A 57,671-nucleotide genomic window follows, 5' to 3' on the forward strand; every position below is an offset into this window, starting at 1 on the left:
TTTACATCTTCAAACGCTGATAGATCATTCAGCCAGTTATAAGCATTACGCAAATCTTCGGCCTTATAAGGTAACACAACAGGATCTTTAATCTTGTCAGGACTTTCAGGCTCTAAAACAATTATCTGGGATTCACTTCGTTTACCCAGTCGATTAACGCGCCCAAAACGCTGCGCCAAAGATGAAGCGGGAGCAAGTTCCGTGACAAGCGAGGAGAAATCTAAGTCAATACCGACTTCAAGAGTCTGTGTAGCCACCACGACATCAATAGTAGAGTCACCTTTGCACGTAAACAGATTAGGATGGTCATCCCGCAGTTTTTTCATATCAAACGGTCGCATGCGCCCCACAATAAGTTTGACGCTAAGATTCTCTTTCTTCAGCGTATCCGCAACCTTAACGGCAGTCCCAACATGGTTAACAATGCACCCTACAGTCTTGCTTTGTCCCGCGTTATTAGGCTCCAGCTTCTTACAAAGACCTAGTACCTCGTCAACAGCACTATTAATGACAGCGGTGTTTTCAGCTTTACCATTCCATTTATCAAGAGGTATACGAGTCAGCCGTTTGATTGAGTTTATACGTCGTAAAAGTTCAGCATCATGAGGAGAATCCAGCTGTGAAACGTCAACGCCGATTTGGTTTTGGTTTTCTTCAAGTTCAGACGGTGTTGCGGTTGTTTCAACAACTTGAAGCGTGGGTACTCCTACATCAGCCCCATATTTTTGTAGCTGCGCAATTCGACGTGCCGTTACTAGAAGCTGCTGGTTCAGATGAGCCTCATCAAGAACCATGACTGAATCCATAGATACAACAGCGGTTTCCCGTGGACGTGCGCCCTTACTGCTGCCGTACCCACGGAATAACAAACGAGAACCCCACATATCCGGAGTAGCCGCGATAATAGCGCACGCCGATATCTCATTAACGGGAAGCGAACGGTTACTCAGCTCACCACGAATATGCCCGATTTCAAAGGGACGTACATCGTCATGAACTTGGAACGATAACAAGGCTTGAGCAACACGATAAATAATTTCCTCACGAGACGTTAGAGGCTCCTCTTTGTCAAGGATCACCGTCATCTGACGCAGTATCTCCCGTGCCCGGTCAGCTTGGCTATCTACCAACGCGCGACGACCCACCACCACGTTTAAGCGTCGAGGCACACGAGGACCTGTACCACAAGCAAATAAAGCATTCACGAAAAGATGAACGTCTACAACAGATGATTTACCTGCACCTGTGGGGGCCACAATCCTATCGGGCCATGAACCGGTTTCAACAATATGGGCTACAAGCTCTTGTTGCCAGGTGAAGGGCGCATAGCCTCCATTAAGGGCCGCAAAGAATTCAGAAAAATCTCTGCGCTGAATCCCTAAATTACTGGTCATTTTTGCGTTCCTTATATGCTTGTTGTAAATAGATAAATTCTTCTTCCGGCACGTCATAGGGAACTAAAAGCCCTGCACCAAGATGCCTTGATTGCCCAAGCGCAATAATGGTGCGATCATTAGTCAAATTCCCTAGAGACAACACGCCGCGCCAAGGCTGAGGCATAACGTTCTGCGGTACTTTATGCACATATGCTGTAGGGCGTGTATGTATAGTTCGAGCATGATAAACCTGTGCGTCGCTTTGCTCCTCCACCTGGTTACGAAGTTCAAGGTAGCGCTGTTCACCCCTGGCAGCTGTGTTAAATTTATCCCGCCAAACATATGCGATTGATAGCAAACCAGAATCTGCCAAAGTCCAACGAGCGCCGCCATCTTTCTTTTTAACGGGACGGGTTTCTGGCACAATTGCGGTGAGAGGCTTCCAAAGACGCCTATAACCAGGCTGAACAGCAGGCCAGAATTCATGCGCATTAACTACTTGCCCACCAAAATATAATTTACGCTTACCAAAAGTACGGCCCCACAAATACGGAACAGCATTTAAACTACGACCAAGCTGTATGAGGTCTTCCGGTGAGGTATTTTCCGGAACCATAATAGCTATCACAGAATTTTTAATACCTAAATGCTGAATATAGTGCGCAGGGATATAGTGGAAAGCAAGCCTATTAGCAGGTACCTCCGCTCCCCTAGGATATTTTCCGGTGAAGAAGCTAGAGGCCCCATACCCTATACCGGCAATAATCGCGCGATGAAGAGCAACACAAAGAGCAACATGTTCTTCTGGGGAAAGTTCTTCACCTTCTATTTCAAGGAGGACAACTCGGCTCCAAGGAACCTCAGGGTATTCAGGCTCGGGAGTTGAATACATAACTTGAGTCAAGCACTCGTACGTTACAAGTTTATTCTCGCGATAGGTCTCTATCAAGGCATCAGTTCGCCCTGGTGCAGGAATACGCAGCATCGTCCCAACTGCTTCTAAAGGATTACCTTGGAGATCAAGAATCAGGTTTGGGCTAACGTCACCTGATCCAAGAACTGTAACACTTGTGGATTCACCTAAGTAGGGTACGTCATCGCATAATTGCTCTAACGTATTGGCAATATCATCAGGTACTTGTTTCCAATACCAACCTATATTTCCTCCTAGTGCAGTACCATCAGAAATTTGCCCTTCCTTAGGACGAGAACTTACAGTTATATTAGTTGTATTTCTATACGTAAAACGAATAGAACCTTTATGAACTGGATGGCTCTCTGGTATCTCAATTCCATCTGGCGGGTTCTCCTCTAACCATTTGAGGGCTTTAAGAGAAGCGTTACTAGGTTCTAGTTCTCCTTTTTCATTAGTAACAGCAAGGCTGCCCTGTGCTGCTGAACTTACTAAAGCAGCATGTAGACGGACCGGTTCAGGAAAAGTATCTGCGTTACCATCTTGTTTATGTCCTGTATATACTCCAAGAGGAAATCGAGCAATAATTCCAAGTTCCTGCATTCTATTTCTTCTTTACTTCTTCGTATGCAGCAGCTTTAAGGTCATCATTGCCAGATACCTTAAGAATTTGACCGTTCCAATCAACTACTCCCAGCTTTTTTGCCTCGGTTATTGCTTCCGTAAGTATGTCGTCAGCGACACCAGTCGTAATAGGGTTGAGATCACGCTTATGCCCATACCGTGCATCTAATGTAACAAGTGGATAATTTGCTTCCACGAGATCACAGTTAGCACGAAGGTATAGTTCATTCTCAGCTCGCGATATGGATACGAGGCCAAGTGCAGCAAGAAGCGCCCGTCCAACGATATTTTTCTCGTTATCGCTGCCAAAACGAAGCTGACGTAGAGTAGCAAAGCTTAATACCCATGAGCGAATTATTTTGCTACAAGAAACCCCGCCCAAGTTATCATTATCAAGCGTAGGCGGGAGCCCTCCAAGACCATCTGTGGATGGTTTCCTTTCAACTTTGCCCACTTTAATTCCCATAGCTATGGGATCTATACGGGCACCACCACGATGAGATATTTGTTCTTTACCATCATGCTCTTGATCTGCGAGAACGCCAATAATCTCACCCACGAGCGCACTCCGAAGACGTAGCTGACGAACCTTACGGTGAGCATCCCAAGCACCGAAAAGAGCTGACGCGGGTGTGGTACTAAGTATCGCGCTTAGGTCAGCAGGAGTAGCATTACGAAGAGCACGGTAGGATTCGTGTTCTGTCGCTAAAACACCTTCAATAGTTCCAAAGCGTATGTGCCCGTCAGCAAAACGGTGAGGAAGTTCTAAGTCTGTAAAAGAAAGTGTGCCTTCTTCATCTCCCCCATACACGTTCCCTGCATCATAACTAACCTCAATGCGCGGAATGTTTGCTAATGGTTGGGCGTTTGCACGGATATCTTGCATAATAGCAGCTTCAGCACGGTTCAGCTGTGATTGCTTACTATCAATGAGTACCACCCGGGCAGCTTTACCATCAATAAATCGGGTCTCGAAGGCGAATACTGGCTTTGAGTCCTCAATAAATTTAGCTGGAGCGATCGATGCATGTTCTCCTGCAGCAGGTTTAAGCTCTGTTACCGAAACCAAGGTTGAGGCACCACCAGCGGCACATGCTTCCTTCAAATCTTCGAAGCTGATATTAGCTTTATCCGAAATTGACACGGAATTCTCCTAACCTAATGTAGAACGCTATTGTTCTACTTATATTGCTTGTGTTTACGATAAAGTCTGAAAGGCTTTATACGCAGCGCACGAAATGCTTTTGAGAGAAGTGGGTTTTGAGGTGAGTTTCAAATGTAAACCAACAACTCTGTACTTTTTATAGTATCAGTATTTATGAAGCTATGCTTTATGTTTCGTCATATCTCTCTTCCTACATATTTCTCGTGTTAAGCCTGGGTTCTGAGCACCTCGGAACCATCTTAGGTATCAACAATGAAAGTCACCTGTTCTCACAGGTGAGACACGGGCCCGCCATGACGTGAAGACCCGCATGCTCAACGTCCCTCAATGAAAGTCACCTACTTTCATGGGTGAGACGTAAACCCTGCGGCAGTTACGCCGTTAAAGGAACTGTGCCCTCAATGAAAGTCACCCATTCTCATGGGTGAGACAATCGTAATCGTGGTATCACGACGTTGTCGAATACGCACCCTCAATGAAAGTCACCCATTCTCATGGGTGAGACCCTTACGACATTAGTAGCATCTGCCCGTCTGAATTCGCCCCTCAATGAAAGTCACCCATTCTCATGGGTGAGACGCCGCGAACTTAGTGTTCAGCCCGTAAGGTTCCTGCTCTCCCTCAATGAAAGTCACCCATTCTCATGGGTGAGACGCAAGACCTCCTTGATACATCTCTATTGGCTACTGCCCCTCAATGAAAGTCACCCATTCTCATGGGTGAGACTAACAAGAAACTGGATTCCATCGCCCAAGGTATCCACCCTCAATGAAAGTCACCCATTCTCATGGGTGAGACTGACGTATCAGGCGCTATACAGTCTATTGCGGATTCTCCCTCAATGAAAGTCACCCATTCTCATGGGTGAGACTGACGTATCAGGCGCTATACAGTCTATTGCGGATTCTCCCTCAATGAAAGTCACCCATTCTCATGGGTGAGACGAAGGAAAAGATAATGCAGCAGACTGCTCAACCGAGTCCCTCAATGAAAGTCACCCATTCTCATGGGTGAGACCTGCTGCGCTAATTTAATGAGCTGTTTTTCGGATGGCTCCCCTCAATGAAAGTCACCCATTCTCATGGGTGAGACATACGTGTCAGCTAACTCTGCTGCCTCCGTCACCGCTCCCTCAATGAAAGTCACCCATTCTCATGGGTGAGACCGCGAATTGCGTCCCGTAAGCCTTTCTGACCCTCAATCCCTCAATGAAAGTCACCCATTCTCATGGGTGAGACGCGCGGGCATCATTCGCGCGGGCAAAAAAGTTGTTCCCCCTCAATGAAAGTCACCCATTCTCATGGGTGAGACCTGCCCATTTAGCCGCTAAGACCTGTGTTTTGTGCTGCCCTCAATGAAAGTCACCCATTCTCATGGGTGAGACCTTTTTCCCACAGCACGGTCATTGCTTCTAGGCTCCCTCAATGAAAGTCACCCATTCTCATGGGTGAGACAGCACCTAAAAAATATCCAGTAAATTCCTGGTCTCTCAGGCGCTTTCGCGAGCGTAGGGACAAGCGCTCATATTATTCAGTCTATCGGAGGCAATCGTTCAGACACAAAACGACTCTGACAAGGTGTTTCATTCACGCGAGCGAAACCCAGGATTTTCGGTAAGTACTAGGTGCTCGCGTTCCTCGAAACAATCCAAAGTAAAATACCCCGCACATCCGGCAGAAATAGCGGACAAGCGGGGCATTTATCTTTCTTAACCTAGCGAGTAAGCTTGCGGTGCACCACGCGGTGCGGCTTCGCAGCTTCCGGTCCCAGACGTTCGATCTTGTTCTTCTCGTAAGACTCGAAGTTACCCTCGAACCAGTACCACTGATCCGGATTTTCTTCGGTGCCTTCCCATGCGAGGATGTGGGTTGCCACGCGGTCGAGGAACCAACGGTCGTGGGAGACGACGACGGCGCATCCGGGGAATTCCAGCAGAGCGTTCTCAAGCGACGCCAGGGTTTCCACATCAAGGTCGTTGGTGGGCTCGTCCAGCAGCAGCAGGTTTCCGCCCTGTTTGAGGGTCAACGCCAGATTCAGGCGGTTACGCTCACCACCAGAGAGTACACCCGCTTTCTTCTGCTGGTCAGGTCCCTTGAACCCGAACGCCGAAACATAGGCGCGCGAAGGCATCTCAACATTGCCAACCTGAATATAGTCCAGACCGTCCGAGACAACCTCCCAGAGGCTCTTTTCGGGATCAATGTTGGAGCGGTTCTGGTCAACATAGGAAATCTTCACGGTTTCGCCGACCTTGAGCGATCCGCCGTCAAGCTCTTCCAAACCGACGATGGTCTTGAACAGGGTCGATTTACCCACACCGTTCGGGCCAATCACACCCACAATGCCGTTCCGCGGCAGCGAGAACGACAGACCGTTAATGAGCGAGCGCCCGTCAAAACCCTTCTGCAGGTTCTCGGCCTCAATCACCAGGTTGCCCAGGCGCGGTCCCGGCGGAATCTGAATCTCTTCAAAATCGAGTTTGCGGGTCTTCTCAGCCTCGGCCGCCATCTCTTCATAACGTGCCAAACGTGCTTTCGACTTCGCCTGACGGCCCTTCGAGTTTGAGCGCACCCACTCTAGTTCTTCGTTCAGGCGTTTAGCGAGTTTCGCGTCCTTCTTGCCCTGAACTTCAAGGCGGGCACGCTTCTTCTCAAGGTAGGTGGAGTAGTTGCCTTCATAAGGGTAGAGGTTGCCACGGTCAACCTCGGCGATCCATTCGGCAACGTGGTCTAGGAAGTAGCGGTCGTGAGTAATCGCGATGACCGCGCCTTCGTAGGACTGCAGATGCTGCTCAAGCCACAGCACCGACTCAGCATCTAGGTGGTTGGTGGGCTCGTCGAGCAGAAGCAGGTCTGGTTTCTGCAGCAAGAGCTTGCACAGTGCCACGCGGCGGCGCTCACCGCCGGAGAGGTGGGTGACGGGGGCGTCGGCGGGTGGGCAGCGCAGCGCCTCCATAGCTTGTTCCAGCTGGGAGTCTAGATCCCAGGCGTTTGCGGCATCGATAGCTTCCTGCAGCTTACCCATTTCTTCCATGAGGGCATCAAAATCGGCGTCAGGTTCAGCCATGAGCGCGGAAATTTCGTTGAAACGGTCCAGCTTCGCCTTGATCTCGCCCACGCCTTCTTCGACGTTGCCGAGCACGGTTTTCTCTTCGTTCAGCGGCGGTTCCTGAAGCAGAATACCTACGCTGTATTCGGGCGAGAGGCGTGCCTCGCCGTTCGAGGGCTGATCCAAGCCAGCCATGATTTTCAGGATGGTCGACTTACCGGCGCCGTTGGGACCAACCATACCAATCTTGGCGCCCGGGAAGAACGACATGGAAACGTCGTTAAGAATGACCTTATCGCCCACGGTTTTGCGGGCTTTGGTCATCGTGTAAATAAATTCAGCCATAGTGTTCTATTCTACCGTGATTCTTTGGATGCGCACGCGGTTTTCGCCGCAGATTTTACGGGTATATTCCTTCTGGGTTTTCGACGTTCTACAGATGTAAACCGCCCCGGCGGTTTGGTTTTGGTTTTCCCAAACTTTGAATCCTTTCACTACGGTGTAACAGCCGTTAGACTCGAAGGTATGGGTACACCGAATTCTCATGAGATAACCGCCGAAGACCTCTATAAAGTTGTCGATCAGATTGCGCTTACTATGCCGTTGGCCACCTCCGATCAGCCTTTCGGACCACGTAATACGGTGTACCGCATTAGCGGCAAAATTTTTGCGATGTACACGGACGGTATCGGCTACCCGATCGTGAATCTGAAGACCGACCCCGAAGAATCCGAGGTTCTGCAGCGCATGTACCCAAGCATTATTCCAGGGTGGCATATGAATAAACGGCATTGGATTTCGGTCGGCGCAGGCAAGGGTGTTACACGCCAGCTTCTTGAAGAGCTCATCGAAGATGCCTACCTGCGTATTATGTACGCCCTGCCCAAGGCAAAACGCCCCATCGAATTCCGCGAGCGCCCGGTTCCCGAAAAACATTAGATACTGCAGGCTCACATGTATATTCCTGCCAGCGATCCCGTTCTTTTTCTGAAGCTTTCTGCTGATTACAACTATGCATACATGGCGCATGGACGTACCGGCGGGGTGGTCTTGCGCGCCTATGATAGGTTTCAGAAGGCGCATGCTCTCGGTATTCCTGCGGTTCCGTGGGGCTTTTCATGCCCTGAGAAAACGGTTCGGCACATTCGCCAGGAAATTCTGCGTGCCCGTAAGCTAGGCGGTGAGCTGGAAATTTTGATGATCTATCGTGAGCCTGATCTGCCGGTTATTCCGGCGCCCGAATCGCACGGTTTTGAGAAGCGTGATGATGTTCCTCAGCTGATGCCTTCCAAGTTGCGTGATAGTTGGTTGGATGCCGGTTTTTCGGCGGAACGTCACGGTAGTTTAGAAGATCGGATGCTTGCTCTCGCTCAGGTAGAGGAATTTACTGACCCTGAACCTCTAGATCTTGCCCGCTACGAGCATACGAGTACTCACCGCCCGTTATCATTGTCGATGCGCGGCTCGCTCTCCCGTGCTCTGGGCAGTAGGTATAAGCCTGCGGAAGATCCGGGTGCTCCGAGTAAGATTTATTGGATCCAGGGGCACGCCGTTGTTTACGATATTCTCGACTTTGAACGTTTTAACCCCTAACTGTAAGGGGTTTCAACGAATGCAACGGTGCTGCGTGTTAGAGCTCTTCCGGTTTAGTCTGCTTGGCGAGATTTGGGGAAATGCACACCGCGCTCGGCAAGAAAACGCCGGTCTTTCTTATCCCAATTTTCTTCAGGATACGCCTCAAAAAGATCGGGGCGGCGACTCATGGTACGTTCAATCTGCTGCTCGCGCCGCCACCTGGCAATAGCACCGTGATTGCCCGACAGCAGGATAGGCGGAACCTCGTAGTCGCGCCACTGCGCCGGTTTTGTATACACCGGGTACTCCAAAAGCCCGCCGGTGTGCGACTCTTCTGCAAGAGATTCTGGGTTTCCCAATGCCCCAGGAATTAGTCGAGTAATAGCCTCGATCATCGCCATGACCGCTACCTCTCCGCCATAGAGCACATAGTCCCCCATCGAGACGAGAAGCACGCGGAAGCGGGTTTGTGCCCAGTCGAGCACACGCTCGTCAATACCTTCATAGCGCGCGGGAGCAAACGCAATATGCTGTTCTTCAGCGAGTTCATAAGCCATTTGCTGGTTAAAAACCGCGCCTGCTGGGGAAGGAACAATCAGGAGAGGACGATTATCCTGCGCAGGCACGAGTTTCTGAGGACTCGAATTTTCCTCTGCTCTTTCTCGCTGTTCTTCCGGCTCATCGCGATTATTTTCGTGGTGCTCTTCCCCTGCCTGCAGCGGTGAATTCGTGAGCACTTCATCAAGCGCAAGCCCCCAAGGTTCCGGTTTCATGACCATGCCGGCACCACCGCCATAGGGGGTATCATCAACCGTGTGGTGGCGGTCGAAGGTATAGTCACGCAGATTATGCACGCGCAGATCGACCAAACCGTTTTCGCGGGCTTTCCCTACCAGCGAGAGGTCTAACGGAGTCAAGTACTCGGGAAAAATAGTGATAACGTCGTAGCGCACAGGCTACTCCCCCGTATTTTCTGAGTTCGATGCGGCAGATTCTGCTTCAGCCACGTTGATAAGACCGGGTGGCGGGGTCAGAAGCACGAAGCCGGGTTCGTCCTCAGCGGTGGTCACAACTTCTGGAACGATTTCTTCGACGAAGGGAATCATAATCTCGTCACCGCCGTGCTCGGCAGCAAGTTTAACGAGCAGTATATCCTGCGCGGGCATGGTCTGCAGACCGGTAACCTTCCCCAGAGGCTTCCCCGCTTTAGGATTATTGACGGGGTTCTCCCCCTCAGGAACCTTCATCAGAAGATATACGGGCAGGTTCACGAGTTCCTGTTCGTAGAAGCCTTCATCATCTTCGTCCTCGGGAACTTCAAACATCAGGCGGCTGCCCCGCAGCTCTTCCGCTTGGTTGCGGGTAGTGACTTCCTCAAAACGCACCACCAGAATCTTTTTATTCCAACGATGCCCCGCTACTTTAAGCCTGCCCGTTGGTGCAACAGTAGCCACAGGGCTTTTCGGGGTGAAGTTTTCCAAGTCGAGAACTTCTCCGGGGGCAAAGCGCTCCTCGGGGATATCTGTGAAGAGTTGAACCGTAACTTCACCGCGAATACCGTGCGGTTTGCCGATGCGCGCAACCAAAACCTGCATGTTGTAAACCTCTGGGAAAACTGGGGCTTGTAGACACCTAATATTCTACCGGCAGGTCCGAAAAAGCGCAGACTCTCACAAGCTTTGGAGGTACCTGTCTGCTGTGCAATTACCTGATGAAAATTCTCACGGTTAAAGCAGAACGTTCCAACACCTTTTCGGTGGTGGAACGCTCTTGATGCTATATCAGCTAACGTTTTCTGTCGGTGTCGATAATATCGATCCGAACCTGATCGCCCTCAGAAATCGCATCCATCACGGTGCGAATGCTCTTAGCGGTTCGGCCCGAACGACCAATCACTCGACCCAAATCATCGGGATGTACCCGAACCTCCAGCGTCTCGCGATGGCGCTGCTGGCGCAAACGCACTTTCACATCGTCCGGATGCTCGACAATCCCTCGAACCAAGTGTTCGAGTGCATCAGCCAACATAATTACTCAGCTGCTTCCTCGGCAGCCTCTGCTTCAGCTTCAGCAGGAGCCTCCTCGGTTGCTTCCTCAGCCTTATCGGCCTTGGGGGTGATAGCCTCAGGAAGAATAACGGAACCCTTCTGGGGGACAACGAACTCAGCCTTAGGCTCAACGGGCTTGATGCTGTTCTCAGCCTTCTCGCCCTTGAAAGTTGCCCAGTCACCTGAGAGCTTCAGCAGAGCCAAGACCTGTTCGGTCGGCTGTGCGCCAACAGACAGCCAGTACTGAGCACGCTCAGAGTTAATCTCGATACGCGAGGGCTGCTCGGTCGGGTGGTAGATACCGATCTCTTCGATAGTCTTACCATCACGCTTCACGCGAGAATCCGCAATCACAATACGGTAGCGAGGATCGCGGATCTTACCCATACGCTTGAGACGAATTTTAACAGCCACTGTAGTGGTTACTCCTGTTTCAATACTTGGTGCGAAACCGCGCTTCAGCGCCCGTGGGGCGGGCCGTTCACGAAGTCTCTATGGACACAACAAAGCGCGAAGAGAGGGGTCACGCAATGTCGGGTACTCAGATAGGGTAACAAATAGGGCGATTTAAATCTAGCGGATCCTCGCGTTTTCGGGCATATGTCGCTGTTATAGCGTTAATCGTCGGAGCTTATCTCAAGAACTTCGCCGGTTTCGAGGGCTTTCAAGGCTTCTTGCAGCCGCCTCACCATCGCCGGGCGCGCATAATCGCCCAAGTTTTCACCGACCACCCACTCATAGGTCACCAGTTCATCATTCTGCAAAGTAATGGGGGTGTCACGCGGAATAACGCCCGCATCGTACATGTAATATGTGGAATCACCCCAGACACCTAATGCGAGTCCATGGAAAATAGCCACCAAACGACCCGGAGTCAGGGTAAGCCCCAGCTCCTCCTGAACCTCACGGAAACATCCTGTTTTCGGTGCCTCGCCGGATTCGACGGTTCCGCCCGGAAGAATCCAGCCGTCCTTGTAGTTCGGCTTCACCACAAGTAGTTCGCCTTCTTCATTGCGAATAAGCGCTCCGGCGGCAAGTCGACGTGTTGGAAGTGTTGCAATAAAAGCTACCAGTTCCTCATGGCTTAAATATGTATCTTTCATAGATTCCGCTTTCGTCTGTACTTAAGCATGGTTCTTGCAAGCGTTGAAGGTTTTAAGAGAAGAACTTACGGACGGTACGACGTACCCTCTCCCCCAGCTCTGTGGCGGACGAAGTATCTGACGTGGAACTCGCGGCCTGCGAGCAGGCTTTGCGGGACTTACGCGGAGCTTCCACGTAGATGCCGTCACGCAGGTCATCAACCAAGGTTCGCCGGTGCAGCCCCTCCGACGATGCGCCCTGCGGGTTATCGCCCCGGCGCACGAGCTCCGCGTTTACGGGAGCGTCTGAAGCTTCTTTACTGCGATGCTCATCAAGTTTCTCGCCAGCAAGCCGAGCGAGACGAGGCGCTAAGAGAATCTCACTCGTGCCGCCAGCTGCGAGAACAGTGCTCAGAGCTGTCAAAATTGGGGCGCTCTTACCCTGCGCTTTTTTGCGGCGCGCAACAGTCCAAAACACGGTTGCCAGCCCCAACTGCGCGGTACCGTCCACCCGAAAAACACGGGTAAGCAAACGATTTTTGGGATCTTTTCCAGCAGAAGTCTCACCAGGCGATTCCGAGTGTGCGGGCTGAACTGTATGCGTTGAAGAGTTCGTCTCAACGACCGCTTTGCCTGATGCACCGCTAGGACTATACGCATCCACACGCGGACTTGAGGAAGGCTTTTTCACCAAAGACTCTTTCTGCTGATTATCACGTTGTTTGGTGGTACCCACATGAGTATATTCGTAAGGAATCTCGCCGCTTTGAGACGCAGCAAGCCACTCCGCAAGAGTCACACGGCGGTTTGTAGCTACCAGACGATAGCTACGTTTTAAAGCCTCTATATCGGGAAGTTTATCGGACTGGTAATGCGCAGACAGTGAGTTATCGTCACTCTGTGCCGGATCCATGTCTGCTTGAGACGAACTTTCGTCATGAGGTGCCGCCAGCAATTCAGCAGGGTCTTCGCCAAATACACGAGCGGTTCCAATAGCACCGATCTCAAGCCCTTCCGTCGGTACCGCTGCCAGCTCAACGGGAACGTGCAATAGCTGAAGCACCGATTCGAGAGCAAGAGTGTTCTTCGTATCTCGCAGATAGCTTTCAAGGCGCCTTCCCGCAGAAGTTCCAGAAGGAACGCCGAAAAGCAGGGAAAGCTCAACAATAGAGCGAGTAAGCTCGTCTTGGTCCAGACCAAAAGGCTCGGGCGGCAAACCTGGCAGACTCGTCAGAATATCTTCTAAAGATCCCTCATAAGAATCGCAATGTTCACGAGTCATAGTTCGTGTGAGGGTCTTCGGAACAGACTGCCAGAAGAACTCCAGAATGGTCGAGTCCTTCTCCTCCGGCTCGCCCAACATCCAGGCAGGTGCGTTCTCGTTCTGCTCTAGCTCTTGAGGGGCCTCCATAAAGATGAGATGCTGTTGATGCGCATTCCCCTCCGCAATCAAGGCATGACACTTTGCTTCGGCGATAACAGCCAAAATGTCATGCGGATCGCCGCTAATAATCGTCCATGTTCCTGCCGGGGCTGCGACAATCTGGCGTTCCGGCTGGGTGAGGAGCATGCTGGTGAGTGCATCCAGGTTAATATCTAGAAGCGCCGCAGCATCGCCATCAACTAAAAATTCGATCTGGTAAACATCATGCGGTACCGGTACCCACATCCCTGGTTCTTCTTCAAGAGCAATACCGGTTACTGGCATTCGTTCAAGAAGCCACTCAACGTATTCTTCCAAGGGTTCACCCTTGCGAATCTGTCCGTGTGCCACATGCAAAACGTTCAGGTAACCTGCGGGATTAAGCGAACACAAAACATATATCTGAACTTCACGCTCGCCCATCTCATAGGCGATAAGTTCGGGTCGTTCCCGAGTCAGCTCTATAAGAGCCTGAATCACATCATGATCGCTGGCGGCGCGCGCCAACATGCGGCGACGGTGCAGGTTCTCATCCTCAACGTCAGAAAAAGTCACATCAAAGATTTCTTCGGGAGAACCCGCATGGTCATGCTGAGGAGCCGAATAATGTTCGCCGTTTTCCTCGGAGCTATCCGGATCTTGGGGAGCCGGAGTATCCTGCCACATCTGGTTAAGTTCTTCGACCGTCAGATCATCATGGGCTAGTGAGGCGGCAACATCATCTACTTCACGCGGATCAATACGGTGTTCTTTATCCTCATGAAGTTGTTTCGCCCGCCGGATCAGGTCAATAATAGCGCTCGCAACATCCGCAGTTTCAGGATCAGCATCATCACTAGAGTCACTGGAATAGACCACTTTAGAACCGGCGATGTCGGGGGTGTTTTCACCATACTCTAAAGACAGGCGAACCCATAAATAGTCCGGGATGGGGCCATTTTGACTGGCAGATGCCTCCGGCTTGGTGTAAGTCCAAGGGTTGGCAGTTTCATGGCGCTCACGACCGTTCTGTTCAGCGCCGCCCTGCGCTGATTCTCGGTGATGTTGCTCGTTGTTCTGCATTCTTCCCCTTAATAGCGTTCTGCCGTTTGCCTCATCTGCCCCGCTACTAACACCGTAAAGCCTTCTGCTAATTTGTAGGCGCAGTTCGCTTTTAGGGCATCGCCGGTGAGAAACGGCGTTACGAATCATCGGATGCACACTGTAGAGATCTGCATTCCACGCCTATCAATCGGATCCGTTTTCTCATGCAGGTTTTCAGCCTGCAGCACGTGACCTGATGGTGTGTGTCATAGGCGCGGTATTATCGAATCCTCTATACCAGAGTAACGCGTATGTCTTCATGATGTGTGAATACGGAGTGAGTCGTCTTCATACACCGGTAAATTCTTGTCAAACAACGTTCACGATGTTTGACGGCTCTTTCATAAAGCCGCCAGAACACCGCGAACACCATTTCACAGTCTCTCTACTGTAGGAACTTCTCAAAGCCCTTCGGCAGATTCATCTTCGAAAGATCAAGATCTTCTTGCTGCTGCGCCTGCTGCCCGAAAGCCGCGCCCTGGCGTGCCTTCTGAGCGGCAAGTGCCTCTGCCTCTTGTTGCTTACGCTTCATGGGGTTGCCTGAGCGACCCGCCTTCTTCTTGTTATTATTTTTCTTATTCTTTTTACGGTTACTTCCGCCAGCCGCGGCCATACCGGGCATCTGCATGCCGCCGGGCATACCAGACATCTTGCCGGTGGCAAGCTTCTTCATCATCTTCTGTGCCTGAGCAAAACGCTCCATGAGCTGATTCACCTCAGAAACAGTCACGCCCGAACCTTTCGCGATACGCGCACGGCGTGAGCCGTTAATGATCTTCGGTGCCACACGTTCATGCGGGGTCATCGAACGTACAATAGCTTCAACGCGGTCAATTTCGCGTTCATCAAAAGACTCTAGCTGCTGGCGCATCTGGGCGGCACCGGGCATCATCATGAGAAGTTTCTTCATGGAACCCAGCTTGCGAATCTGCTGCATCTGCGCCAAGAAATCATCAAAGGTGAAGTCTTCCTGATCGATGAATTTCTTGGCCATGCGGTCGGCTTCTGCCTTATCCCACGTGGCCTCTGCCTGCTCGATCAGGGTGAGCACATCGCCCATATCCAGAATGCGGCTGGCCATACGGTCGGGGTGGAATTGCTCGAAATCATCCACGTTCTCACCCGTGGATGCGAACATAATCGGTTTGCCGGTAACCGAAGCAACGGAAAGAGCCGCACCACCACGGGCGTCACCATCAAGTTTAGAGAGCACTACGCCGGTAAAGTCCACACCCTCGTTGAAGGCATTTGCGGTATTCACGGCGTCCTGACCAATCATCGCGTCGATTACGAACAGGACTTCTTGAGGCTCAATAGCATCGCGGATATTACGCGCCTGCTGCATGAGTTCAGCATCCACACCCAAACGGCCTGCAGTATCAACGATCACCACGTCATGGAGCTTCGCACGCGCTTCAGCAACGCCATCTCGTGCAACCTGCACAGGATCGCCAGTAGGGGTATCAAATTCACTGGTCACGCCCGGGTGGGGCGCGAAAACGGGTACGCCCGCGCGCTCGCCCACAACCTTCAGCTGGGTTACCGCGTTTGGGCGCTGCAAGTCAGATGCCACCAGGATGGGGGTATGCCCCTGCCCCTTGAGCCACTTCGCGAGTTTACCCGCCAGCGTAGTTTTACCAGCCCCCTGCAGACCAGCCAGCATAATAATGGTGGGACCGGTCTTCGCCATGTTAATGCGGCGAGTCTGCCCACCCAAAATGGTAATAAGCTCTTCGTTTACAATCTTGACGATCTGCTGTGAAGGGTTGAGTGCCTCTGAGACCTCAGCACCGAGGGCGCGCTCCTTAATATGTGCAGCGAATTCACGGACAACAGGCACGGCGACATCCGCATCCAGCAGGGCGCGGCGAATTTCGCGGACGGTTGCGTCAATGTCTGCCTCAGAGAGGCGGCCCTTGCCACGCAGGTTTTTAAAGGTTGCCGTCAAACGGTCAGAGAGAGAATTGAACACGAGCCGTGATCACTTTCTTATCGTCGAGGAAACGGACTGCACCCAGCTTGAACCCAAGATGGTCGCCCATTTTTAAGATGCTTACTCAATCTTCAAGGATACAGGATGTGCCAAGATCTACTGTCGATGACACCCTCCAATGAGCGTTTGGCGAAACTGTATACAATACGCAGTTAGATAATAAAGGTATGGATTTTCGAACGACAGCTGCAGAATATCAGTACGGTGTGCGAGCTTCGGCACTGATCATACACGCCGGTAAGCTCTTGACCTACAGTCACGACGGCAAATATTTTGTGCCCGGCGGCGCTGTACAAGTTGGTGAGCACAGCGCGGATGCGGTGCGTCGCGAAGTACGCGAAGAACTAGGCATCGGCTGCACGGTTCGGAAGCTTGCGTTCGTAGGAGAGCACCTTTTCACAGTGCACGATATACCAAACCACCGCATTGAATTTCACTACCTCGTGGAGATTGATTCTGAAGCGGTTCCGATAACCACCTGCGAAGAGGAGCATCGCTACCCCTGTGCCTGGCTGCCGCTCGATTCCCTGGCGGATTATCCGCTCAAACCAGAGTTTCTTACACATGAGCTGCCGCAGTGGAACGGAAAACTCAAGCACCTGGCAACCCATGAATAGGGTGTTCTGGCAAGCGAATACACAAATCGGGAGCGTTTTCTTCATCTGGTAACAATTTAAGATGAAGAAAACGCTCCCGGAAATATCGCCTCATTGATATGCTCCGCTAAAATGCACGACGCACAAGAGCAGGGTTCAGCCGCTAATCGAGAAGCGCATCCACGAAGCCTTCGGGGTCGAAGGGGGCCAGATCGTCCGGGCCTTCGCCGAGTCCCACGAGCTTGACGGGAACACCCAATTCTTCCTGAATAGCCACCACGATGCCGCCCTTTGCGGTGCCGTCGAGCTTGGTGAGCACAATACCGGTCACGTCCACGATTTCGCCGAAAACCTTCGCCTGCACCATACCGTTTTGCCCGGTGGTTGCGTCAATCACCAGAAGCACCTCGGTCACGGGGGCTTCCTTCTCAATCACGCGCTTGATCTTGCCGAGCTGATCCATCAACCCAGCCTTATTCTGTAGGCGACCCGCGGTATCGACCAGCACCGTGCCGATACCCTCAGCCTTAGCGGTCTTCACCGCGTCGAAAGCAACAGAGGCAGGATCAGCACCTTCCTTTTCGCTGCGCACGGTCTTCACGCCCACGCGGTCACCCCAAGTCGTCAGCTGTTCGGAAGCCGCAGCACGGAAGGTATCAGCCGCGCCCAGCAGAAGCGAATTTCCGTCCGCAACCATCACACGGGCGATCTTACCGACCGTCGTGGTCTTCCCTACGCCGTTCACGCCGACCACAAGCACCACGCCGGGATTACCGTCGGTGCCCTCGGTCTTTAACTCACGATCCATTGTGGGACCGATAATCTCAAGAAGCTCTTCATGAAGCATCTTCTTCACGGCGGCAGGGTTATCGGTTCCCTCCACACGCACCCGCTTCTGAAGCGCCTCCACCAAACGGGTTGTCGGCTCAGCACCCAAATCAGCCATGAGCAGAGTCTCTTCGACCTCATCCCAGACATCCTGATCGATGCGATCTCGTGAGAGCAGAGCCAAAAGCCCCTTGCCCAGCATGTTGTTCGACCGCGCCAAACGGGCACGCAGCCGCACCAGACGCCCCGCCGAAGGATCAGGAATATCGTAACGGGAGGCTGGTTGCTCGGTCTCTTCCGATGTGTCTTCCGCCTGCGTATCATCAGCATCACGTGTGCTCGGATACCCGCCGCGCGGCGCTTTAGCACCGCGTGTAAAGGCGAAAATGACGCCAGCAATCACTAATACACCCAGCACAACTGCCAGGATTATCCACATTGATTCATTCACACTACTAGCTTACCGGCTGGTATGAAGATGAAAAGGGGACTGCGCAGGAAAAACAATTCCATAGCGTGCGCTTCCGCATAAAATAATTCTTCACTCAGGCGTTTCGCGGTAGGCGAGGAACATACAAAATTCTCCTGCCTGACGATTCTTATGAAGAGTAGACTAGTGAGAGCGAGCGGTATCAGGCAAGATTCTGATGCGCTCCCCCTAACCAACACGCACGGCAGCTTCGCTGCCAGGGTGGTTCTACCGCCAAATACTCAGAAAGAGTTATGACCCCGCACGAACACAACGCACAGTCCCAAGGCTCCTCCCCCGCAGAAACTCAGCAGGATACCGGGAAGAAAGAACCTTCCAATACCGGCAGCACGCAGCAATGCACACCGGACTACATGAGTGCAGCAACCGGTGCGATCCCTATCGTCAGCCCCGGAGCGGATGCCATCGCATCCGCAACTATTGAGGATGAGAGCGGCAGGCGCATCCAGCTCACGAAGGCTGACGAAGCTGAAGGTGCACCGCCTGAAACCCCCGCAAAAACTCGTATTCCTACCGGGTTGAAGGTACTCATTGCCGCATCTTTTATGATCGCGCTCGGGTACGGACTCGTAGCACCTGTACTCCCTAGTTTTGCGCGTAGCTTTAACGTGGGAGTAGCGGCAACAACGATTGTGGTCTCGGCATTGGCAGCCATGCGGTTAGTCTTCGCACCGGGTGCGGGCAAGCTCATCTCACGGTTTGGTGAGCGCCCTATCTACACCTGCGGCATGGTTATTGTGGCGGTTTCGTCCTTCGTAAATGCCGCTGCCTGGGATTACTGGGTGCTGCTGGCTTCGCGCGCATTCGCAGGTATTGGTTCGGTCATGTTCACGGTTTCTGCGATGGGTCTTCTGGTGCGTTTAGCACCTTCGCATATGCGCGGGCGGGTTTCGGGATACTACGCTACCGCATTCCTGCTCGGGAACATTATGGGGCCGGTCGTCGGCGGTGCGCTCAGCGGCTTGGGGATGCGCCTGCCATTTGCCCTCTACGGCTGCTCTCTGCTGGTAGCTGGGGCTATCGTCTGGTTCATGATGCCTCCTGCTGATCAGATCGATGCCGAACGTGAGGCATATAGTCTTCCCACCCAGCATGATACTGGCTCCAAAGCTTCCCCCGATACTAACGATGCTCCTGCAACCGATGTACCGGCTTCGGGCAAGGAATCACCCCGGCAGAAACCCCCTATGCCAGCCACGATGACCGTTCGGCAAGCACTCAAATTTACGAACTATCGATCGGCGCTTTTCACGAACTTTACGATCGGCTGGGCTGTTTTAGGCATACAGTCTTCTCTGATTCCTCTGCTCGCGGCGTATTTGGCGACGGGCGGCGATGCGTCTAGGGCACCGGAGGGAACCGTCCTTGCCTCTACGGTGATGGCGGTTGGTTCGTTAGCAAATGCTCTTACCCAAACCGTTTCGGGGCGTCTATCAGACAACTTGGGGCGGCGCATCATGATTTTTATCGGTTTGCTTATCGCCGGAACCGCCATTTCGACTATTGGTATTTCTTCGGCGCCTTGGATGCTTGTGGCTCTCATCGTGGGTATGGGTGCTGGTGCCGCACTGATCACGCCCTCGCTGCAAGCCTCTGTTGCCGATGTGATCGGTAGCAAACGCGATGGAGCACCCGTGCTTGCAACTTTCCAAATGCATAGTGATTTCGGCATGATTCTGGGCCCGCTTCTCGCCGGTGCTGTTGCCGATACGTGGGGCTTCACACCTGCATTCATGCTCTGCGGAGGTTTACTCCTGGCAGCTTCACTCACCTGGCTACCGTTCCGTACTCCACACTGGCCCCGCGAACTGGCGGATGAGAACTATACCGGAAGGTAGGGGAACATTCACAAAATACTGTGGGCTAAGAACATCTTCGAGCATTCTTAGCCCACAGTATTTTATTTTGCGCCTAGAAAACGTTAGAGCAGCTCGCGCAGCTCATCCATATTTTGTGAGATTACAGTCGAAACACCGTTGCGCATCGAAACGCCATAAAGGGTTTGTGCAATCTGCATCGTACGTTTTTGGTGGGTTACCACGATGAGCTGCGAGCGCTCCCCTAGTTCTTGCAGTACTGTGAGGACTCGCCCTAGGTTGCGGTCGTCAAGGGCTGCTTCTACCTCATCAAGGGCATAAAACGGTGAGGGGCTTGCCATAAAGATGGCGATTAACAACGCCAGGGATGCGAGCGATCGTTCCCCTCCGGAAAGAAGCGAGAGACGTTTGACTTTTTTGCCAGCCGGACGGGCATAAATATCTACGCCTGAGTTAAGAATATCGTCAGGGTCGGAGAGTTCCAGGCGTCCCTCGCCTCCGGGGAAAAGTATGCCGAAGATACGTTCATAATGCTCGTTTACGGTGTTGAATGCCTGCGTGAAAACTTCGGCTATGTGGGTGGTGACTTCGTCCATGACGGTCATGACATCGCCGCGAGATTTTTTGAGGTCAGCGATTTGTTCTCGCAGGTAGGTGTGTCGTTCGCTAAGCGCTTCGTATTCTTCGAGGGCGAGGGGGTTGATTTTGCCGAGCTTTTCGAGTTCGCGTTCGGTGGCAGCAAGCCGTGTTTGAATGGTCTCGGTGGGTACATAATCTTCGGCGTTTTCGTCTGGGTTGGGGTGTGTCTGCAGAATTTCGTCGAGAGGCAGCTGGGTCAGAAGCCGTGAGCGTTCTGCCAGAGTTTCACGACGGATTTCGAGGCGTGCGAGTTCGGTTTCGGCGCGCGAGATGAGGGCGAGGGCTGCTTGATGGGCCGTCGCAAGGTCTTGTTCTTCGGTGTAGGTTTCGGCACGTTGTTCGGCGGTTTCGCCCATGCTGTGAGCGATTTCGTCAAGACGTTTTTTCCAGGTTTCTGCTTCAGCAGCTAGAGCATCAGCTAGCGCGTGAGCTTGACGCTGTTGTGAACGTGCTGCGGTAGCTAGGCGATGCGCTTGCTCGCACGCTGCCTGCGCTGCGGTGAGAGCCTGCTCGGCACGAGCATGGATCTCTCGGGCGCGTTCCGCCGAAACTTGTGCGGCGCGCATCTCGGCAGCCCGTTGTGCAACCGTGGCTTGGATGCGGGCATGATGCTGTTCTGCCTCATGCAGTGTTTTGCGTGCCTGCGCGAGAGAGCCTTCGAGATCGACGGGGTTATCCGGGGTACTGTCGGCTTCGGCCTCTGCACTCCCCATGATGCTATGCGTTATACGAGCTTCTTCATGGGCGGTCAGCTCGTCGCGTGTCTGTTGGTATGCGCTCTGAAGTTCCTGTGCTTCATCTGCGGCATGGTGCAGTTTTTCGGCAGCACGCGCGATCTCGGCATGCAGACTTTCGGATCGACTTAGGATGCGTGCATGCTCCGCCTCGGCGCGGGCGCGGGCGGCACGGGATTCGCCTAGAAGTTTGGCGGTGCCGCGTTCCGCATCGAGTGCATCGGTGAGAGCGCGTTCGGCAGTCGTAAGCTTTTTCTTGGCACGGTTGAGTTTTGCTAGAGCTTTTTCGGCGTCGTCACGGGAGGTCTGCGCGGCGGCGGCAAGTTCGAGGGCACTCTGTTCGTGTGCCGGGTGCAGAACACTGTAGGCGGTGTATTCGATTCCCTGCCTGTCGTAAACACGGTAAGCGCCGGCGGTAAGTGCTAAGGCAGCTGCGGGCGCATCCTGCACAAAGTAAACTCCGTGCAGGCGGGCGTAGAGTGCCGCGTTAAGAGCTGTGCGGGCAGATTTATCGAGTAAATTCTCTGCCGAGTCTGTGACAGGAGTAATGACTGTAAGCGCCGCTACGGCATCTGGCACATCTGAAAGATCCAGAGTTTTTTCCGCTAATTCTTCTGTCTTTCGAGATGTCTTCTTAGTCTTCGCTGTCTTCTTCCCAACATCAGAGATAAGACGAGAAATATGGGTGTCTTGCGGGGCGTTAATTGCCGCCAATGCAAAGGCAGCCAGTGCGGCAGAGGCGGCGCGCTCCCAGCCTTTCTCGATGGTAAGAACCTCAAAAACACGCACGAGCTGATCGAGATGTACTTCCGAGAGATTGTCGCCTATCTCTAGGCTTTGCCCAAGGGCTTCTCGCAGAGTTGCGGCGCGTTCATGGGCGCCAGCGTATGTTTGGGAGGCCTCTAATACCTGGGCACTGGCCTTTTCACGGGTTTCTTCGGCTTTAGTTCGTGCACTAGCGGCAGCGGTGAGATCCCGCTGGTGAGTTTCTTCTTCCGCTGCAGCTGTCTGCAGGGCAACCTCCGAGTGTGCCACGGTCTCGACCAAACGAGTAGATTCAGCATTCAAGTCTTCGTGTTCAGCACGGCGGGTCTCTTCCATGGCACAAGCGCGTTCATAGGTGGCGCGTGCCACGGCGGTAGCTTCAGCAAGTTCGGCACGGCGTTTTCTAGCGCGGTCACGCTCAGCCTCGTGTTGAGCACGGGTGTTTTCCAATGTGGCGAGAGCACTTGTAAGTTCCTGTACTCGACGTTCAGATTCCTGAGCCTCCGTCTGCGCTTTTTCGTGCTCAACAGCCGCGCTGTCACGATTTTTTTCATCCTCTGCAAGGCGTTGTGCACAGCGCTCAACTTCCTGCCGATAGTCTTCAAGAGCAGGAGCGTTTTCTTCCGCTTGGGCACGCTCAGCCGCTACCGCAATTACCGCGTTAACCCGTGCCACAAGCTCGCGGATGCGCGCAAGGTGAGCGTTCGCCTCCGTTTGCTCGCGGCGTGCTGCCTCAAGGTTCTCGTCGAGGGTTTTTCGCCGCGTCCGTATTTTTTCGCGGCTTTCATCGAGTTCATGCGCCTGCTCACTCGTATCGCTAAGTCGCCGGGTCTGTTCCTGTACTTGGGCGTTGAGCGCATGGGTTTCTCGGGTGATTAGTATGCCGTGCAGTTCGCGGATACGCGCCTGCAGTTCACGCGCGGTTGCTGCAGATTCTGCTTGATCCCCGAGCGGTTCCAACTGGTTGCTGAGCTCGGCAGCCAAGTCGTTCAGGCGGGTCAGATTAGCACTCATGGCCTCAAGTTTGCGGGCGGTTTTATCCTGGCGGCGGCGGTATTTTAGGATTCCGGCGGCCTCTTCCATAATTTCGCGGCGTTCGGCAGCAGAAGCGTGCAAAATTTTATCGAGCTGACCCTGCCCGATAAGCACATGCATTTCACGCCCCATTCCAGCTTCCGCGAGAATATCATGCACATCGGACAGACGAGCAGGCGACCCATTAATCTCATATTCGCTGCCACCGGCACGGAACATAGTACGTGAGATTTCGACAGTGTCGGCGGGTATCGACAGCGCACCATCTGTATTATCTAGGCGCAAAACAACTTGGGCACGCCCTAATTGGGATTTTCCGCCGTTTTCGGCTCCACTCGTACCAGAACCCGCAAAAATAACATCCTGCATGGAACCACCGCGCAGAGTTTTTGCCCCCTGCTCCCCCATAACCCAGGCGAGCGCATCCATAATATTGGATTTTCCCGAGCCGTTAGGTCCTACCACAGCGTTAATGCCGGGTGCGAATTCAAATGTGGTGGACGATGCGAAAGACTTGAAGCCGCGTAGGGTGAGCGAAGTCAGGTGCACGGATTGCCTTTCATCGGGTGGAAACCGCGCCGGGGTTTTAGCAGGCGCAGAGTAGTTCTATTGTACTCAGATGCATCATCAGCGTTCCGGGCATGAAACGAGCTTATCCAGATTTTAAGGACGCACAACGGACGTTGCCCGGCTTTAGGAAAGTTTGCATCCTGAACTGCCGGGAAGCGTCGGCTTCCAGTTGAAGGTCTTAAGCGATAGGTGAACGAATATTCCGTATCTCGAAGCCGCCAAGGGCTGCACAATAACTTTACGCCTTGATATTCTAGGGGTGTCTGCCATGCGGCGCACGGAGTCATGAATGCGGAATTTCGGACTTTAGGGCGCGGGTACGGTAGATTTAACTAAGTCGACGATGCGGGGAGCGTACCAGCGCCTCCGCTATTTCTTCGTTGTACCCATCATAGACGTACCTCCCTGTAAAGGTCATACAGATTGTCCGAACACACTGCAGCCGCGACTTCTGACGCAGATAAGCCCGGCGTAAATTCTGATATCCGGCATCGTAACGCTGCTTTACTTTCTATCGCGCATGAACTTCCTCCCCGTGTAGTTACAAGCTCATATTTTGACGAACAATTGTCCAACACCTATAAGCGTCTGAAGATGCCTAAGGGGTTACTGGAGCGTCTGGCGGGTATTAGCGAACGTCGTGGCTGGGCTGAGGGCCAAACTTTTGAAGATGGTGCCGTTGCTGCAGCAGAGAAAGCGCTTCAAGCTGCGAAGGTTGACCGGGACCAAGTGGGGCTGCTTATTAATGCTTCTGTAACCCGCGATAATTTTGAACCCGCAGTATCTGTGGGTATTCATGACCGCCTTAATCTGCCTCGTCACGCCCTAAACTTCGATATTACGAATGCCTGCCTAGGGTTTGTAAACGCTATGACTGTGGCGTCTACGATGATCGATTCCGGTGCCATTGACTATGCTCTCGTTGTTGCCGGTGAAGATCCTTCCCCGTGGCATCGTACCGCCCTGCGGATTTTGAGCCAGCCTCATACATCTCGTGAGGATGTGCTCGCCCAGTTTGCTACCCTCACCCTCGGCTCGGGCGCGGCGGCGGCGGTACTCGGTAAGGCAGATGCGCATCCCGAAGGGCACCGCATCATCGGTTCGGTATCGCGTGCAGGAACTGAGCATCGTAATCTGTGCATTGGCGGTGAAGCTGATCAGGGCATGAATACTGATGCCGCTGGTCTTCTTGAGCATGGTCTGCAGCTGGTAGCTCAGGCTTGGGAACAAGCTCATGAGGACGGCTGGGAGTGGACCGATATGGATTCCTATGTGACTCACCAGATTTCTAATGCCCACACCAACGCTATTATCGAAGCCGTAGGAATTAAACGCGACCGTATTCCGCTGACTTTCCCCGTTTGGGGTAACGTAGCGGCAGCGGCACTGCCTATGACTCTTGCGGAATGCGCCCCCACCTATAAAAAAGGTGACCGTATTCTATGCATGGGTGTGGGTTCCGGTTTGAATACTGCGCTCATGGAAATCGACTGGTAATGTGAATTAGTATCGTCTCATCGCGTGGGAGCCTCGGCAGGTGCGGGGCTCCTCACTGTATCGGTACATAGCCCCACACCAAGGTACTCTGAATATCACCGGCGACGAGCCGTCGCAACAGCAAGGACAGTATATGCGCCACCTTAACTTCCCGAAGACCCAACCACCATATAACCCACACGAGTGGACGGGCGTTGATCCTCGCTACTCGCACATGCTTGAGGTACCTACCACCGCCCCGATTGAGGTGCGGGCCGCCCAGGCGCAGGCACGACGGTGGCATTACCTCGACAATACGCCAGCGCTTCAGGAACATGGGCTTGACCCTATCGGCACGATCCTGTGCGTACACGGCAACCCCACCTGGTCGTATCTGTGGCGTACCGTACTCGATGCCGGCGTGAACAGTACAGCGCCGTGGCGTGTTATCGCTGTCGACCAGCTCGATATGGGGTACTCCGAACGCACTCACCTCGATCTGGAGGACGAACGGCGCTCGCTTGAAGACCGCATAGCAGACTTGAGCGATTTTACCCGCGAACTCGGGCTGGATAAAACCGATAAACCGGTGGTGACCCTCGCCCATGACTGGGGCGGTTTAATCTCGCTGGGCTGGGCGATTGAACACCAAAATATTCTTTCGGGCGTCATGCTCACGAACACAGCCGTACATCACGATGGTGTTGAGCGCATCCCGGCGGCGCTGCGCCTAGCTTTGGGGGTTCACGAGCTGGGTACACGAGACTCTACAGCTTTTCTAGACGTTACTCTGGGGCTGGCACAGAACCAGGGCCGGGCGCCCTCCGAAGGTGAGCCAGGCTCTTCGGAACGGGCTCTAGCCGGGCCACAGGAATCCCAACCGCGTGCGCTTTACCCCAGCAAACTTCACGAGGGAATTCGCCGCACCTACCGGGCGCCTTATGTGCATCCGGCGTGGCGCGAAGGTATCCGCAATTTTGTGGGCGATATTCCCACGGGAACCGATATACCCTCATACGCTCATATGGTGCGCATTGCGGAAGGTGTTCGGGATTTGAAGGTTCCCGCGTTCTTCCAGTGGGGTACTAAAGACCCGGTTTTTCAGCGGCGCTACCTCTTCGATCTGATGGATCGTTTTCCCCAGGCCAAGGTGCACCGCTACGAAAAGGCATCGCACCTAGTTGCCGAAGATGAAGATATCGCCGCCCCTATCTTTGCTTGGCTGGGGCAGAACTTCGGCGCACTCGTTGAGGGTTATCTAGAGAAGCCGGTCAACGCAGAGGCACAGCATCGTGAGGCGCGGCGAGCTTTGGACGAACGTATTCGGAATCTGAAAACTTCCGAAGAAGAAGCACACGAAGAATTCCGCCCGATGATAGCGGCGTTGAACGAACGCGCGCAGGACACCTCACTCGCAATTGTAGATATGGACTCCGCAGGCGATGGCACCCAGGTTGCAGCACAGCTTACGTGGCAGCAGCTCGCAACGCATGTGGATGCGGCGGTGGCGCGCCTGCACGCCCTAGGGGTACGTCCCGGTGACCGTGTGAATCTGATGGTGCCACCTGGGTCACGCCTGACAACGCTTATTTATGCGTGCCTTAAACTGGGCGCAGTCATTGTGGTGGCGGATACCGGTTTGGGGCTTACCGGCCTCACACGCGCGCTCAAGGGAGCCAACCCGCAATTTATTGTGGGCATTCCCGCCGCTCTCGCCGCCGCACGATCCCTGTTGTGGCCCGGGCACCGCATTTCCGTAGAACCGCTCGGTAAGTTCCAGGATCGGGTGCTTGGTGTAGAAGGTTCTGTCTTTGAGCCCGCTCATAAACGTTCGGCGCGTTCTAAAACATCCGAAAACACACTCAGCGCCCCTATTGCCACTCCTGCGGTTATCGAGTTCCCCGACCCCGATCCGGATGCGGATGCCGCTGTCCTGTACACTTCCGGCTCAACCGGCCCCGCAAAGGGTGTTGTGTACACCCAGCGCCAGCTGGCGGGTATGCGCGATGCCATCGTCAACACCTACGGATTCAAGTCCGGGTCAGGTCTGGTAGCTGGATTCGCACCCTTCGCACTCCTAGGCCCGGCACTGGGCGCTACGAGTGTTACCCCAAAGATGGACGTGACCAAGCCCAAGACGCTCACCGCAACCGCGTTAGCCTCCGCGACCGAGGCGATTGGCGCATCCACCGTCTTCGCCTCCCCTGCGGCACTCGTGAACGTGGTGGCAAGCGCCTCCGAACTCACCGATTCGCAGCGCGCAGCCCTAGCGGAGGTCACCACCGTGCTGTCGGCTGGGGCGCCTATTCCTGTTCCCCTGCTTGACGAACTCTCGAAGCTGGTGCCTCATGCCTCACTGCACACCCCTTATGGCATGACCGAGGGGTTGCCGGTTACCGATGTATCTTTGGATATGATTCGCCAGGCACTAGCTGAGGGAACCCCGAATGCCGAGGGCGATATTCTTGATCCTTTTGCACGAGACGGGGTATGTGTAGGGTACGCGGTATATGGTGCGGCGGTGGCGATCGCTCCTTTGCAGGAGGATGGAACCGTGGCTTCGGAGATGACTCACGAACCGGGTGTGACCGGTGAGATTTTGGTATCGGCTCCCCATGTAAAAGACCGTTACGATACCCTCTGGGTGACCGAAGAACAATCGATTTCAACCCCTGGTTGGCATCACACCGGCGATGTGGGGCATCTGGATGCTGCCGGTCGTCTCTGGGTTGAGGGGCGCTTAGCGCATGTCCTTTTGACTGCCCAAGGTGTACTGACCCCGGTTGCCGCTGAGCAGTCCGCTGAGACCTTGGATGCAGTTCGCCGTGCCGCACTGGTCTCGGTCGGTCCTGCAGGCACAGCCGCACCCGTGCTCGTCATTGAGACCGCCAACCGTAAACTCAAGCAGGGTCAGGCACCATTCGATCTGAGTCGACAGATCCGCGAGCGCGTTCAGGAGGATACTGGTATCGAGCTGGCGTCTGTGTTGGTTATTAAGGAGCATCCGACCGATATTCGCCATAACTCGAAGATTGATAGGCCTGCCCTTGGCGAGTGGGCTTCAAAGGTACTTGCGGGTGCTTAGTTCTTAAGATAGCGGTGAGAGGATACGCAGGAAATCCGCCTGACATTGTTCTCCCGTTGTGTTTTCGCATATAGATTCTTGAAGATCAGGAGAAACCTGAATTTTGGAGGCTTTTATGGCTACCCCGGCTCCTTTAGCGGCTCGGTATACCGACCCTGCGCCGCGGTCTTTGCGTCCCGTCGATGAATCGTATTTTGCTGCCCGTAGCGGCGAACGTGTGCTTATTACCGGCGCAAGCGGCATGCTTGGTCGTGAAACCGCCATCGCGCTATTGCGTGCCGGGTATGATGTGCGCGTATTCCAGCGCAGTGATGCGGGTATTGCAGCGCTGCTGCCAGATACGATACGCCCTCGTTTCGAGCAGATTCGCGGTTCTCTTAATAATGCTGAGGTTATTGAGCAGGCTCTTGTGGGAGTGGACGGTATTGTGCATGCCGCTGCGAAAGTATCTGTTTCGGGCGATTGGGAGGATTACGAGCGTACCAATATTGTGGGCACGCAGGCTCTTCTGGATGCCGCTATAGAGCGTTCGATTTCTAAGTTTTTGTATGTATCTTCTCCTTCGGTTGCTCATGCCGGAACGGCTCTCATCGGCGAGGGGAACGGGGCGGCGTCCCCCGAGCATGCTCGTGGAAACTATGCTCGTTCCAAGGCTACGGCAGAGCTTACTGTTTTGGCCGCGAACGGTACAAAACTCGCCTCGGGCTCTACCATGCGCGTGGGGGCGTTACGCCCGCACCTGATTTGGGGACCGGGCGATACTCAGTTGGTGGAGCGCGTCCTAGATAGGGCTCGGTCCGGGCGGCTGCCCCTACTTTCCGGGGGCACAGGTCTGATCGATACACTCTATATCGATAATGCTGCGGATGCGCTGGTACGCGGTTATGAGCGTCTAGAGTCGATAGCTGGGCGCGCGCTGGTGGTCACAAATGGCCAGCCCCGCACGATTGCTGAGTTACTGAGTGGTTTCTGCACGGCGGTTGGGGTCCCCGCGCCGCGTTTTTCGGTTCCCGCGCCAGCGGCGGCTTTTGCGGGGCGTTTAATCGAAAAGGTGTGGGGTCGTCTGCCGAAGTCGGTAACAGCCGGGGATGAGCCTCCCATGACCGAGTTTTTGGCGGAGCAGCTTTCAACGGCGCACTGGTTCGATCAGAGGCTCACCCGCGAACTTTTACAGTGGGAGCCCGCCGTTACGATCGACGAGGGGTACCGTCGTCTGGGTCTTTTTTACGGGGATAAATATTCGCGTTCCTCTTCAGCAGTGTAGGAAAAACATTAGCTGATCTTTAGCCCGCGCGGGGTGCGTTGGCAGTGCGGACACCGGTATGAGGAACGGTTCATAAATGGTTCACGCACAATAATGCTGGTGCGCCCGGCCTCTAAGCACCGTCGACAGGGTTCTCCGGCGCGACCGTAAGCGTTCAAGGACCTGTCAAAATAACCGGATTGTCCGTTGACGTTCACATAGAGCGCATCGAAACTGGTCCCGCCCGCATGGAGCGCTTCGGTCAGTACCTGGTGTACGGCGGCGAATAGCTCCCGGGTTTGGGCGGCGCTGAGAGATTTTGCAGGTTTTGCGTAGTGTATTCTGGCACGCCAGAGCGCCTCATCCGCATAAATATTCCCGATCCCAGAAACCACGGACTGGTCCAGAAGCAGGCGTTTAATGCCGCTGGAAGTGCGTAGCATGATGCGGCGAATCTTTGCCACATCAAAGGATGGATCTACCGGGTCACGCCCAATATGCTCAACAGCTTCAGGAACCAAGAACTCTTCCGATATTTCTTCCGCACCAGCGGACGAAGTACCCGCAGGAATGTCGGGAACTAGATTCGAAAGGAACATTCCACCAAAGATACGCTGGTCGACAAACCGTAATTCAGTGGCTTTATTGGTACTCTCACCATCGGCGGGTTCGAGTTCAAGTACGATTTTGAGGTGCTTCTCAGCGGGGAATTCTGGAGTCTTCACGAGTAGCTGCCCGCTCATCCCCAGATGAATAACAAGCGCATACGGCAGTAACGTGTCATCGCTGTCGCCACGCTTCGGGAAAGGTTCGTCTTCGGGTGCAGAGAGTGTCAGCCACATATACTTGCCGCGCCTATATGCCCCGCGAATACGGGTTCTTTCTAAACACGTCGTAAAATCCGCAGAACCCCCGATATGGCGGCGAATAGAACGTTCATCGAGAATGCGTACCCGCTCGATTACACAACCGACAGCATGATGATGCACACCCTCACGCACAGTCTCAACCTCGGGTAGCTCCGGCATCTCTCCCCTTCACAGCGTCATGAACTCGCCACTCGGCGCATGAGCTAGTTTCTCCCACCGGGCGGCGCAAACTTATTTTTAGACTAGTATGCGATACGCAGCTTCTGCTGCGAGACGCTCTGCTTCCTTCTTGCTAGGTCCGCTTCCGGTACCCGCGGTCTGCTTTGCCACGATAGCGCGGGCAGTATACACGCGAGCATGGTCGGGGCCTTCTGCTTCGATCTCGTAGGTTACATCTCCCCAAGACCGCGAGGTTACCAGCGTCTGCAGATCGGTTTTCCAGTCGCGTCCGGAATTGAGAATTTGCTCGTCTTCTAGCATGGGCGCAATCAACCGCAGGACGAGCTCACGGGCGGCTTCCCGTCCCAAGCTGATGTACGTGGCTCCAAAGATAGCTTCCATAGTGTCGGCAAGAATCGAATCTTTATCGGCACCTCCCGTAAGCCTTTCCCCCTTACCTAGACGGATATGCTTACCCAGCTCTAGTTTACGGGCGGCTATTGCCAAAGCGGGAGCCGAAACCACCACATGGTGCAGTTTCACGAGCTCACCTTCGGGAAGTTCGGGGTGGCGGCGGTACACCTCCTCAGCAATGGCGAGAGAAAGTACAGAATCCCCCAGGAACTCTAGGCGTTCATTATGCTCTACCCCGGGGTTTTCAAAGGCGTAGGAACGGTGCGTGAGAGACAGCAAAAACGTCTCGGCGTCAATATCGACACCGAGACGTTCAAGCAACTCCCCAGCTTCGCTAGGAATGTTAGTCATCAGGAATACTCGCGTGATTAAGCGTCGGCGACCTTACGGCCCTTGTATTCCAGGAACAGGGCGTTGCCTGCAGCGTCGGTTACAACCTTTGCCTGGTGAGGCAGGCTGTAAGTCACGCGACCGTTTTCAACAGTCTTAACCAGCGGCGGCACAGATGCCTTCCACTGGGAACGACGCGCGCGGGTGTTAGCGCGGGACATCTTGCGCTTGGGAACAGCCACAGCTATCTCTCATTCTCTCGTAACAACAATTTAGTTTTCGGTATCCTCGCTCAGCAAGCCCTGTAAGGCTGACCAGCGCGGATCCAACACCTCGTGATGATGCCCGGGGTCTTCCTCCAGGCGCGCTCCGCATTCAGAGCACAGTCCCTGGCAGGTTTCCCGGCAGACGGGCTGGAACGGCAGTTGAAGGATTACTGCATCCCGCAGAGCCGGCTCAAGGTCAATAGATTCACCTTCAACGGCATACTGCTCATCGTCTTCGTCTTCGGAGCCGCCAGAGGGGGCCTTCTCGAAAACAAAAAGCTCTTGTATGTTGGTCGACATTTCGTAATCAATCGGATCCAAACATAGGCTACACTCGCCGTGTACATCCACTACGGTTGTGCCGCTTACCAGGATACCATCTACTACCGACTCCAGCCGAATGTCCAGGTCCATGTCGGTGCCTTCTTGTACACCAATCAGGGCATTACCCATCTCAGCGGGTGCCTGTACAACCTCGTCGAGGGTTTCCATAGATCCGGGACGGTGCATCAGATTTTTGACTGACACCACCAAATCAGAGGAGTTTTGAGGTGAAATGGCATATCTCCTTATACAAAATGCTTAAACCAAAGAGATATTCTATCCCCTCAACCGCCGTTAATCAAGGTTCGGGCGGCAAACTATGACATTCGATGCATCAAAATTCACATAAAATACGCGCAAGCCCAGGAAAAAAGCCTTCAATCATGGGAGAATCGCGCATAAAACTACGCAATCGTGTTATCGGTCGAGACCTGTGAGTGCATAGCGACGAGCGCATCCGAGACCACACGCGGCACATAAACCGAAACGTCGCCGCCTAAGGATGCAACCTCACGGATAATCGTCGAAGACACCCCGCCGAAACGGTCCTCCCCCGCCAAGAACACCGTCTCCAAGTTTGCCAAATGGCGGTTCATACTCGCCATCGGAGCCTCATACTCGTAATCCGTGCCCGAGCGGAGGCCCTTAACAAGTACCTGCGCCCCGTGTTCCTGAGCCCACTGCGCCAAAAGCACCCCCGGTGGAATAACCTCAACCTTCACGGTGGTAATACCGCGCTCCGCAAGGGAACGCTCCACCAAGTTCACTCGCTCCTGCAGAGAAAAAAGGTATTTTTTAGAGGAGTTATGCGCTACCCCCACGATCACATCATCAAAGAGCGCAGAGGCACGAGCAATAATCTCCAGGTGTCCATGGTGAATCGGGTCAAACGATCCGGGGCAGATAGCTAACATGAAGCACTCTCGCTTTCGGCGGGGTCAGAACCAGCACCCGCATATGATTCATCTGGTTCAAGATAGTACAGCACTGTCTCGCCATATTTCTTCATTGCAAACCGGCGCAGCTGAGAGTTCCACGCGGGTTCCGCGTCGCGCGAAGAACGCTCCACTACCACGATGGCGCCCTCCGCTAGATTCGGGGCGATGACACGCAAAATATCGAGAACCTGATCTTGCGTAAATGCATATGGAGGGTCAAGAAATACAAGATCCCAGGGGCCGCTATGGACCGCTACATAGCTTTGCGCGCTCCCCTGAGTCACTCGGGTAACGCCGGTTGCAGCTTTCGACGTTGCCGCAACATTTCTGCGGGTAACCTCACATGCCTTTGGATGCTTCTCCACGAACTCGACGGATGCGGCGCCCCGCGAGAGCGCTTCACACCCGAGGGCGCCCGACCCAGCGTAAGCATCAAGAACACGAGCTCCCTGCACAACACCATAGCTCTCCAGCTTCGAGAAAAGTGATTCCTTCACTCGGTCGGTTGTGGGACGAGTGTTCTCCCCCGGCACCGAGGCAAGGCGTAGACCACCAGCAGTTCCGGCAATAATACGGCTCATACGTTCCTCACGTCTGTTCGTCGATAGTTTCTAGTGGCGGAGGCCCAAGGTGACAAAACCGCCAAACCCGTGTGTTAGCCACGCCCCAAAAATGCCTCACGGTCGGCATCAAGAGCCCGGTCAATCGTACGTGCCAAGTTCGGATGCTTCGCCAGCGTGGGATCCGCCGCGATCAGCGCCCGCGCATCCTCGCGAGCACGCTCAATAATGGTTGCGTCAGCGAGTGCCCGCAGGAACTTAAGGGTACTCTTCTTCCCGGACTGCGCGGCACCTAGGATATCACCCTCACGGCGCTGCTGCAGGTCTATCTGCGAAAGTTTAAACCCGTCGGTGGTGGCCGCTACCGCGTCTAGACGCTCGCGGGATACTCCCCCGGCCTGTTGCCGGGTAACAAGCAGGCAGGTTCCGGCAAAACCGCCACGCCCCACGCGGCCGCGAAGCTGGTGCAACCCGGAAATACCGAAGCGATCGGCGTCCATAATCATCATGAGGGTTGCATTCGGTACGTTCACACCCACTTCAATAACAGTGGTGCTCACCAGAATATCTATTTCTCCGCGTTCAAACGCGGTCATTACAGCAGTTTTTTCCTCGGGGTCCATGCGCCCATGCAGGCTTGCAATCCGGGTTCCAGTCAGCGCCGGATTCTGTTTTAGATAGGCGGTCATCGCAGTCACGGAGGTCAGGCGTGTTTTGCCGTCAGAACTCTGAGAACCTTCACGCCCGGCATCGCCGAAGAGCTGCTGGCCTTCTTCAAGTTCTTCATCGTCATCGCCAATTTTGGGAACTACCACGTAGACCTGGTGCCCTGCATCGATCTCTTCACGAGCGCGTGTCCACAGGCGATCTGCCCAGGTCGGTTTTTCGGCAAGCGGTACCACATGGGTTGCGGTCTGTTGCCGTCCGGCGGGTAGCTGATCGAGTACGGAAACATCAAGGTCGCCAAACACGGTCATGGCGACGGTACGCGGAATGGGGGTTGCCGTCATCACCAGACGATGGGGCAGCTCGCCGTTGTTCCCACGCAGAGAGTCACGCTGTTCCACACCGAAACGGTGCTGTTCATCGACCACAACCATGCCAAGGTCGCGGAAGGTGACCGTGTCCGAAAGCAGGGCGTGGGTTCCGATCACCACGTCGGCGGTGCCGTCGGCGATCTCGGCGAGTACGGCACGCTTGTGTGCACTAGGCATTGAGGCGCTGAGTAGCCTAACCCGCACGCGATGCGCGGGTTTTTTGCTTTCTTTTTGGTTTTGGGGGCGAAAAAGCGTAGTCTCATATCCCGGTATTCCCTCGGTATCCGCTAAATCCCCGAGAATATCGAGGATCGAACGGAAATGCTGTTCGGCGAGCACTTCGGTGGGTGCGAGCATCGCGGATTGCCCACCAGAGTCGGCTACTTGAAGCATAGCGCGAAGGGCTACCACCGTTTTGCCCGAGCCGACATCGCCTTGCAGAAGCCGATTCATGGGTGACGGTGAGGCTAGATCACGGGAAATTTCCTTGCCCACTCGTTGCTGCCCCTCGGTGAGCTCATAGGGAAGCACGTTCAGCAGAGCATCTGCTGCCCCATCCGGCAGGGCGGGCCGGGCCACGGTGGCGTGGGCGGCACGTGCGGCGTGTAACCGGGCCAAGGCGCTCTGCAGAACAAAGGCTTCCCGGTAGCGCATCTGAGCTTGAGCGGCACGCCAGGTGTCCTCACTATCGGGAGTGTGCAGGGCGCGATAGGTCCACTCCAGCGAAGGGACTTTTCGGGCGCGGCGTATTTTATACGGTATTGGGTCTTCAAGCTCTTTTAGGGGCACAGATTCGATGAGCTGAGCAATAGCGGTCGCGATGCGATCCGTTGGCAGTTTTACCGGAGCACGATAAACGGGAATGGGCGCTTCGGCCCGTTCGGGGGTGTTCGCATTTCCGTCGTCCGAAAGCAGGGCGTAATGCGGGTTTGTCAGTGTATACTCCCCGCGATAAATCCCTACCTTCCCGGAGAACATCATGGTTTCACCAGCGTGGATCTCGCGTGCCGCGGTCCATGCGTTGAAGAAGGAAAGCTTCATGGTGGAGCCCACCCGCCCGGTTCCTGATATATCCGAACCGCCGAATATATGTTGCGGCACGCCGAAGAGATTATTCCCGCCGCTCTGTTGTCCGTAGGAATCCGCATAGCCCGAGTAACCGGCGGAAGGCGCGGCTAATCCGCTCACACGCGGGTTGGTTTTACCCGCAGGCATTCGTTGCGGTGTATTGGCCCTGCCCTCGCGTACGGCGAAGGTACCTGATGAAGAACTATCGACCGAATTCTGGTCGGATTCTGCAAGGGTATCGGTAATCGTGACTTCGGTGATTTTTCCTCTGCGTGCCGCCATAGTTCGGGTCGAAACGTTCGTGACCCTGGCGATAATTGTCACGTCCTGTCCCTCAACAAGGTCGGCAAACCGGCTAAGTTCTCCGCGAGGCAAATACTTCCGTGGAAAATATTCCAGCAGCTCCCCCACCGTGCTTATGCTCAGGTGAGTTTTGAGGGCGCGTGCCGTTGCCACTGACAGGTAGCGTGTTAAGGGTGCGTTTTCCAGGCGTTTCTCATCGTTATAGTGTGCTAAAGCCCGCGACCGTGCGGCACGTTGCTGTTGCTTTTCTTGCTCTTGAGAAGAGTCCGAACTAGACTTTGTATTCCGCGCTCCCGCGGCTAACTTATCTGTTTTCTTAGGGGTATTTGGGTCAGCGGCTTTCTTGCGCGAAGGTTTCTTTCCCGGTGTCTTTACGGCGTTCTTCGGTTCGGCCTTTTCATGATGCGGCTCTTCTACAAGAGAAGCAAGATTATTGTTTTTCTCCGGAGAGATATCCGTGCTTAATTGCTTATGCGTAGAATTTTTTGGATTGGTTCGTGGGGGTTTCGCTTTCTTTGCTGCCGGTTTTTGCGGCTTGGTTTGTGTGCTTTTCTTGGTTTTTCCTCGGATAGACGTTCCACGCTGGGACGGTGCTTCGGTACGCGCCGTATACGCAATATCGGCAAGGTCGTACAATTCCGCTGTGTCCATGCTTTGAGCTGCCGCACCCAAAGAAGCACTCAGAGCATCCACAATACGCTGATACTCCGGACTTTCACGCTGATGCGCAAGGGTGGAGAGCTCCGCTAACGTTTTAGTGCCGCGTGCATACTCGGCAAGGTCGCGAACCGTTACATATTCATGGGCTACAAGTTCGTCCTCAGAGAGAATGGCAGATGGTTTAGGGGCAGAATGCTCGGTATCGGTTGTTTGCTGTTTGGCAGCTTTTTTGGCCTGTCCAAGACCGCTTTCTAAAAATTCATCAGCAAAAAGGCTGGGAGTCGAGCCCTCATCATGCGCTTCTTTCGAGTTTTGAGGTGACACGTTTTCCCTCCTTTCTGCTCGCGGCACTCCGTCAACCCGAATACCTTCGGCTCGAACGGTCATATAAGACGTAGCGTAAGTTTAATACTACCGTTGCACATTTGGGGCACGCTACGAACCCCGTCAGCTCATGTCACCATGCAACGCATGTCCTGATCGCCCGCCCTCCCCGTGAACACAGGCTCTAGACATCAATCTTGAGAACACGATGGGGCGGCGCTCTCGTCCTCGTGAACAGTCAACGAGCTCACTCGTTCGTCCGCTAATACACCGTAATGAGCGATAACTTTGCGGGCTTCTTCCAAAGACGGCACGTGTACGTGTAAGGTCCACATATTGTTCTTGAAATCGAGCGGGGTGAGCAACAGCGAGTCGCCAAGCTCTTCTAATTCTGCTCGAAGCTGCACGAGAGTAAGGGGGTCTATAGTTAGCGTCCCCATGATTTCCCAGGTTGTCCCTGGGTTTTCCCGAGTACCGGTCGCATCAGTATGATGCTCTGCCTGGTCCTGCGTTCCTTCGGTCTTTCGCGCTTTCCGAGCAGAAGTACTGTTCGGCTTTGTAACATCTGTAGGAGGCTCCGCCAAGGCATAAACCTCCTGCGCAGGCATACGCGAGCTCATCCAGCGCGGATTTGATTGTACCGCTGCCAAATAAAAGCCCAGGGCACCTGCATCTACGTATCCCTTGAGTTCTGGCAGCGGCGGATTCTGCGCTGTGCCCTCAAGCGCTCGGCGCATCGTGGCGCGACGAAACTCTGCACGTGCCGTCACATCGGTAAGCTCCGATCCTGCACGATAGTGAAAACGGTAATCTGCGAGCGCAACCATAATCGCTACCATAGTGCCCTGCTCTAGGCTTTCATCCGCAATAATACGGCGTACTCGTTCGGCGGCAAGCGCTAACGCATAGCTCTCACGGTACGCGCTCTCGCGTGTACCGGTTTCCGTAACAGGTGTTTCACGGTACATCGCCTCAAGATCCTGAAGAAGTGGCAGATTATGTACCTCTTCGCCCAGCTCTTCTGCTAGACGGCCGGAAAAATTCCAGTAGGTACGCACTGCCTCCAACGCCCAGGCGCACAGGAGTGTCCCAGAATTGCCGCGAGCCATCCGACTGGCTTGCACGAGAGCATTCTCATAGATTTCACCCAGACGTTGGTTAACGCTCTGTATATCCGTCGTGAGAGCGTGAAGATCGTGCAGAAGGGTATCAAGCCCTTCACTAAAGGCCTTATTGAGGGCGTCTAAGGTATACACCAAATTCGACCCCGTGTCCTGATCGGGAACAGGGAAAGCGTTTAGAGAGTTAAGTGTGTTGCAATATGCCCGCACCGTTGAGAGCGCCTCGCCAATCCACGTGACCCCGAAGTTAAGCGGGGTTTGTGCGGCAAAGTGCTCGCTCGTCATAACGTATCCTTCCCATCCGGGGTTGGGTAACCGTGCTCTTTCTAGCATACGACGGTTATGCTCGGTAATGTTCCCAACCATAGTTTTGGAGCTCATATCCATCGCACAGAATTCGTGATGCACTTCGTTCTTGAGCACTGCAAGAGCCTAAAGCGACAAATCCCTCAGGAATCGTGGCACCCGCCGGAAAACATGCTAAAAGCCCGTGGTCCTCGCCACCGCCCAGAACGCATTCACGGGCCAGGCTGACCGCAGAATCACCATGATCGTTATGGGGCTGATGCTCAAGAATAAGACTTGCCACTGGTACCAGCTCACGTGCCAGCTCGGTAATCGCAGAATCATTGAACACGATATCGACGCCGGATGCTTCGGCAATTCGACGCGCGTCTTTAACGAGTCCGTCTGAAAGGTCCAGCATCGCGTTGGCACCGTATGCTGCAGCGCGTCGCCCTGTGGGTATGGGCGATACGGGCCTTAGCTGATGGGTAACAGCGCGTTCGATACGTTCTTTCTGCGTGGAAGGCAGCTGCTCTATCGAGTCGAGAGAGCCTGTGGTTGTCAGTAGCCGCAGCCCGGCATCAGCCCACCCGGTACAGCCCGCCAAAGCTACGGTATCTCCCGGTTGCGCCCCAGACCTCAACACAGGGTTTTCGCATCGTCCAACAGCCGTTATGGTAACGCTGGCATCACGTGCGCTGCCTAGATCACCGCCGCCTACCGTACAGACTGTAGCGCCGCATGCATGCAGCGAGTCGAGGATACCGCAGGCAAAGTCTTCAACCCAACCATAGGGGGTTTCGGGTGGCAGACTTAGAGATACAAAAAGGCTAACGGGTTCAGCACCCATAGCCGCAATATCGGCAAGGTTCTGGGTGGTGGCTTTCCACCCTACCTCGTAACCACCGCTACACGGACCGGCAGGCCAGATATCGAGAAAATCTTGCCCATGTACCAGAGTATCTGTGGTGATAACCGTGCGTCGATTATCGCCCGTGAGCACTGCGCAGTCGTCACCGGGACCTACTTCAAGCACCGGTTCCTGCCCATGTGCGGAGACAACCTGGATTACGGAGCGGTTATGCTCATCCAGCATGGGCATAAACAATTGCAAAACACGAGACTCCCCCAGCTGAGCCAATGTGCTCTTCCGGAGTGAACTTTCCCGTGCTTTATGCTTTTTGGTCCGAGGGTTCATTCCCCAATAATCGCCCATACCCTGTTACCTGGCACGGATAAAGTACCGAATCGCCACAATGGTAATCGCAAGAATTAGCAGGGAGAAGAACGCCAACGGCACGAAACCTGAGAGTCCAGGGCCACGAGAATCCGTTGAACGTTCCTGAACACTCTTAGGGCTATCGCCGTTCCGTTGAGCTTGCGAACCAGCGGACGTTGCGGGCGGACGAGCAACCGGGTTCACAGCAGATGGAACAGAATAAGAACCGTTTCTAGACTCCTGTGGGTTCGCCATTCTCAAAGTTGGCGAGCCATTCCGGGCGTTCTCTCCACGAGACAAATATCCCTGTACCCAGTCCGCGGCGCCGGGGAACGCATTGGGGAACCCTGAATTTGTTGCAAAACGCCCCAACGTCGCGATGCTATTGGGGAAGGGTTCAGCGGATGTAGACGGCGCGGGTGCTGGAGAGACATTGCTCGACGGCGTTGCCGAAGGGCTGGCATCTGGAGCTGGCGAATCGTCAGACCCCGGGTTTCCATGCCCCGAAGGGCTCGGGCTAGGAGTTGGAGCTGCCGATTCGGAAGCACTTGGGCTCGGGAACGGAACAGGCTGGCTAGTAGGCTGCTCCGAAGGCGCAGGGGTCCACCCAGGATCCTGAGACGGTGCGGGTGCGGGGTCTGCAGGAGTAGGTGTTACGGGCGACGGGGTCGGAGAGACCGGAACCGGTGTGGGAGTCACGGGTGTTGGCTTAGCCGGAGCCGGTGTTACGGGAGTGGGGGTAGGATACACCGGTGTTGGGTTGGCCTGTGTAGGCGTAGGGTTCACCGGGACCGGTGTGGGATTCACCGGAGCAGGGTTAACCGGAGTCAGATCCGGACTAGGCACAATGGTCGGTACCGGATCAGGCGCAGGGTTAACTGGTGTTGGGTTGGCCTGTGTAGGCGTAGGGTTCACCGGGACCGGTGTGGGGTTGACCGGAGTAGGGGTTACCGGTGTGGGATTCACCGGAGTCTGATCTGTAGGAGCCGGAGTAGGCGTTACAGGAGTAGGGTTGGCAGGCACAGGCTCCGGGTTCACCGGGGTCGGATTAACCGGTGTGGGCGTAGGGGTTACTGGTGCGGGATTCACCGGAGTCTGATCTGTAGGAGCCGGAGTAGGCGTCACAGGAGTAGCCGCTGGTTCTTCTCCGAGATCCGGGGAAGCTTCCTCAGCGTCCTCAGCAGGAAGGTTCTGAACGGGAGCAGCAGGAGTTGGAGTTACAGCTTCTGTTTCAGAATCCTCAGTAGGAACTTCGGCATCATAAGGCTGCGCCTGTGGACTCTCATATTCGGGGGTAACAGGCTGAACTTCCGCTTCATCTTCATCAGTTTTCTGAGCCGGGGTAGCTCGTTGCGCAGGGGTCTCGGTAGCCTCAGGAATCTCGTCGTCCTGCTGGTCATAGTCAAGCGGAGGTGCAGCGGCAAACTCGGCACCTGCAATGGGAGATTCCGATTGCAGGGCAACGGCGGGTTGAGCAGCATAGGTCACGTTGCCCGAGGCCATGCCGTACATAGTCAAGGTAGCGGTTGCAGACGGCATGGGCATAGGAGTCACGGCATTTTTCTGACCTAAAGCTGCAAAGGTAGCTGGTACGGCAGGCTGCGTGGTAGCTTGACCGGGCGCGGCAGACTCAGAGGTCGCAGGATGGTTTGCGACCTTCCCGGAAGCGCCACGTGCCTCCTGTGTCAGCGTTGCGGCGATCGGCACACTACCGAATGCAATCAATGCAGTCGCTAGGCTAGCCGACGCTACTTTGCATTGTCTGTTTCCCAAAAAGTGTCCTTATACCGAATAGCTACCGAACAATATGCGTGCTTGGGTGAGTCTACACCCTAAATAACAAGGATGTGCTTCTCTCAAAAGTTTATCGAATTTTAAGAATCTTTTCACGATCAACTATTAACTGTTACTTTCATGGTACCTGGACTATGGGCAAATTGTCGTGACTTTGAGCTTTAAATTGGTATTCAAATTTTTGCTTTCTTCTGATCTGCCGCGCTATGTTTCTGCGACACGCCGGTGAATATACCGTACGTTAGAATGAGAGAGTGACTTTTATGTCTTTTAGCTTTTTCGTCATGTCCCCAGCGAAGCGAGCAGGCTTGGGTCTTGCGCTCACCGGGGTGCTGTCGCTCAGCGCATGTGGAGCGGGCAATGTCAATCTTGATCCGGCTCCAGATGCCGCCAACCCTGTATGCGCTTATGCGATGGTTGCTATGCCAGAAAAACTCGTTGGCCTACAGCAGCGTGAAACTACGGCGCAAGGAACGACCGCTTGGGGCGAACCAGCTTCCGTGATTCTCAAATGCGGTGTTACCGTTCAGGAACCCGTATCGGATCCATGCGCTGAGGTCAATGGGATTGATTGGGTGCTGCGTCCCAAGGATGCGCCAGAGAACTCAGCACCGCCAGTCTCAGCGTCTTCCTCCGCCGCTGCAGGCCCTGAAAACCGTGCGACGGGAACGTGGACGGCAACCACGTACGGACGAACGCCCGCCATTGAAGTAACCTTCGACGCAGATAAGGTTTCATCATCAACTCTTCTTACTGAGCTCAACTCGGCGGTCAAACAAATTCCGTCTCAGAAGAAATGCACGAACATCAACGATACTCTCAACGGTGTCAAAACCGGAAAATAGAGGATTCAATACCTCTGGATCCTTACCTTCAGTTCACTTCACGCAAACGCAAATTTTAGAGCCCTCAAGACCTAAGGTCTTGAGGGCTCTAACACTGGAATTTCCTTCTATTAGCGCAGCCCTAAAGGACGCTCCAGTGCAAGAGTCAGCAGTTCATCAATCAGTTCGGTATAGGAAATTCCGGTGTTTTCCCACATGGTTTTGTACATTGAAATCGGGGTAAATCCTGGCATAGTGTTCACCTCGTTGATCACCAAACGACCATCCGGGGTGTAGAAGAAATCTGCGCGGGATAGTCCTTCGCCGTCAAGGGCCAAAAACGCCTTAACCGCCAGAGCACGCAAACGCTCCTGCATATCCTTCGGTAAATCGGCGGGGCACCGGGTAACTGCCGAAGACTTTGAGATATATTTAGCATCAAAATCATAGAAACCGTGGTCCTCATCAACAACCTCGATTTCGCCAGGGTATGATGCACGCGGCATATTACCGTGGTGACCGTCTAAGACGCCACACTCGATTTCACGCCCCACAATGCCAGCTTCCACAATAATCTTTGCGTCATGGCGGCGTGCTTCTTCGATAGCCGGAACAAGTTCCTCAAATTTATCCACTTTGGTAATGCCAAAAGAAGAACCCGCACGCGTGGGTTTAACGAACATGGGGTAACCAAGGGCGGTTATACGTTTAAGCGATTCCTCGCGCTCATGAGTCCATTGGCGATCGGTCACCACCTCATAAGACCCAACCTCCAGCCCAGCCGACTCAAATGCAACCTTCATAAAGTGCTTATCCATACCTACGGCTGATGCCGTCACGCCGCATCCTACATAGGGCAACTCAGCAAGTTCCAGAAGACCCTGAATTGTTCCGTCTTCGCCGAAAGGACCGTGTATGAGGGGGAATACCACGTCAAGGGCAGGACCATACTCAAGATTTCCGTCAGCATCTACTAGGTGCACTCGCGAATCCCCGGCTCCAAGAGGCAGGAAAACCTGGTGCGAACCACCCGTAAACTCTGCATGTGCAGGGGCAGCGTCGAGAAGTGCGCTCAGCTCTTCCAGATTCGTCAAATACCAACGACCGTCTTTTGTAATGCCAATAGTCACCACGTCGTAGACGCTGCTGTCAATGGCGCCTAGCACGCCTACGGCAGTAATCAGAGAAATAGGGTGTTCCGAAGAACGTCCGCCACACAGTAGAGCAACAGTTTTCTTCTGTGCGTTTTCGGTCATTGCATCTCCTTCGTAAGAGGGCGCCCCTCAAGCGCCCATGTCTGCGCACACGTGCTGTATTAGTTGTTTTATCTGCCGCAAAAATTTTCTTGCGGAAGATCTTGATGTTAATGGCCTTCGTGTTTCAGGCGTCGTCCCAGTAGCAGCGGTGCCAGCTGTCCGATCTCGATGTGTCCAGTCAGGACAGCAACGACCGCTTCCACGATAGGCATTTCGACTCCGTGACGGCGTGCTAATTGCGCTACGACGGGGGCTGATTTGATGGATTCCGCTGTCTGGCTCATATGTTCACTGAGTTTATCCGGGCTTACCCCTTCGGCAAGTAGACGCCCGGCAGTATGATTTCGTGAAAGCGGCGATGAACAGGTAGCAATCAAATCTCCCATCCCCGCAAGTCCGCTCATTGTTGCTGCTTCACCACCCAGTGCGACCGCAAGACGAGTAATTTCGGCAAGTCCGCGCGTCATGATTGAGGCTTTGGAGTTATCACCGTAATTGCGGCCTTCACAGATGCCGACGCACAAGGCGATCACGTTCTTCACCAAACCACCGATTTCCGTACCCACCACATCGGTATTCGTGTAGGGGCGGAAATAGCTGCAGGCACAAGCCTGCGCGACAATTTCTGCGATGGGCAGTGTGCGTGCTGCGACTACAGAAGCGGTGGGCTCCTCCCCCATAATCTCAGTAGCAAGATTCGGCCCTGAAAGCACGCATACCCGATGCGGTATGTGCCCGATAGTGCGGATGTCTGCGCCGCGCATCGCCAAGGCTTCCTCAAGTTCCTCGGTAATCACCTGGGACATGCGCAAACCGGTGCCGGTTTCTAATCCCTTTGCAAGTGAAACCAGCAGGGCATGCGGCTCAATATAGCGGGCATAAAGTTGAAGCTGCGAACGTAGCACCTGTGAGGGTAAAGCCAGTACCACCAAATCGGCATCAGTGAGCCCGGTAGGAGCATCCGCCGTGAATTCCAGGTTCTCGGGTAGCTTCATCCCCGGAAAATATTTATTATTTTCCCTAGTCTGAGAGCACTCTGCCATAGCTTGTTCGCTGCGGCCAATAAGGACTACCTGAACGCCCGTTTTATTTTCTCGCGCCGAATCAGCCACAATTTTGGCGAATGCGGTCCCCCAGCTTCCCGCACCCAAGATCGCAATTTTTACTACCTTACGTGGAGCCGGTTCGCTGTTGTCAGCGGAATTCGTGAAAAGAGCCATAACCTCGCCTCCTATTTAGGATCCGGTTCGCCCAGGTTACCAGCTATCCCCGTCATTTCACCGGGAGCTTCACGACGTTTGGTTCGGGGATTCCAACGACCGATTGGCGCCTTTTCGCCACGTATGTCTTCCAGCAGTTCGGTCACGGCGTCAAGCATAGCGTCGGTCACGACCCCAAGCTCAGTACGCGTATGCTTTGCCTCCGGCGAAGGATCATCGATTAAAGAGGCGATATCGAGAGGCTTACCCACCTTCACTTTGACCGTTTTACGGGGAAATAGGGAAACCTTACGATGCTCTTTGACGCGGCCACCATCCACGGTTTCGTAGTCATACCCAAGAATCTGCTCATCGCCCCAGTGCGCCACCGGTACTACGGGAGCACCAGTTGCGAGGGCAAGACGGGCAGCACCCGTACGGGCCTGCATGGGCCAACCCTCAGGATCACCGGTAGTTGTTCCCTCAGGGTAAATCACTACAGCGCCGCCAGCCTCTACAACTTTACGGGCAGTAATAAGCGCCTTGCGAGCGTCTACAGAGCCGCGTATCACGGGAATATGCGCCATTTTACGCATAATATATCCCAGAACGGGCGCTCGGAACAAAGAGTCCTTCGCTAAAAACCGCGGGAAGACTCCGTTATTGAAGATAGGGAGTGCAACGGTTACAGGGTCTATCTCGGTGGAATGGTTAGCAACCACGATATAGCCTCGGTCGGTCGGGAAGTTCTCGCTCCCGATAATTTCGATGCGGGCTATGCCTTTATACACCACGCGCGCAGCGTTACCAAGAACCTTAAAGAGCTTATCTCCTTGAGGGGTAGGCTCAAGTGTGGGTAGTGCTTTTTTCCCCTGTTGACCGCTCATACTAGCCCTGTACCTCAACCTCTTCTGGCACAACAATCTCAATTTCTGCATCGGGCTTAGGAGTCTTGCTCTGTTTGCGGGCAAGTACCTCAAACTTTGCGCCCAGAGCTTCGAGTTTCTTTTCAAAGTTCTCGTAACCGCGCGCGATAATTTCAACACCCGTAACGTGGGATGTACCTTCTGCTGTTAGAGCGGCGATAATATGCGAGAATCCACCGCGCAGATCGGGAACCTCAATGTCAGCGGCCTTAAGCGGGGTAGAGCCGCTAATAATAGCGGAGTGCCCGAAGCTCTTACCGTGGAAACGACAAAACTCGCTGCCGATGCAATCGCGCATAACCACAATATCGGCGCCCATCTGTTTGAGGGCATTAGTAAACCCAAAACGCTCTTCGTACACGGTCTCGTGCACAATAGAAGTTCCTTTTGCCTGCGTGAGCGCAACGACAAGCGGCTGCTGCCAGTCGGTCATAAAACCGGGGTGCACGTTGGTCTCAAACACGATAGGGTTCAGCTCTGCGCCGGGGGTAATCACGCCGGGGTGAGTAAAGCGGATTCCTTCCGGGGTAACCTCGAATTCACCGCCCATCTTCCGGAACTGGTTGAGGAAAGCAGTCATATCCTTCTGTGAAGCGCCGCGCACAAAAATATCTCCGCCGGTTGCCAACGCGGCGGATGCCCAGGAAGCGGACTCATTGCGGTCTGCCAAGGCGGTGTGGTCGTACCCGGTTAGGGCGTCAACCCCCTCAATAATAATGGTGCGGTTTTCGTTAATGAAGATGATTGCACCCATCTTCTGCAAAACCGCAATAAGATCAATAATCTCGGGCTCAATAGCGGCGTTCTTCAAAACCGTGGTGCCGCGGGCGCGCACACCAGTCAGAAGAACCTGTTCGGTAGCCCCTACGGAGGGGTAATTGAGTTCGATTTCAGCACCGTGCAGGCCTTCATCGGGAGCGTTCAGAGTAGTGCCGCTTTCATCGTCTTTCTCGACGACGGCACCAAATTTACGGAGCGCATCCATATGGTAATCGATAGGACGATCACCAATTTTGCATCCACCTAGATTAGGGATACGCGCGGTACCGAGCGTGTGCAGAAGCGGACCTACCATCAGGATCGGAATACGTGAGTTACCGCCGAAGAGTTGAATCTCTTCAGCGTTATCGGCCGCAGTCTTCGCGTCTTGGGCGGGATCTAATGTGAGAATACCGGCTTCAGGATCATAGTTAACTTTCGCACCGTGAAGTTCAACAAGGGTAGTTACAATCTCAACATCGCTTAGGTCTGGTACGTTACGCAAGGTTGAACGGGTGGATCCGTGCAACGCTGCTACCATCGCTTTAGGTACGAGGTTTTTGGCGCCTCGAACGTGGACTTCGCCTTTAAGAGGGGTACCACCCTCAATGCGAAGTTCGCTGATGTTAAGGGACATAACTAATCCTTCGAACGGTCGGCTCGGTGGGGCCGACAAGAACTGCTGTTAGTGCTGAGGTCCGGCGCCATTAACGAATTATTAATAGGTCTGCACAGACTTTCAAGCTATCATTTTACGTTCTCGAACGGGCTGCTACAAACGGAAGAGCTGTGTAGAACCTGTGCTTCGCGATGTTTATCGAGATAGTTCAAAGATGCCGCTCATAAACTTCCTCGAAGAACCACCTCATATAACCATCAAACCCCAGCAACATACCGATAAATGTGTATCTGATACACCCCGTAATACTCGGTGAGGTGCGTACCCTGATGTCACAGGGTACGCACCTCACCGAGTATCCAGACTAGACTTCCTGAGTCCGAGGCATCCATGCGGGGCGGCGCGCCTCGTAGTCTTTAATGGCCTCAATGTTCTGAAGGGTAAGCCCGATATCGTCAAGCCCTTCCATCAAACGCCAGCGTACATAATTATCAATCTGGAAAGGCACCACGAGGGCACCCACAGTTACCGTCTTATTTTCTAAATCAACGGTAATTTCGGTACCGGGTTCCCGTTCAAGAGCCTTCCAAATCAACTCGACATCATCCTGAGCCACCTGAGCGGCAACGAGTCCTTGTTTACCCGAGTTACCACGAAAAATATCGGCGAATCGTGACGATATAACGACTCGAAACCCGTAATCCTTAAGCGCCCAGACCGCGTGCTCACGCGACGACCCTGTACCAAAATCGGGGCCCGCCACCAGCACTGACCCATTTTTATAAGGTTCTTGGTTCAGAACAAATTCGGGGTTCTTACGCCAATTCACAAAGAGGGCATCGTCAAAGCCTGTTTTCGTTACGCGTTTGAGGTAAACCGCCGGGATAATTTGGTCGGTATCCACGTTCGAGACGCGCAGAGGAACACCAATTCCGGTGTGTTTAATAATTGGTTCCACAATGTTCTCCTTTACGCCGCCGCAGGGGCATTGTCTGCGTGTGGTTCTAAGTCAGAAGGTGATGAGAGGGTTCCGCGAACCGCCGTTGCGGCAGCGACTAGCGGCGAGACAAGATGGGTTCGTCCGCCTTTACCCTGGCGTCCCTCAAAGTTGCGGTTCGAGGTGGATGCGCATCGCTCCCCCGGCGCCAGTTGATCGGGGTTCATGCCCAAGCACATAGAGCATCCGGCAAAGCGCCAATCTGCCCCAAAGTCCTTGAAGATTTTATCTAGGCCTTCTTCTTCGGCCTGTGCGCGAACTTTCTGTGAGCCGGGAACGACCATCATACGCACGCCTGAGGCAAGGGTACGCCCACGAATGATTTCGGCGGCAGCACGCAAATCCTCAATGCGTGAGTTAGTGCACGAACCTAAGAATACGACGTCCACCGGAATATCTTTCATGGGAGTTCCAGCTTTAAGGTTCATGTACTCCAGGGCACGGGATGCGGCTGCCTGGTCGTTTTCATCCTCAAAGTCTTCAGGTGCGGGAACCGCTTGGCTCAGCGGCACACCCTGACCCGGGTTTGTTCCCCAGGTAACGAAGGGCTCAAGCTCGTCTGCATTAATAAAGATTTCTTTGTCGAAAACAGCCCCTTCGTCGGTGGGAAGGGTCTTCCAGTAGGCGAGCGCGTCCTCCCAATCTTGGCCCTTGGGTGCGTGAGGACGCCCCTTAACATACTCGAAAGTGGTCTCGTCGGGAGCTACCATACCCGCACGAGCACCTGCCTCAATCGACATATTGCAGATGGTCATACGCCCTTCCATAGACAAGGAGCGTATCGCGGAACCGCGGTATTCGAGTACGTATCCCTGCCCGCCTCCGGTACCGATCTGAGCGATAACGGCAAGAATAATATCTTTGGCGGTTACTCCAGGTTTTAGAGTCCCTTCGACATTGATTGCCATTGTTTTAAAGCGCGCCAGCGGCAGGGTTTGGGTTGCCATCACGTGCTCAACCTCAGAGGTGCCGATGCCGAAGGCAAGTGCACCGAAAGCACCGTGGGTTGAGGTGTGCGAGTCACCACAGACGACGGTTATTCCGGGCATGGTCAATCCCAGCTGCGGGCCGACTACGTGTACGATACCTTGTTCGATATCGCCGAGCGGATGGATGCGCACGCCAAATTCCGCGGTGTTACGACGCAGGGTTTCGATCTGGGTTCGCGAAGTAATATCCGCAATGGTCGAAAAAATATTTTCGGTAGGAGTATTGTGATCTTCAGTTGCGATCGTCAAGTCGAGACGGCGCAGGGGCCTGTTTTCGAGGCGTAGCCCTTCAAAAGCCTGGGGCGAGGTCACCTCATGCAGAAGATGCAGGTCAATATAGAGAAGGTCGGGCTTGCCATCTTGCCCGGGCACCACGACGTGGTTCTCCCAGACTTTTTCGGCGAGAGTACGCGGGCGCTTCACAGATGTGGGTATAGCGCTTGTCGCAGCAGTATTGTCCCCTGCCATTTTTCCTCCTGCTTTGATATGGCGGGCTTTCCGCCAATCATAGATATATAGTGCCTTATAACACATATATTCTTGCCCCTGGAATATATTTCAAAAATTTGGTATTCAGGGTTCCTCCATCATGGGCAGGTTCAGAGGAAGAGTCTATGAAGTGCGCCCTATCTTCCACATTTTGAGATGCACTGAGCTAAACTAGAGTTATGACATCTGCACCATCGTCTACACCGTTGCCTGGAGCACGTCACCCTCGCGATACGTCGGGGCTTTCGACTCCTTTGAAGACTCCCCATACTCTCACGGATGACCAACAGGTTGTTGAGGTCGAACCAAACATCTCCTCTGGCGTGGGGGTACTTGATAAAGCCGCGCTTATTCTTTCATGCCTAGAGGCTGGTCCGGTCACGCTGGGGCAGCTTGTTAAAGCCACCGGATTAGCTCGCCCAACGGCGCATCGTTTGGCGGTGGCGCTCTCTCACCACCGTATGGTGGCACGCGATGTTCAGGGGCGCTTTATGTTGGGTCCTCGCCTGATGGAACTGGCAAATGCGGCTGGTGCCGATCACCTCCTGGCGGCTTCAGGAGCGGTTTTAAATCAGCTTCGCCATGTAACCGGCGAGTCGGCACAGGTTTACCGGCGTCAAGGAAACTGGCGCGTATGCGTAGCATCCGCAGAACGTCCCGTTGGACTGCATGATTCAATTCCTATAGGAACCCAGCTCTCCATGAAGGCTGGTTCCGCCGCCCAGGTTCTCTTGGCGTGGGAAGACCAGAACCGCCTTGTTGAGGGTCTGCAAGATGCGTATTTCAGCGCTGCCATGCTTGCTTCCGTGCGCAGATTAGGGTGGGCACAGTCGGCAGGTGAACGCGAGCGCGGCACGGCTTCCGTGTCTGCCCCTGTGCGTTCACCGTCGGGCAAAGTTATTGCAGCCGTTTCTATTTCCGGTCCTATCGAAAGACTCGGTATGCAGCCCGGTCGCAAATACGCCGAGGTTGTTGTTGATGCGGCTCATAAGATTTCACAAGCGCTTCGGAACGTATAGTAGCTTAGGTCAAACCATAGAATAGAGGGGTGTGGAACCGGCTAGTTGGTTCCACACCCCTCATGCTGTTTAGATGTTCATTCTTATGTCAGAGCCTGCCTATAGCGCCTGAGCTTCTCGCATTCTGCCAATACTGGCGCCACGATAACCTGCTGTGCCGCGTTTTCGCACTGTTGGATCATGCGCGTTCGCAAGGAACGCCGGTATACACGGGCGCTCACATTTACCAGTGCCCTACCCAATACGGCACCCAGGATCCCTAAAAGCGCCCCCAAGATAAGTAGAAGTGTGGGTACAGGTACGGGGGATCCTTCGGGTACGGGCGCAGGCGGCAGAGGTATCTGCAGGTAGCTTGCAAATGCCATTGCAGTCAGCCAGGCTACGCCTCCCAAAAGGCTTAGAAATGCAATCCATTGCACCGCGTTAAGTAGCTTCCACCAGAAACGTGACTGGGTAGTGTTGTAGTCTACACGCGCGATCGCCCTCTCAAAGGCCTCCGGAAAATCCTGTTCTCGGGTCAAGGCGGCGTTCTGGATACGTTGCTTCCAGGGAGCTTCAATATTTTGGGCTACAGACTCACCATAACCGCGCGCTGCCTGAGCTAATGCTGCCTGCTGAGCTGCAGTAAGCGGCGGTAACGAACTAGCCGTTAGATGCATCGGAGATTTCTGTGGTGCAGATTCACTCGCGCTATGAGTACCCGCAGTATCGTCTCCAAGATGCAGACGCTTAAGCGGGTCGGCACGGAACTTAGCAACCCACCGCGTAGCTATCCATCCTGTGTTGGCAACGGCACGACGACGATACGAGGCTTCTGCAGCATCAAGAACTTCAACAGCCCCGCAGGCTTGAAAGCAGCCTTCCGTCAGCTCATCAACGGCGTAGTCAGGCTCATGAAGAGGTGCTTCACCACCCTGATAGTCTGCAAGATCACGGCGAATCGCATATAGCTGCGCCTCAGTACGCTCATACGCCGCATTTTTCTCAGCCGCCACACGTCCTAACAACGACCGCAGGGCAGAAACGCCTTCGCCGGTATGCGCCGAGAGTGCAAATGGGGCTGTAATGAGCAGAGGCGTAATACCGTCCGCTTCTAAAAGCTCCGTGAGCGCATCAAGTACTTGTGGAACCTCATGGGAATCTAGGGTATCTGCTTGGTTCAGAACGCATACCATGCGATGTCCACGAGTGGAGAGAGGAGCCAGAAAATCGTGGTGCACCGCCGCATCCGCATACTTTTGGGGGTCGAGGACCCACACCAACACATCCACATAGGAGAGCATGCGCTCTACCTGCTCCCGGTGGTGATGCGCTACCGAGTCAAGGTCGGGCAGATCCAGCAGGATCAGCCCGCCAGATCGTGTGCGGGTCTGCCCGCGCCCAACCGCCGTTTTGAGCTTATTCCACATGCCAGGAACGGGCTCTACGATTTCGTGGGGTGCTGCAAAATCTGCCGCCGAATTTTGTGTTTGGGTACGAATCTGGCGTATCGATTCGTTCTCCTCGGGATAGACCCTATGTTCGATCTTAAGCCAGTCCAGAAGCTCTTCGCTTCCGTCCCGTCCCCAAATCGCCGCCTGAATTTCTGAGGTAGTCGGTCGTGTAACGGCGGTACGTGCCAGGGGCATCCCAGCAATGGTATTGAAAAGGGTGGATTTTCCACTTCCGGTGGCCCCGAAAAAACCAATTACAGTGTGTTCTGCCGAAAGCTGCCGACGTTCCATGACACGGCTCAGCGTTGCGGATGCATTCTCCTGCACGGTATCAGGAATAACGTCAAGACCCAGGCCGAGCGCATCGTGAAGGCGAAGCGCACGTTCTTCAAAAGACCCGCGCGGCGTAGCGGATGCTAAAGATGAGTTCATCGTGTGTGCTCCTGGCGAGATTTCTTAACAGGTAATGGCTGTGTTGTATCGTCATGCATGTGCTGAACAAGCCCCGAGTTCTGAAGCGAGTCTTCACGTCGAGCCAAGGGATCATGATCTAGTTCTTGACCTAATTCATGAAGCTGTTCGGCAGCGACACGAATTTCGTCCGGCTGTATGCGCGGTTCACGGGAAGAAAGCACCTGCCGGTAATCTTCGGATTGCCGTTTGAGCAGGGTTTCTAGGCGTGCCACTAGATCACTGCGAGCGCGAGTCGCCATGCGGCGCACAGCATCCTCACCGAAGACCGATTCAAGAAGCTTAGATCCAACGACCCCAGATCCTCCCGCAATACCAATTTCGATGCCGGTGAGTCCGCCAGTCGCCGAAAAAGCCACCATCATGAGCAGCACCGCCGTCGCGTTAACACCGAGGGAGAGCACGCGCGCTCGCTGGCGTTTGCTGCTGCCTTCAGCACGGATCATATCAAGTACAGAACTTTGCCAGGCTCGTATTTCTGCGGCGATAGTCTCATCAAGCTCCGCACGAGCCTGGGTGCTGTGCGGAGGGTACGGGCTCTCGTCAATATTCTGTAAGAGTACGCGCCCTGCTCGTTCCGCTCCCCAGCTTCGACGGATAGTTTCATGCGCACGTTGAGCGGCATCAAGAACAACGGCGTGCAGACCCGTTTCGAGAGCCTGCTCAACCCGCGTGGTCGCTGCCGGTTTACCGGTCAACATTCCGGCAAACCTGTCCCGCAGCCGTCCGATGCGGTTCTCCAAAGAGCGGAAGAAGTCGCCCGTTCCCACAAAATCGTGCCACCGGGCCAGAACCTCGCCACGAAGCAATGAGCCGTCAGTGAGAGAATCTTCCACACGGGCGAGCGCATCCTCATAGGCTAAGGTCACCGCAGTTTCTAATCCGGTGTAGGTTTCCACCTGACGGGTTTGTGCATCAGCAAGTTCTTGTAGAGAGTTACCGGCACCGGTGATAGCGCCCGCCAGGGTGCGACGCGCGATCGCTGCACGGGCTGGCGCATCCGCACCAAGCTGTTCAAGCCAGGATGTTAGAGGCGCTACCGCTTCTGCGGGCAGCATCCCCTGTTCGTCCCGCGGCTGTTCATGGATACTATGCAGAATAACCGGTGTTATACCGGCTTCGGTGAGCATCCGCATAAGGTCGGACTCGATCTCATCCGCAGCCCCTTCGGGAACTCGGTTAAGAACGACTGCTACAGCAATATTCCGCTGGGCAGCACGATGCAGCAGATCCCAGGGTACGGCATCTGCATAACGGTTAGCAGTTGTGACGAAGAGCCACAAATCGGCAGCAGATAAGAGCTCGTTGGCAAGTCTGCGGTTCTCGTCAGAGACCGAATCAATATCGGGCGCATCGATCAGGGCGATACCACGCGGCAGAGCGCTAGTTTGCACGCTGATAAGCGTATCTTGCAGATGATGTTCGGCACCTGGCAGCTCCCAAATGTCACTCCGGCGTGGTGAAGTTTCAGAGATAGATGCCATCTCCTGCCGTTCTAGGGTAGGCAGAAAACGTTCGGGGGTCAGGTATTCGGAGTCTTCAGCACGATAAAGCAAGATTGGCTGCCGAGTGGTGGGGCGAAGCGCACTGGAACGGGATACGGGGGTTCCCATCAAGGTATTCACCAAAGTCGATTTACCGGCACCCGTAGAACCACCAACTACCACGGTAAGGGGTGCCTCCAAAGCGGTAAGCCGCGGCAGAATGTAATCGTCGTACTGTTTACTCAGAGAACGCACTTGTTCCCTCGCCCGGGTAACATCAGCGGTATCGAGGGGTAGAGTGAGCTCATCTAGAAGTTTGCGTGCAGAATATACACGCTCATCGTTTGTGTGTTGCACGTGCGCTATTGTTTCACACTTTATTGCATGCTTGCTGAGGAAACTTAGAGTGTTTCCTGTGAGTTTAAGTTGCTTACCTCACGAATTTTAGGTGCCGTAAACAGAGTCGAAGCGCTGTATTTTGCGTAACTCTAGCCTAATATCACGGTTTAGGTCGCTGTACGTTTGTGCTTTCACCCACCACGCCCTAGTCTGGTTTTACACACTAAACCCGGGTTTCAGATTTTCTGGAAATAACGATATTTTGGGAGTTGCTATGCGCCCTTCACGTCGCCAGTTCTTCGTCTTTACTGGCAGCACCGTTGCCGCCGCGCCATTATTAGTTTCATGTGCCTCTAGCGATTCCTCTGATTCTGCCGCTGGTTTAGCAACCGCTGAGGGAGCATCCCCCTCAGAGACAGGTGCGCACTATGGAAATCTTTCGGGAGAGCTACTCTGGCAACGTTACGATTCCGCCACCCCGGTCACTGCCAGTATGAACCCCGAAACCGGGGAAAAGGTCGTTCCGGTTCCCCAGGCAGACCCGGCAACTGCCGATCACAAGGCTCAGAACGTTCCCATCCCCCAAGAAGACGACCTGATGTTCAAAGAGGATTTTCAGGGGCTGCGAAACACCTTCGCCTATTATGTGGCGTGTATTAACTATGCACGCATGACTGGAGATCTCACCCCTGCTCTCAAAGTGGTACACAGCGAAAACACCGTCGATCTTGAGCGGCTTAAGGCCTGGGAAACTCTGTACGCCGAACCTAATAATAGTTGGATCGTTGGAGGTACCTGGAAAATCTCCGTCTCGGAGAAACCGACAGAGCATAACGGCAAATTCTCGTGGGAATGCACCGCTACCCAGGAAAACGGAACGCTCATCAATAAAACGACAAACGTGACGAAACCGCTGTCGCATGATGAAATACGCGATTTTACGGCTCTCTACGCGCAATGGGTGAAGGACAGGTGGCTCATCATCTCCCCACAGCAGTTCGACCCAGCGGCAAAGCCCACACGAGCCTATACACCCGCTCCACAACCGACTTCTACCTACACTCCAAAGGTGAGTACTATACCCGCCGACTACTAAACCCCTAATCCTTTATTTCTCAACGTGAAAGGTTCCACGTGGTAACTTCATTTCCCTATTCCCGACGCCGTGTATTACGTACCGTTGGGGCAGGGTTATTCGGCACCGCCGCCTCTACTTTGATAGCCGCATGCTCTCGACATCAGCAAACTCATGCTACAAGCGACCCTTCGGTAAGTCAGTATGTACGCAGCGATTTTAGCGGTGAGGTGGCTTTCGAGAGCTTCAACACCTCAGCAGGTACTTATGTGCCCGCAAACGCAGAGCATCCGGCGCAAAACGTTCCGGTCCCCATAAAAACAGAGAATATGGGCAAAAACTCCATTGCAGGTTTTTACGATACTATCGGTTACCTCAATGCGGCACTCAATTATCTCTTGGCTACCGGTGACACCAATCCTCTGGAAGTCATCACTATCAACCCCGAGTTCACAAAAGCTCTCCTGCTTTTCACTGACGAGACTGGTGAGAGTCAGGCTGCCAAAAGCTGGTATGTTTCTCCTCAAGCCACGCTCTCCCTCACCTCACGCATGCCAACAGCCGTGAACGATTATCGAAAAGATTGGCGATACACCCTCGATATCAGTTTGGGAGAACAGCAGGTCGTCAACTCTCAGGCTAGTGCAATACCTGCCGAGCAGCAGAAATTCCACTATGCGGGTACTATCCAAGGCACCTTCGAGAAAGAAGCCTGGTCACTCACACTCACAGTTCGTGACCAGCAGTCCACGGCAGGCGCGAGTCCGTCCTAGAACTAAGAAGGCTCAGCGGCACCTCCGCATGAGAATATAGAGACATAATATTTTCTTCTCCAACCGCATCCGGGTGAAGGCGCCTATGCGCTTTAACCCTCATAATCATCGAAAGGCTTCCATGTCACAGCACTTAACTCGCAGGCAAGCTGTTACAGCCGTTTTAGCAGGTGCCGGACTCACTATGCTCGCCGCTTGTTCCTCGAACAGCTCCACCAACACATCAAACGGCAATAACGCTAACGGCTCTGCACCAAGCCCAAAATCCTCAAACCCACACGGGTATAGCGACGACGGCAATAACTATTCCGGGCGTATTACATTTGACAATTTTGAACCGGGTAGCACTTATGAACCAGGCAACACCGAACATCCCCCACAAAACGCACCTATGCCTAAGCTGCCGGATAACGCCAACGAAAATAGCGTGACAGGCTTCCACGCGACCGTCGCTTACTATGCTGCAGCCATGGATTACCTAGTGAAAACCGGCAGCCTTGACGCCGTAAAAAAGGTCAAACTTGCAGGTAACGATGCCCAAGAAAATGAGGCGCTTGCTAAATCCATCGCTCAAGGGATCGAGCAGAAAACCTGGTATGTAGATCCATCTGCCTGGTACGAGCTCAAGGAATCACAGCCCGCTATTATGAGCGATGGAAATCTGCTCTTCAAAAGCGTCTACACGTTCGATTACGGTGCTGAAAGCGTGGCAAACGGCGAAATAAAACCGGTTAAGGAGGAAGAGCGAGTCTCTACCCAGGACTGTGATTTCCGTGGGCGTTACAATCCCACCACGAAATCCTGGGAACTCAATCTATCCTATGGCACGAAGAGCTCGGGAAATGCGGCAGCAAGTCCTGCTGCATCGGCAACGGGTGGAGCCTCAGATCCTGCGGCAACCGAAGAACAGGCAGCTAATCCCAAGAAATAATAGCTGTTCGTTACCCTTGCCCAGCCTTCGGGGTTCTGTTGATAAGGAACCCGGAGGCTGGGTATTTTGAATTCCTGCTCTTCACCTTGCGTTCTTCAAAGTCAAACTAAGGGTTTTATGTCTCGACATATACCTCTAGATATGTATTTTCTCTCACATGTCGGAGAGCCCTGCATATACGGTATTATCTGCGCAGCAGTGTTACTTTCCCTGTGAACTATTGGGGTTCCTGCACAGCAACGTATAACTATTTCGCGGGTCCCCTATATCTATCTTGCTAGGGCGTCTTCTATGTAGAGCTACACTTGAGAAGCTAGTGCTATTTCAACGTTGAAGGGGCATTTTATGTCTTTCACTTTTTCGCGCCGAATCCTCCTGCGCACCACCGCCCTCGGTACTGTTGGACTGGGCGGAATCACCGTACTCTCTGCGTGTGGCAATACGTCGCAAAACAGCGCCGAAAGATCGAGCTATAAGGGCAAGGCTAAGCTTGATAGCTACGATACATCTGCCGGAACTTATGAATTAGCGTCACGCGAGCATCCGGCACGGAACGTACCCAAACCTGTCAAGCCTAATAATATGAATGACAACTCAGTAGCGGGCCTTTACTCGACTATCGCGTTCTTTGCGGCTGCACTGCAATACCGGCTTATTACGGGCGATGCCCAGTACCTCAAAGAGGTCAAGCTAGAACATACTGTAGATTCCATCGAAGAGATCACCAATGGTTCTACCTGGCTCTCCAATCCCACGGTTACGATTGAGCTCACTACCGATCAACCGGAGCAAAAGGACAACGAATACTT

The 57,671-nt window shown here is 54.0% G+C and carries 44 protein-coding genes and 1 CRISPR repeat array (2 of these 45 only partly in view); of the genes, 13 read left to right on the plus strand and 31 right to left on the minus strand.

The genetic code is table 11. The features are described from left to right. The 4 genes from cas3g to ettA form a co-directional block, all read right to left on the minus strand. A protein-coding gene (gene cas3g, locus HMPREF0733_RS10105) for a type I-G CRISPR-associated helicase/endonuclease Cas3g (protein WP_013399222.1) crosses the window boundary here: on the minus strand, positions 1 to 1,394 show its 5' portion. 1,375 nt of this gene lie to the left of the window's left edge; 1,394 of the gene's 2,769 nt are visible here — the first part of the coding sequence; it begins with the start codon at positions 1,392 to 1,394; its stop codon lies off the left edge, out of view. Then, on the minus strand, positions 1,384 to 2,892 hold the full coding sequence (gene csb2 / locus HMPREF0733_RS10110; RefSeq protein ID WP_013399223.1) for a type I-G CRISPR-associated protein Csb2: 1,509 nt from the start codon (positions 2,890 to 2,892) through the stop codon (positions 1,384 to 1,386). The genes cas3g and csb2 overlap by 11 nt, the downstream gene beginning before the upstream one ends. Position 2,893: 1 nt before the next feature. Continuing rightward, positions 2,894 to 4,057 carry a type I-G CRISPR-associated RAMP protein Csb1/Cas7g gene (gene cas7g / locus HMPREF0733_RS10115; RefSeq protein ID WP_013399224.1) on the minus strand — a complete coding sequence of 388 codons (1,164 nt, stop codon included), beginning with the start codon at positions 4,055 to 4,057 and terminating at the stop codon, positions 2,894 to 2,896. A 267-nt stretch (positions 4,058 to 4,324) separates the two neighbouring features. Beyond that, positions 4,325 to 5,532: a CRISPR direct-repeat array (repeat unit 36 nt; unit sequence CCCTCAATGAAAGTCACCCATTCTCATGGGTGAGAC). 259 nt (positions 5,533 to 5,791) lie between these two features. Continuing rightward, positions 5,792 to 7,471, minus strand: a complete 1,680-nt coding sequence (gene ettA / locus HMPREF0733_RS10120) for an energy-dependent translational throttle protein EttA (protein ID WP_013399225.1) — start codon at positions 7,469 to 7,471, stop codon at positions 5,792 to 5,794. Positions 7,472 to 7,651: 180 nt separating this feature from the next. Here ettA and HMPREF0733_RS10125 point away from each other — a divergent pair, with 180 nt between their 5' ends. Both HMPREF0733_RS10125 and HMPREF0733_RS10130 read left to right on the plus strand, forming a co-directional pair. Further along, entirely contained in the window at positions 7,652 to 8,065 is a 414-nt protein-coding gene (locus HMPREF0733_RS10125) for an MmcQ/YjbR family DNA-binding protein (RefSeq protein ID WP_041322143.1), read from the plus strand. 15 nt (positions 8,066 to 8,080) lie between these two features. Then, the gene (locus tag HMPREF0733_RS10130) at positions 8,081 to 8,719 is read left to right on the plus strand and encodes a hypothetical protein (protein ID WP_041321806.1); all 639 of its coding nucleotides are present in this window, start codon (positions 8,081 to 8,083) and stop codon (positions 8,717 to 8,719) included. A 53-nt stretch (positions 8,720 to 8,772) separates the two neighbouring features. On the opposite strand, the gene trmD is transcribed toward HMPREF0733_RS10130, so the two are convergent. The 7 genes from trmD to ffh all read right to left on the minus strand — a co-directional run bounded on the left by trmD (position 8,773) and on the right by ffh (position 16,309). Continuing rightward, positions 8,773 to 9,654, minus strand: a complete 882-nt coding sequence (gene trmD, locus HMPREF0733_RS10135; RefSeq protein ID WP_013399228.1) for a tRNA (guanosine(37)-N1)-methyltransferase TrmD — start codon at positions 9,652 to 9,654, stop codon at positions 8,773 to 8,775. Positions 9,655 to 9,657: 3 nt separating this feature from the next. Continuing rightward, positions 9,658 to 10,296, minus strand: a complete 639-nt coding sequence (gene rimM / locus HMPREF0733_RS10140; RefSeq protein WP_013399229.1) for a ribosome maturation factor RimM — start codon at positions 10,294 to 10,296, stop codon at positions 9,658 to 9,660. 190 nt (positions 10,297 to 10,486) lie between these two features. Then, positions 10,487 to 10,729 (minus strand): RNA-binding protein, encoded by a 243-nt coding sequence (locus HMPREF0733_RS10145; protein ID WP_004004867.1) that lies wholly within the window; start codon positions 10,727 to 10,729, stop codon positions 10,487 to 10,489. 2 nt (positions 10,730 to 10,731) lie between these two features. Next, positions 10,732 to 11,163 (minus strand): 30S ribosomal protein S16, encoded by a 432-nt coding sequence (gene rpsP / locus HMPREF0733_RS10150; RefSeq protein ID WP_013399230.1) that lies wholly within the window; start codon positions 11,161 to 11,163, stop codon positions 10,732 to 10,734. Between the two features lie 203 nt (positions 11,164 to 11,366). After that, complete coding sequence (locus HMPREF0733_RS10155; RefSeq protein WP_013399231.1) at positions 11,367 to 11,852, minus strand: NUDIX domain-containing protein; 486 nt, start codon at positions 11,850 to 11,852, stop codon at positions 11,367 to 11,369. 52 nt (positions 11,853 to 11,904) lie between these two features. Continuing rightward, positions 11,905 to 14,316 carry a hypothetical protein gene (locus tag HMPREF0733_RS10160; protein WP_013399232.1) on the minus strand — a complete coding sequence of 804 codons (2,412 nt, stop codon included), beginning with the start codon at positions 14,314 to 14,316 and terminating at the stop codon, positions 11,905 to 11,907. A gap of 406 nt (positions 14,317 to 14,722) precedes the next feature. After that, positions 14,723 to 16,309, minus strand: coding sequence for a signal recognition particle protein (gene ffh, locus HMPREF0733_RS10165; protein ID WP_013399233.1), 1,587 nt, complete (start codon positions 16,307 to 16,309; stop codon positions 14,723 to 14,725). 188 nt (positions 16,310 to 16,497) lie between these two features. Here ffh and HMPREF0733_RS10170 point away from each other — a divergent pair, with 188 nt between their 5' ends. Next, a complete protein-coding gene (locus HMPREF0733_RS10170; RefSeq protein ID WP_013399234.1) occupies positions 16,498 to 16,947 on the plus strand; it encodes an NUDIX hydrolase in 450 nt (149 codons plus the stop codon). Positions 16,948 to 17,089: 142 nt separating this feature from the next. Here HMPREF0733_RS10170 and ftsY read toward each other — a convergent pair whose 3' ends face one another. After that, on the minus strand, positions 17,090 to 18,205 hold the full coding sequence (ftsY, locus tag HMPREF0733_RS10175; RefSeq protein WP_004004877.1) for a signal recognition particle-docking protein FtsY: 1,116 nt from the start codon (positions 18,203 to 18,205) through the stop codon (positions 17,090 to 17,092). Positions 18,206 to 18,597: 392 nt separating this feature from the next. Between ftsY and HMPREF0733_RS10180 the strand changes: the two genes are divergently transcribed. Then, a complete protein-coding gene (locus HMPREF0733_RS10180; RefSeq protein ID WP_041322146.1) occupies positions 18,598 to 20,082 on the plus strand; it encodes an MFS transporter in 1,485 nt (494 codons plus the stop codon). An 83-nt stretch (positions 20,083 to 20,165) separates the two neighbouring features. Here the strand turns inward: HMPREF0733_RS10180 and smc are convergent, their stop codons facing one another. Further along, on the minus strand, positions 20,166 to 23,783 hold the full coding sequence (gene smc, locus HMPREF0733_RS10185; protein ID WP_013399237.1) for a chromosome segregation protein SMC: 3,618 nt from the start codon (positions 23,781 to 23,783) through the stop codon (positions 20,166 to 20,168). Between the two features lie 444 nt (positions 23,784 to 24,227). On the opposite strand from smc, the gene HMPREF0733_RS10190 reads away from it, so the two are divergent. The 3 genes from HMPREF0733_RS10190 to HMPREF0733_RS10200 all read left to right on the plus strand — a co-directional run bounded on the left by HMPREF0733_RS10190 (position 24,228) and on the right by HMPREF0733_RS10200 (position 29,629). Next, positions 24,228 to 25,301 carry a 3-oxoacyl-ACP synthase III gene (locus HMPREF0733_RS10190; protein WP_004004880.1) on the plus strand — a complete coding sequence of 358 codons (1,074 nt, stop codon included), beginning with the start codon at positions 24,228 to 24,230 and terminating at the stop codon, positions 25,299 to 25,301. 133 nt (positions 25,302 to 25,434) lie between these two features. After that, positions 25,435 to 28,365 (plus strand): alpha/beta fold hydrolase, encoded by a 2,931-nt coding sequence (locus HMPREF0733_RS10195; RefSeq protein WP_041321808.1) that lies wholly within the window; start codon positions 25,435 to 25,437, stop codon positions 28,363 to 28,365. Positions 28,366 to 28,480: 115 nt separating this feature from the next. After that, a complete protein-coding gene (locus HMPREF0733_RS10200; protein WP_013399239.1) occupies positions 28,481 to 29,629 on the plus strand; it encodes an NAD-dependent epimerase/dehydratase family protein in 1,149 nt (382 codons plus the stop codon). A gap of 8 nt (positions 29,630 to 29,637) precedes the next feature. On the opposite strand, the gene mutM is transcribed toward HMPREF0733_RS10200, so the two are convergent. The 10 genes from mutM to HMPREF0733_RS10250 form a co-directional block, all read right to left on the minus strand. Continuing rightward, the gene (gene mutM / locus HMPREF0733_RS10205) at positions 29,638 to 30,636 is read right to left on the minus strand and encodes a bifunctional DNA-formamidopyrimidine glycosylase/DNA-(apurinic or apyrimidinic site) lyase (protein WP_013399240.1); all 999 of its coding nucleotides are present in this window, start codon (positions 30,634 to 30,636) and stop codon (positions 29,638 to 29,640) included. A gap of 78 nt (positions 30,637 to 30,714) precedes the next feature. Further along, positions 30,715 to 31,401: a ribonuclease III gene (rnc, locus tag HMPREF0733_RS10210; protein ID WP_004004884.1), complete on the minus strand. Its 687-nt coding sequence runs from the start codon at positions 31,399 to 31,401 to the stop codon at positions 30,715 to 30,717. Positions 31,402 to 31,418: 17 nt separating this feature from the next. After that, complete coding sequence (rpmF, locus tag HMPREF0733_RS10215; protein WP_004004885.1) at positions 31,419 to 31,622, minus strand: 50S ribosomal protein L32; 204 nt, start codon at positions 31,620 to 31,622, stop codon at positions 31,419 to 31,421. A gap of 30 nt (positions 31,623 to 31,652) precedes the next feature. Then, positions 31,653 to 32,156, minus strand: coding sequence for a YceD family protein (locus tag HMPREF0733_RS10220; RefSeq protein ID WP_238382257.1), 504 nt, complete (start codon positions 32,154 to 32,156; stop codon positions 31,653 to 31,655). Between the two features lie 218 nt (positions 32,157 to 32,374). After that, positions 32,375 to 32,884 (minus strand): pantetheine-phosphate adenylyltransferase, encoded by a 510-nt coding sequence (gene coaD / locus HMPREF0733_RS10225; protein ID WP_013399242.1) that lies wholly within the window; start codon positions 32,882 to 32,884, stop codon positions 32,375 to 32,377. Continuing rightward, complete coding sequence (gene rsmD, locus HMPREF0733_RS10230) at positions 32,878 to 33,489, minus strand: 16S rRNA (guanine(966)-N(2))-methyltransferase RsmD (RefSeq protein WP_013399243.1); 612 nt, start codon at positions 33,487 to 33,489, stop codon at positions 32,878 to 32,880. Before rsmD ends, coaD begins: the two co-directional genes overlap by 7 nt. Positions 33,490 to 33,563: 74 nt before the next feature. Further along, on the minus strand, positions 33,564 to 36,860 hold the full coding sequence (locus tag HMPREF0733_RS10235; protein ID WP_169310263.1) for an ATP-dependent DNA helicase RecG: 3,297 nt from the start codon (positions 36,858 to 36,860) through the stop codon (positions 33,564 to 33,566). Between the two features lie 191 nt (positions 36,861 to 37,051). Continuing rightward, positions 37,052 to 38,266, minus strand: coding sequence for a DAK2 domain-containing protein (locus tag HMPREF0733_RS10240; RefSeq protein WP_013399245.1), 1,215 nt, complete (start codon positions 38,264 to 38,266; stop codon positions 37,052 to 37,054). 55 nt (positions 38,267 to 38,321) lie between these two features. After that, positions 38,322 to 39,407, minus strand: a complete 1,086-nt coding sequence (locus HMPREF0733_RS10245) for a thiamine-phosphate kinase (RefSeq protein WP_115333562.1) — start codon at positions 39,405 to 39,407, stop codon at positions 38,322 to 38,324. 81 nt (positions 39,408 to 39,488) lie between these two features. After that, entirely contained in the window at positions 39,489 to 41,192 is a 1,704-nt protein-coding gene (locus HMPREF0733_RS10250; protein ID WP_013399247.1) for a hypothetical protein, read from the minus strand. 350 nt (positions 41,193 to 41,542) lie between these two features. Here HMPREF0733_RS10250 and HMPREF0733_RS10255 point away from each other — a divergent pair, with 350 nt between their 5' ends. Next, positions 41,543 to 42,124, plus strand: a complete 582-nt coding sequence (locus tag HMPREF0733_RS10255; protein ID WP_013399248.1) for a DUF3515 domain-containing protein — start codon at positions 41,543 to 41,545, stop codon at positions 42,122 to 42,124. A gap of 110 nt (positions 42,125 to 42,234) precedes the next feature. On the opposite strand, the gene HMPREF0733_RS10260 is transcribed toward HMPREF0733_RS10255, so the two are convergent. The 6 genes from HMPREF0733_RS10260 to leuC all read right to left on the minus strand — a co-directional run bounded on the left by HMPREF0733_RS10260 (position 42,235) and on the right by leuC (position 49,316). After that, a complete protein-coding gene (locus HMPREF0733_RS10260) occupies positions 42,235 to 43,359 on the minus strand; it encodes a D-alanine--D-alanine ligase family protein (RefSeq protein ID WP_013399249.1) in 1,125 nt (374 codons plus the stop codon). A gap of 107 nt (positions 43,360 to 43,466) precedes the next feature. Then, positions 43,467 to 44,579 carry an NAD(P)H-dependent glycerol-3-phosphate dehydrogenase gene (locus tag HMPREF0733_RS10265; RefSeq protein ID WP_013399250.1) on the minus strand — a complete coding sequence of 371 codons (1,113 nt, stop codon included), beginning with the start codon at positions 44,577 to 44,579 and terminating at the stop codon, positions 43,467 to 43,469. 11 nt (positions 44,580 to 44,590) lie between these two features. Further along, positions 44,591 to 45,445 carry a lysophospholipid acyltransferase family protein gene (locus HMPREF0733_RS10270; RefSeq protein WP_013399251.1) on the minus strand — a complete coding sequence of 285 codons (855 nt, stop codon included), beginning with the start codon at positions 45,443 to 45,445 and terminating at the stop codon, positions 44,591 to 44,593. A 1-nt stretch (position 45,446) separates the two neighbouring features. After that, positions 45,447 to 46,880 (minus strand): UDP-N-acetylglucosamine 1-carboxyvinyltransferase, encoded by a 1,434-nt coding sequence (murA, locus tag HMPREF0733_RS10275; protein ID WP_004004898.1) that lies wholly within the window; start codon positions 46,878 to 46,880, stop codon positions 45,447 to 45,449. Positions 46,881 to 47,226: 346 nt separating this feature from the next. Then, positions 47,227 to 47,820 carry a 3-isopropylmalate dehydratase small subunit gene (leuD, locus tag HMPREF0733_RS10280; protein ID WP_013399252.1) on the minus strand — a complete coding sequence of 198 codons (594 nt, stop codon included), beginning with the start codon at positions 47,818 to 47,820 and terminating at the stop codon, positions 47,227 to 47,229. An 11-nt stretch (positions 47,821 to 47,831) separates the two neighbouring features. Next, entirely contained in the window at positions 47,832 to 49,316 is a 1,485-nt protein-coding gene (gene leuC, locus HMPREF0733_RS10285) for a 3-isopropylmalate dehydratase large subunit (RefSeq protein WP_115333561.1), read from the minus strand. Positions 49,317 to 49,516: 200 nt separating this feature from the next. On the opposite strand from leuC, the gene HMPREF0733_RS10290 reads away from it, so the two are divergent. Then, entirely contained in the window at positions 49,517 to 50,356 is an 840-nt protein-coding gene (locus tag HMPREF0733_RS10290) for an IclR family transcriptional regulator (protein ID WP_244864735.1), read from the plus strand. A gap of 83 nt (positions 50,357 to 50,439) precedes the next feature. Here the strand turns inward: HMPREF0733_RS10290 and HMPREF0733_RS10295 are convergent, their stop codons facing one another. Together HMPREF0733_RS10295 and HMPREF0733_RS10300 are read right to left on the minus strand one after the other, a co-directional pair. Next, positions 50,440 to 52,221: a dynamin family protein gene (locus HMPREF0733_RS10295; RefSeq protein ID WP_013399255.1), complete on the minus strand. Its 1,782-nt coding sequence runs from the start codon at positions 52,219 to 52,221 to the stop codon at positions 50,440 to 50,442. Then, positions 52,218 to 54,101, minus strand: coding sequence for a dynamin family protein (locus HMPREF0733_RS10300; protein WP_013399256.1), 1,884 nt, complete (start codon positions 54,099 to 54,101; stop codon positions 52,218 to 52,220). Before HMPREF0733_RS10300 ends, HMPREF0733_RS10295 begins: the two co-directional genes overlap by 4 nt. 256 nt (positions 54,102 to 54,357) lie before the next feature. Between HMPREF0733_RS10300 and HMPREF0733_RS10305 the strand changes: the two genes are divergently transcribed. The 4 genes from HMPREF0733_RS10305 to HMPREF0733_RS10320 form a co-directional block, all read left to right on the plus strand. Then, the gene (locus tag HMPREF0733_RS10305; protein WP_041321811.1) at positions 54,358 to 55,179 is read left to right on the plus strand and encodes a DUF6318 family protein; all 822 of its coding nucleotides are present in this window, start codon (positions 54,358 to 54,360) and stop codon (positions 55,177 to 55,179) included. Between the two features lie 38 nt (positions 55,180 to 55,217). Continuing rightward, on the plus strand, positions 55,218 to 55,931 hold the full coding sequence (locus tag HMPREF0733_RS10310; RefSeq protein ID WP_041321812.1) for a DUF6318 family protein: 714 nt from the start codon (positions 55,218 to 55,220) through the stop codon (positions 55,929 to 55,931). 121 nt (positions 55,932 to 56,052) lie between these two features. Next, a complete protein-coding gene (locus HMPREF0733_RS10315; protein ID WP_049775452.1) occupies positions 56,053 to 56,862 on the plus strand; it encodes a DUF6318 family protein in 810 nt (269 codons plus the stop codon). 345 nt (positions 56,863 to 57,207) lie between these two features. After that, a protein-coding gene (locus tag HMPREF0733_RS10320; protein ID WP_013399260.1) for a DUF6318 family protein crosses the window boundary here: on the plus strand, positions 57,208 to 57,671 show its 5' portion. It continues 157 nt past the right edge of the window; only the first 464 of its 621 coding nucleotides appear in the window; the start codon lies at positions 57,208 to 57,210; its stop codon lies off the right edge, out of view.

It is taken from the genome of Rothia dentocariosa ATCC 17931 (genome assembly GCF_000164695.2).
In the GTDB taxonomy this organism is placed as follows: domain Bacteria; phylum Actinomycetota; class Actinomycetes; order Actinomycetales; family Micrococcaceae; genus Rothia; species Rothia dentocariosa.

What these genes read in the sequence shown, in the direction of transcription:
- HMPREF0733_RS10195 (WP_041321808.1), top strand. Translation starts at nt 25,435, where the DNA reads ATGCGCCACCTTAACTTCCCGAAGACCCAACCACCATATAACCCACAC.
- HMPREF0733_RS10265 (WP_013399250.1), bottom strand. Translation starts at nt 44,579, where the DNA reads ATGGCTCTTTTCACGAATTCCGCTGACAACAGCGAACCGGCTCCACGT.
- HMPREF0733_RS10145 (WP_004004867.1), bottom strand. Translation starts at nt 10,729, where the DNA reads ATGTTGGCTGATGCACTCGAACACTTGGTTCGAGGGATTGTCGAGCAT.
- rsmD (WP_013399243.1), bottom strand. Translation starts at nt 33,489, where the DNA reads ATGAGCCGTATTATTGCCGGAACTGCTGGTGGTCTACGCCTTGCCTCG.
- csb2 (WP_013399223.1), bottom strand. Translation starts at nt 2,892, where the DNA reads ATGCAGGAACTTGGAATTATTGCTCGATTTCCTCTTGGAGTATATACA.
- HMPREF0733_RS10255 (WP_013399248.1), top strand. Translation starts at nt 41,543, where the DNA reads ATGTCTTTTAGCTTTTTCGTCATGTCCCCAGCGAAGCGAGCAGGCTTG.
- HMPREF0733_RS10170 (WP_013399234.1), top strand. Translation starts at nt 16,498, where the DNA reads ATGGATTTTCGAACGACAGCTGCAGAATATCAGTACGGTGTGCGAGCT.
- HMPREF0733_RS10180 (WP_041322146.1), top strand. Translation starts at nt 18,598, where the DNA reads ATGAGTGCAGCAACCGGTGCGATCCCTATCGTCAGCCCCGGAGCGGAT.
- leuC (WP_115333561.1), bottom strand. Translation starts at nt 49,316, where the DNA reads ATGGCAGGGGACAATACTGCTGCGACAAGCGCTATACCCACATCTGTG.
- murA (WP_004004898.1), bottom strand. Translation starts at nt 46,880, where the DNA reads ATGTCCCTTAACATCAGCGAACTTCGCATTGAGGGTGGTACCCCTCTT.
- HMPREF0733_RS10260 (WP_013399249.1), bottom strand. Translation starts at nt 43,359, where the DNA reads ATGACCGAAAACGCACAGAAGAAAACTGTTGCTCTACTGTGTGGCGGA.
- coaD (WP_013399242.1), bottom strand. Translation starts at nt 32,884, where the DNA reads ATGTTAGCTATCTGCCCCGGATCGTTTGACCCGATTCACCATGGACAC.
- HMPREF0733_RS10200 (WP_013399239.1), top strand. Translation starts at nt 28,481, where the DNA reads ATGGCTACCCCGGCTCCTTTAGCGGCTCGGTATACCGACCCTGCGCCG.
- HMPREF0733_RS10160 (WP_013399232.1), bottom strand. Translation starts at nt 14,316, where the DNA reads ATGCAGAACAACGAGCAACATCACCGAGAATCAGCGCAGGGCGGCGCT.
- rimM (WP_013399229.1), bottom strand. Translation starts at nt 10,296, where the DNA reads ATGCAGGTTTTGGTTGCGCGCATCGGCAAACCGCACGGTATTCGCGGT.
- HMPREF0733_RS10125 (WP_041322143.1), top strand. Translation starts at nt 7,652, where the DNA reads ATGGGTACACCGAATTCTCATGAGATAACCGCCGAAGACCTCTATAAA.
- HMPREF0733_RS10220 (WP_238382257.1), bottom strand. Translation starts at nt 32,156, where the DNA reads ATGCACCGTCCCGGATCTATGGAAACCCTCGACGAGGTTGTACAGGCA.
- HMPREF0733_RS10295 (WP_013399255.1), bottom strand. Translation starts at nt 52,221, where the DNA reads ATGAACTCATCTTTAGCATCCGCTACGCCGCGCGGGTCTTTTGAAGAA.
- HMPREF0733_RS10305 (WP_041321811.1), top strand. Translation starts at nt 54,358, where the DNA reads ATGCGCCCTTCACGTCGCCAGTTCTTCGTCTTTACTGGCAGCACCGTT.
- HMPREF0733_RS10315 (WP_049775452.1), top strand. Translation starts at nt 56,053, where the DNA reads ATGTCACAGCACTTAACTCGCAGGCAAGCTGTTACAGCCGTTTTAGCA.
- HMPREF0733_RS10270 (WP_013399251.1), bottom strand. Translation starts at nt 45,445, where the DNA reads ATGAGCGGTCAACAGGGGAAAAAAGCACTACCCACACTTGAGCCTACC.
- HMPREF0733_RS10155 (WP_013399231.1), bottom strand. Translation starts at nt 11,852, where the DNA reads ATGAAAGATACATATTTAAGCCATGAGGAACTGGTAGCTTTTATTGCA.
- HMPREF0733_RS10290 (WP_244864735.1), top strand. Translation starts at nt 49,517, where the DNA reads ATGACATCTGCACCATCGTCTACACCGTTGCCTGGAGCACGTCACCCT.
- rnc (WP_004004884.1), bottom strand. Translation starts at nt 31,401, where the DNA reads ATGACTAACATTCCTAGCGAAGCTGGGGAGTTGCTTGAACGTCTCGGT.
- mutM (WP_013399240.1), bottom strand. Translation starts at nt 30,636, where the DNA reads ATGCCGGAGCTACCCGAGGTTGAGACTGTGCGTGAGGGTGTGCATCAT.
- HMPREF0733_RS10130 (WP_041321806.1), top strand. Translation starts at nt 8,081, where the DNA reads ATGTATATTCCTGCCAGCGATCCCGTTCTTTTTCTGAAGCTTTCTGCT.
- HMPREF0733_RS10240 (WP_013399245.1), bottom strand. Translation starts at nt 38,266, where the DNA reads ATGACGAGCGAGCACTTTGCCGCACAAACCCCGCTTAACTTCGGGGTC.
- ettA (WP_013399225.1), bottom strand. Translation starts at nt 7,471, where the DNA reads ATGGCTGAATTTATTTACACGATGACCAAAGCCCGCAAAACCGTGGGC.